55 protein-coding genes (2 of these 55 only partly in view) are annotated in these 55,908 nt (G+C 74.0%); 35 read left to right on the plus strand and 20 right to left on the minus strand.

The genetic code is table 11. From position 1 onward, the window contains the following. From ACTEI_RS07650 to ACTEI_RS07665, 4 genes are all read left to right on the plus strand, one after another. On the plus strand, window positions 1–933 hold the 3' portion of the coding sequence (locus ACTEI_RS07650) for an NYN domain-containing protein (protein ID WP_239082231.1). Its footprint begins 372 nt before the window's first position; 933 of the gene's 1,305 nt are visible here — the last part of the coding sequence; the start codon falls outside the window, past its left edge; its stop codon occupies window positions 931–933. Window positions 934–996: 63 nt separating this feature from the next. Further along, a complete protein-coding gene (locus ACTEI_RS07655; RefSeq protein WP_122977006.1) occupies window positions 997–2,253 on the plus strand; it encodes a M48 family metallopeptidase in 1,257 nt (418 codons plus the stop codon). Continuing rightward, window positions 2,253–3,383: a glycosyltransferase family 4 protein gene (locus ACTEI_RS07660; RefSeq protein ID WP_122977007.1), complete on the plus strand. Its 1,131-nt coding sequence runs from the start codon at window positions 2,253–2,255 to the stop codon at window positions 3,381–3,383. Before ACTEI_RS07655 ends, ACTEI_RS07660 begins: the two co-directional genes overlap by 1 nt. Window positions 3,384–3,635: 252 nt before the next feature. Next, entirely contained in the window at window positions 3,636–3,983 is a 348-nt protein-coding gene (locus tag ACTEI_RS07665) for a TlpA family protein disulfide reductase (RefSeq protein WP_122977008.1), read from the plus strand. Between the two features lie 245 nt (window positions 3,984–4,228). Here ACTEI_RS07665 and ACTEI_RS07670 read toward each other — a convergent pair whose 3' ends face one another. After that, the gene (locus tag ACTEI_RS07670) at window positions 4,229–5,440 is read right to left on the minus strand and encodes an MFS transporter (RefSeq protein WP_122977009.1); all 1,212 of its coding nucleotides are present in this window, start codon (window positions 5,438–5,440) and stop codon (window positions 4,229–4,231) included. 68 nt (window positions 5,441–5,508) lie between these two features. On the opposite strand from ACTEI_RS07670, the gene ACTEI_RS07675 reads away from it, so the two are divergent. Then, window positions 5,509–6,012, plus strand: coding sequence for a MarR family winged helix-turn-helix transcriptional regulator (locus ACTEI_RS07675; RefSeq protein WP_122977010.1), 504 nt, complete (start codon window positions 5,509–5,511; stop codon window positions 6,010–6,012). 407 nt (window positions 6,013–6,419) lie between these two features. On the opposite strand, the gene ACTEI_RS07680 is transcribed toward ACTEI_RS07675, so the two are convergent. After that, window positions 6,420–7,088: a response regulator transcription factor gene (locus ACTEI_RS07680; RefSeq protein WP_014688640.1), complete on the minus strand. Its 669-nt coding sequence runs from the start codon at window positions 7,086–7,088 to the stop codon at window positions 6,420–6,422. Between the two features lie 7 nt (window positions 7,089–7,095). Then, window positions 7,096–8,775 (minus strand): sensor histidine kinase, encoded by a 1,680-nt coding sequence (locus tag ACTEI_RS07685; protein ID WP_122981975.1) that lies wholly within the window; start codon window positions 8,773–8,775, stop codon window positions 7,096–7,098. A 91-nt stretch (window positions 8,776–8,866) separates the two neighbouring features. Between ACTEI_RS07685 and ACTEI_RS07690 the strand changes: the two genes are divergently transcribed. The 6 genes from ACTEI_RS07690 (at window position 8,867) to ACTEI_RS07715 (ending at window position 15,062) form a co-directional block, all read left to right on the plus strand. Then, window positions 8,867–9,319, plus strand: a complete 453-nt coding sequence (locus ACTEI_RS07690) for an SRPBCC family protein (RefSeq protein WP_122977011.1) — start codon at window positions 8,867–8,869, stop codon at window positions 9,317–9,319. A 1,384-nt stretch (window positions 9,320–10,703) separates the two neighbouring features. Then, window positions 10,704–11,243 (plus strand): hypothetical protein, encoded by a 540-nt coding sequence (locus tag ACTEI_RS36820; protein ID WP_164465877.1) that lies wholly within the window; start codon window positions 10,704–10,706, stop codon window positions 11,241–11,243. A gap of 26 nt (window positions 11,244–11,269) precedes the next feature. Continuing rightward, window positions 11,270–12,220 (plus strand): ROK family glucokinase, encoded by a 951-nt coding sequence (locus ACTEI_RS07700; RefSeq protein ID WP_122977012.1) that lies wholly within the window; start codon window positions 11,270–11,272, stop codon window positions 12,218–12,220. A 28-nt stretch (window positions 12,221–12,248) separates the two neighbouring features. Further along, a complete protein-coding gene (locus tag ACTEI_RS07705) occupies window positions 12,249–12,926 on the plus strand; it encodes an endonuclease/exonuclease/phosphatase family protein (RefSeq protein WP_122977013.1) in 678 nt (225 codons plus the stop codon). Window positions 12,927–12,951: 25 nt separating this feature from the next. Further along, window positions 12,952–14,295, plus strand: a complete 1,344-nt coding sequence (locus ACTEI_RS07710; protein WP_122977014.1) for a flavin-containing monooxygenase — start codon at window positions 12,952–12,954, stop codon at window positions 14,293–14,295. Further along, complete coding sequence (locus tag ACTEI_RS07715; protein WP_122977015.1) at window positions 14,292–15,062, plus strand: alpha/beta hydrolase; 771 nt, start codon at window positions 14,292–14,294, stop codon at window positions 15,060–15,062. Before ACTEI_RS07710 ends, ACTEI_RS07715 begins: the two co-directional genes overlap by 4 nt. Before the next feature lie 273 nt (window positions 15,063–15,335). On the opposite strand, the gene ACTEI_RS07720 is transcribed toward ACTEI_RS07715, so the two are convergent. Together ACTEI_RS07720 and ACTEI_RS07725 are read right to left on the minus strand one after the other, a co-directional pair. Then, window positions 15,336–16,748: an alpha,alpha-trehalose-phosphate synthase (UDP-forming) gene (locus tag ACTEI_RS07720; RefSeq protein ID WP_122977016.1), complete on the minus strand. Its 1,413-nt coding sequence runs from the start codon at window positions 16,746–16,748 to the stop codon at window positions 15,336–15,338. Between the two features lie 48 nt (window positions 16,749–16,796). Further along, window positions 16,797–17,588 carry a DUF308 domain-containing protein gene (locus ACTEI_RS07725; RefSeq protein WP_122977017.1) on the minus strand — a complete coding sequence of 264 codons (792 nt, stop codon included), beginning with the start codon at window positions 17,586–17,588 and terminating at the stop codon, window positions 16,797–16,799. A 142-nt stretch (window positions 17,589–17,730) separates the two neighbouring features. On the opposite strand from ACTEI_RS07725, the gene ACTEI_RS07730 reads away from it, so the two are divergent. Continuing rightward, window positions 17,731–18,411, plus strand: coding sequence for a lysophospholipid acyltransferase family protein (locus tag ACTEI_RS07730; RefSeq protein ID WP_122977018.1), 681 nt, complete (start codon window positions 17,731–17,733; stop codon window positions 18,409–18,411). Here the strand turns inward: ACTEI_RS07730 and ACTEI_RS07735 are convergent. After that, window positions 18,408–19,094: a Crp/Fnr family transcriptional regulator gene (locus ACTEI_RS07735; RefSeq protein ID WP_122977019.1), complete on the minus strand. Its 687-nt coding sequence runs from the start codon at window positions 19,092–19,094 to the stop codon at window positions 18,408–18,410. The genes ACTEI_RS07730 and ACTEI_RS07735 overlap by 4 nt on opposite strands. 253 nt (window positions 19,095–19,347) lie before the next feature. Between ACTEI_RS07735 and ACTEI_RS07740 the strand changes: the two genes are divergently transcribed. After that, complete coding sequence (locus ACTEI_RS07740) at window positions 19,348–20,184, plus strand: phosphotransferase enzyme family protein (RefSeq protein WP_244940670.1); 837 nt, start codon at window positions 19,348–19,350, stop codon at window positions 20,182–20,184. Between the two features lie 21 nt (window positions 20,185–20,205). Continuing rightward, on the plus strand, window positions 20,206–20,697 hold the full coding sequence (locus ACTEI_RS07745; RefSeq protein WP_122981976.1) for a polyadenylate-specific 3'-exoribonuclease AS: 492 nt from the start codon (window positions 20,206–20,208) through the stop codon (window positions 20,695–20,697). Here ACTEI_RS07745 and ACTEI_RS07750 read toward each other — a convergent pair whose 3' ends face one another. After that, on the minus strand, window positions 20,698–21,360 hold the full coding sequence (locus ACTEI_RS07750; RefSeq protein WP_122977021.1) for a TetR/AcrR family transcriptional regulator: 663 nt from the start codon (window positions 21,358–21,360) through the stop codon (window positions 20,698–20,700). It lies immediately after the preceding gene. A gap of 94 nt (window positions 21,361–21,454) precedes the next feature. Here ACTEI_RS07750 and ACTEI_RS07755 point away from each other — a divergent pair, with 94 nt between their 5' ends. After that, window positions 21,455–22,954 carry a DHA2 family efflux MFS transporter permease subunit gene (locus tag ACTEI_RS07755; protein WP_122977022.1) on the plus strand — a complete coding sequence of 500 codons (1,500 nt, stop codon included), beginning with the start codon at window positions 21,455–21,457 and terminating at the stop codon, window positions 22,952–22,954. Between the two features lie 180 nt (window positions 22,955–23,134). On the opposite strand, the gene ACTEI_RS07760 is transcribed toward ACTEI_RS07755, so the two are convergent. Then, the gene (locus ACTEI_RS07760; RefSeq protein ID WP_145830823.1) at window positions 23,135–23,668 is read right to left on the minus strand and encodes a hypothetical protein; all 534 of its coding nucleotides are present in this window, start codon (window positions 23,666–23,668) and stop codon (window positions 23,135–23,137) included. A gap of 573 nt (window positions 23,669–24,241) precedes the next feature. Between ACTEI_RS07760 and ACTEI_RS07765 the strand changes: the two genes are divergently transcribed. The 3 genes from ACTEI_RS07765 to proC all read left to right on the plus strand — a co-directional run bounded on the left by ACTEI_RS07765 (window position 24,242) and on the right by proC (window position 26,831). Next, entirely contained in the window at window positions 24,242–24,571 is a 330-nt protein-coding gene (locus tag ACTEI_RS07765; protein ID WP_145830824.1) for a hypothetical protein, read from the plus strand. Window positions 24,572–24,915: 344 nt separating this feature from the next. After that, window positions 24,916–25,944 (plus strand): 6-phosphofructokinase, encoded by a 1,029-nt coding sequence (locus ACTEI_RS07770; RefSeq protein WP_122977025.1) that lies wholly within the window; start codon window positions 24,916–24,918, stop codon window positions 25,942–25,944. 74 nt (window positions 25,945–26,018) lie between these two features. Next, window positions 26,019–26,831, plus strand: coding sequence for a pyrroline-5-carboxylate reductase (gene proC, locus ACTEI_RS07775; RefSeq protein WP_122981977.1), 813 nt, complete (start codon window positions 26,019–26,021; stop codon window positions 26,829–26,831). Between the two features lie 143 nt (window positions 26,832–26,974). On the opposite strand, the gene ACTEI_RS07780 is transcribed toward proC, so the two are convergent. Together ACTEI_RS07780 and ACTEI_RS07785 are read right to left on the minus strand one after the other, a co-directional pair. Further along, window positions 26,975–27,652: a DUF429 domain-containing protein gene (locus tag ACTEI_RS07780; RefSeq protein WP_122977026.1), complete on the minus strand. Its 678-nt coding sequence runs from the start codon at window positions 27,650–27,652 to the stop codon at window positions 26,975–26,977. 7 nt (window positions 27,653–27,659) lie between these two features. After that, window positions 27,660–28,130 (minus strand): glutathione peroxidase, encoded by a 471-nt coding sequence (locus tag ACTEI_RS07785; protein WP_122977027.1) that lies wholly within the window; start codon window positions 28,128–28,130, stop codon window positions 27,660–27,662. A gap of 169 nt (window positions 28,131–28,299) precedes the next feature. On the opposite strand from ACTEI_RS07785, the gene ACTEI_RS07790 reads away from it, so the two are divergent. The 5 genes from ACTEI_RS07790 (at window position 28,300) to ACTEI_RS07810 (ending at window position 35,056) form a co-directional block, all read left to right on the plus strand. Then, on the plus strand, window positions 28,300–29,784 hold the full coding sequence (locus tag ACTEI_RS07790) for a glycosyl hydrolase family 18 protein (RefSeq protein WP_122977028.1): 1,485 nt from the start codon (window positions 28,300–28,302) through the stop codon (window positions 29,782–29,784). 71 nt (window positions 29,785–29,855) lie between these two features. Further along, window positions 29,856–31,247, plus strand: a complete 1,392-nt coding sequence (locus tag ACTEI_RS07795) for a class II 3-deoxy-7-phosphoheptulonate synthase (RefSeq protein WP_122977029.1) — start codon at window positions 29,856–29,858, stop codon at window positions 31,245–31,247. Continuing rightward, window positions 31,240–32,259: a threonine aldolase family protein gene (locus ACTEI_RS07800; RefSeq protein WP_122977030.1), complete on the plus strand. Its 1,020-nt coding sequence runs from the start codon at window positions 31,240–31,242 to the stop codon at window positions 32,257–32,259. The genes ACTEI_RS07795 and ACTEI_RS07800 overlap by 8 nt, the downstream gene beginning before the upstream one ends. Window positions 32,260–32,303: 44 nt before the next feature. Beyond that, window positions 32,304–33,806: an IPT/TIG domain-containing protein gene (locus ACTEI_RS07805; protein WP_164465878.1), complete on the plus strand. Its 1,503-nt coding sequence runs from the start codon at window positions 32,304–32,306 to the stop codon at window positions 33,804–33,806. Between the two features lie 11 nt (window positions 33,807–33,817). After that, complete coding sequence (locus ACTEI_RS07810) at window positions 33,818–35,056, plus strand: IPT/TIG domain-containing protein (RefSeq protein WP_122977032.1); 1,239 nt, start codon at window positions 33,818–33,820, stop codon at window positions 35,054–35,056. Between the two features lie 49 nt (window positions 35,057–35,105). On the opposite strand, the gene ACTEI_RS07815 is transcribed toward ACTEI_RS07810, so the two are convergent. After that, the gene (locus ACTEI_RS07815; protein WP_122977033.1) at window positions 35,106–35,864 is read right to left on the minus strand and encodes a CTP synthase C-terminal region-related (seleno)protein; all 759 of its coding nucleotides are present in this window, start codon (window positions 35,862–35,864) and stop codon (window positions 35,106–35,108) included. 72 nt (window positions 35,865–35,936) lie between these two features. On the opposite strand from ACTEI_RS07815, the gene ACTEI_RS07820 reads away from it, so the two are divergent. Further along, window positions 35,937–36,809, plus strand: a complete 873-nt coding sequence (locus ACTEI_RS07820; protein WP_122977034.1) for a LysR family transcriptional regulator — start codon at window positions 35,937–35,939, stop codon at window positions 36,807–36,809. Window positions 36,810–36,818: 9 nt separating this feature from the next. On the opposite strand, the gene ACTEI_RS07825 is transcribed toward ACTEI_RS07820, so the two are convergent. From ACTEI_RS07825 to ACTEI_RS07835, 3 genes are all read right to left on the minus strand, one after another. Next, window positions 36,819–37,682 carry a deoxyribonuclease IV gene (locus tag ACTEI_RS07825; protein WP_187645896.1) on the minus strand — a complete coding sequence of 288 codons (864 nt, stop codon included), beginning with the start codon at window positions 37,680–37,682 and terminating at the stop codon, window positions 36,819–36,821. Further along, window positions 37,673–39,658, minus strand: a complete 1,986-nt coding sequence (pknB, locus tag ACTEI_RS07830; RefSeq protein ID WP_122977035.1) for a Stk1 family PASTA domain-containing Ser/Thr kinase — start codon at window positions 39,656–39,658, stop codon at window positions 37,673–37,675. The genes ACTEI_RS07825 and pknB overlap by 10 nt, the downstream gene beginning before the upstream one ends. Before the next feature lie 123 nt (window positions 39,659–39,781). Then, window positions 39,782–40,642 carry a hypothetical protein gene (locus tag ACTEI_RS07835; protein ID WP_145830825.1) on the minus strand — a complete coding sequence of 287 codons (861 nt, stop codon included), beginning with the start codon at window positions 40,640–40,642 and terminating at the stop codon, window positions 39,782–39,784. 9 nt (window positions 40,643–40,651) lie between these two features. Between ACTEI_RS07835 and ACTEI_RS07840 the strand changes: the two genes are divergently transcribed. The 3 genes from ACTEI_RS07840 to ACTEI_RS07850 are packed head-to-tail and all read left to right on the plus strand — an operon-like array spanning window position 40,652 to window position 41,689. Beyond that, complete coding sequence (locus ACTEI_RS07840) at window positions 40,652–41,002, plus strand: Rv2175c family DNA-binding protein (RefSeq protein ID WP_122977037.1); 351 nt, start codon at window positions 40,652–40,654, stop codon at window positions 41,000–41,002. Between the two features lie 4 nt (window positions 41,003–41,006). After that, entirely contained in the window at window positions 41,007–41,333 is a 327-nt protein-coding gene (locus tag ACTEI_RS07845; RefSeq protein WP_122977038.1) for a lycopene cyclase domain-containing protein, read from the plus strand. Then, entirely contained in the window at window positions 41,330–41,689 is a 360-nt protein-coding gene (locus tag ACTEI_RS07850) for a lycopene cyclase domain-containing protein (protein WP_122977039.1), read from the plus strand. The genes ACTEI_RS07845 and ACTEI_RS07850 overlap by 4 nt, the downstream gene beginning before the upstream one ends. Here ACTEI_RS07850 and ACTEI_RS07855 read toward each other — a convergent pair. After that, entirely contained in the window at window positions 41,670–42,740 is a 1,071-nt protein-coding gene (locus ACTEI_RS07855) for a polyprenyl synthetase family protein (RefSeq protein WP_122977040.1), read from the minus strand. The genes ACTEI_RS07850 and ACTEI_RS07855 overlap by 20 nt on opposite strands. 60 nt (window positions 42,741–42,800) lie before the next feature. On the opposite strand from ACTEI_RS07855, the gene metF reads away from it, so the two are divergent. The 5 genes from metF to ACTEI_RS07880 all read left to right on the plus strand — a co-directional run bounded on the left by metF (window position 42,801) and on the right by ACTEI_RS07880 (window position 47,331). Then, window positions 42,801–43,724: a methylenetetrahydrofolate reductase [NAD(P)H] gene (metF, locus tag ACTEI_RS07860; protein WP_122977041.1), complete on the plus strand. Its 924-nt coding sequence runs from the start codon at window positions 42,801–42,803 to the stop codon at window positions 43,722–43,724. Between the two features lie 9 nt (window positions 43,725–43,733). Beyond that, window positions 43,734–44,372, plus strand: coding sequence for a CDP-alcohol phosphatidyltransferase family protein (locus ACTEI_RS07865; RefSeq protein ID WP_122977042.1), 639 nt, complete (start codon window positions 43,734–43,736; stop codon window positions 44,370–44,372). Between the two features lie 414 nt (window positions 44,373–44,786). Beyond that, window positions 44,787–45,224: an HNH endonuclease gene (locus tag ACTEI_RS07870; protein WP_122977043.1), complete on the plus strand. Its 438-nt coding sequence runs from the start codon at window positions 44,787–44,789 to the stop codon at window positions 45,222–45,224. A 97-nt stretch (window positions 45,225–45,321) separates the two neighbouring features. After that, a complete protein-coding gene (locus ACTEI_RS07875; protein ID WP_122977044.1) occupies window positions 45,322–45,786 on the plus strand; it encodes a MarR family winged helix-turn-helix transcriptional regulator in 465 nt (154 codons plus the stop codon). Window positions 45,787–45,864: 78 nt separating this feature from the next. Further along, on the plus strand, window positions 45,865–47,331 hold the full coding sequence (locus ACTEI_RS07880; protein ID WP_122977045.1) for an MFS transporter: 1,467 nt from the start codon (window positions 45,865–45,867) through the stop codon (window positions 47,329–47,331). A gap of 286 nt (window positions 47,332–47,617) precedes the next feature. Here the strand turns inward: ACTEI_RS07880 and ACTEI_RS07885 are convergent, their stop codons facing one another. After that, window positions 47,618–48,340 (minus strand): DUF2306 domain-containing protein, encoded by a 723-nt coding sequence (locus ACTEI_RS07885; RefSeq protein ID WP_122981979.1) that lies wholly within the window; start codon window positions 48,338–48,340, stop codon window positions 47,618–47,620. An 82-nt stretch (window positions 48,341–48,422) separates the two neighbouring features. On the opposite strand from ACTEI_RS07885, the gene ACTEI_RS07890 reads away from it, so the two are divergent. From ACTEI_RS07890 to ACTEI_RS07905, 3 genes are read left to right on the plus strand one after another with little or no spacing between them, the layout of a single operon-like run. Further along, the gene (locus ACTEI_RS07890; protein WP_122977046.1) at window positions 48,423–49,127 is read left to right on the plus strand and encodes a TetR/AcrR family transcriptional regulator; all 705 of its coding nucleotides are present in this window, start codon (window positions 48,423–48,425) and stop codon (window positions 49,125–49,127) included. 19 nt (window positions 49,128–49,146) lie between these two features. Further along, a complete protein-coding gene (locus tag ACTEI_RS38135; protein WP_244940671.1) occupies window positions 49,147–50,055 on the plus strand; it encodes a hypothetical protein in 909 nt (302 codons plus the stop codon). Between the two features lie 58 nt (window positions 50,056–50,113). Beyond that, window positions 50,114–51,514, plus strand: a complete 1,401-nt coding sequence (locus ACTEI_RS07905) for an MFS transporter (protein WP_122977049.1) — start codon at window positions 50,114–50,116, stop codon at window positions 51,512–51,514. Between the two features lie 42 nt (window positions 51,515–51,556). Here the strand turns inward: ACTEI_RS07905 and ACTEI_RS07910 are convergent, their stop codons facing one another. The 4 genes in view from ACTEI_RS07910 to ACTEI_RS07925 are tightly spaced (at most 41 nt apart) and all read right to left on the minus strand, a layout consistent with a single transcriptional unit that may run on beyond the window. Further along, window positions 51,557–53,176: an FAD-dependent monooxygenase gene (locus ACTEI_RS07910; protein ID WP_122977050.1), complete on the minus strand. Its 1,620-nt coding sequence runs from the start codon at window positions 53,174–53,176 to the stop codon at window positions 51,557–51,559. A 23-nt stretch (window positions 53,177–53,199) separates the two neighbouring features. Beyond that, on the minus strand, window positions 53,200–54,222 hold the full coding sequence (locus tag ACTEI_RS07915; RefSeq protein ID WP_203723571.1) for a methyltransferase: 1,023 nt from the start codon (window positions 54,220–54,222) through the stop codon (window positions 53,200–53,202). 41 nt (window positions 54,223–54,263) lie between these two features. Next, window positions 54,264–55,478 (minus strand): cytochrome P450, encoded by a 1,215-nt coding sequence (locus tag ACTEI_RS07920; protein WP_239082234.1) that lies wholly within the window; start codon window positions 55,476–55,478, stop codon window positions 54,264–54,266. Beyond that, on the minus strand, window positions 55,475–55,908 hold the 3' end of the coding sequence (locus ACTEI_RS07925) for a ferritin-like domain-containing protein (RefSeq protein WP_122977051.1). Its footprint extends 2,836 nt past the window's final position; only the last 434 of its 3,270 coding nucleotides appear in the window; the start codon falls outside the window, past its right edge; the stop codon is at window positions 55,475–55,477. Before ACTEI_RS07925 ends, ACTEI_RS07920 begins: the two co-directional genes overlap by 4 nt.

Below are 55,908 nucleotides of genomic sequence, written 5' to 3' on the forward strand. Positions count from 1 at the left end.
AGCGCGGCCCAGGCGGACCGGCTGCGCGCCGCCGAGCAGCGCGCCACCCGTGCCGAGCACGACCGGGCGGTGGCCCGGGTGGAGGCCGACAAGCTGCGCGACGAGCTGGCCCGGGTCCGCGAGGAGCTCGGCCAGCTGCGCGAGGAGGCCCGCACCACGGCCCGGGCGCTGCGCGAGGCACAGGCCGCGCAGAAGCGCGCGGCCGAGCTGCTGGCCACGGAGAAGGGGCGCGCGGCACGCGCCGCCCTGGACCACGAGGCGGAGGTACGCCGGATGCGCTCCCGGCTCGCCGACGCCGAGGCCGCCGCGGCCACCGGCAGGCAGGCGGTCAAGGACGCCCGGGCGGTCGACGACGCCCGGCTCTGGCTGCTGCTCGAGACGATCGGGCAGGCCGCCTCCGGGCTGCGCCGGGAGCTGGCCCTGGACCCGAGCGACCGGCTGCCCGCCGACTTCGTGGCGGATGCCGCGGCCGACCGTCCCGGCGCGCCGGAGCGTTCCCGGGCGCGCGCCCAGGACACCGACGACCCCGGCCGGCTCGACCAGCTGCTCGCGCTGCCGCGCGCCCACCTGATCGTGGACGGGTACAACGTGACCAAGCGCGGCTTCGCCGACATCTCCCTGGAGCAGCAGCGCAAACGCCTGATCACCGGGCTGGGCGGGATCGCCGCGCAGACCGGCGACGAGGTGACCGTGGTCTTCGACGGGGCCGAGCGGGTGCACGGCCTGCCGCCCGCGCCGCGCGGCGTGCGGGTGCTCTTCTCCCGTAAGGGCACCACCGCGGACGAGCTGATCCGGCAGCTGGTCCGGGCCGAGCCGCCGGGCCGCCCGGTGGTGGTGGTCTCGTCCGACCGGGAGGTGGCCGACGGGGTGCGCCGGCACGGGGCGTACCCGATGGGCGCGGACTCGTTGCTGCGCCGTCTGGCCCGGTCCTGACCTCTTGTCGTCGCGTCCGCCGCCACGTGGCGTGATCATGGGCAGGACCTAGGATCATCGGTCATGACCGTCCGGTTGTGGGCTCTCGTCACGCTCGGGGTGCTGCTGGCGGCGCTCGCGGTCGTCGCGGCGCTGACGGTGCCCTGGCACCGCGCGCCCGCGCCGCGCGCCGACCAGATCGCCGCGCTCGGCCAGCTGCCCGCCGAACAGGTGGCCCGGGCCCGGCAGTTCCGCTCCGAGCTGCGGCCCGGCGGTTACCTGAGCATGGCGGTGGGGTTGCTGGTGACGCTGGCGCTCGGCCTCACCCCGGCCGGCGCGCGGCTGGTCGAGCTGGCCGGGCGGCCGTTCGGCGGCCACTGGCTGGCCCGCGCGGTGCTCGGCGGCCTGCTCGTGGTGCTCGCCGGGGAGCTGCTCACGCTGCCGTTCGCGGCCTGGCGGCACACCATCGCGGTGCGGTACGGCATCTCCACCCAGTCCTGGGGCGGCTGGAGCGTCGACCTGCTGAAATCCCTCGCGGTCGGGGCGGTGCTGGGCGGGTTGGCGCTGGCCGGCTTCTTCACCGTCACGCACTTCGCGCCGCGCTGGTGGTGGGCGTTCGGCGCGGCCGGCGCGGCCGGGCTGGTGGTGCTGCTCTCATTCGTGCTGCCGGTGCTGGTCGAGCCGGTCTTCAACAGGTTCACCCCGATGCCGGACGGCCCGCTGCGCACCGAACTGATCGCCCTGGCCGACGCCGACGGCGTACCGGTGCGCGACGTGCTCGTCGCCGACGCGTCCCGGCGCACCCGGGCGGTCAACGCGTACGTCTCCGGCCTCGGCCCGACCCGGCGGATCGTCGTCTACGACACCATGCTGACCGAGGCCACCCCGGACGAGGTGCTCTCGGTGGCCGCGCACGAGCTCGGGCACGCCAAGGACGGCGACGTGCTCACCGGGACGATCCTGGGCGCGCTCGGCGCCGCGGTCGCGGTGATCGCGGTCTACCTGCTCGGCTCCTGGTCCGGGCTGCTGCGCCTGGCCGGGGTCGACTCGATCGGCGAGCCGCGCGCGATCGGCCTGCTACTGGCCCTGGCCGCGATCGCCGGGCTGGCCGCCGGACCGGTCCAGGCGTTCGTCTCCCGCCGCATCGAGGCCCGCGCCGACCGGCACGCCCTGGCGCTGACCGGCGACCCGCAGACCTTCGAGGCGATGCAGCGCCGCCTCGGCACCGTCAACCTGTCCGATCCCGATCCACCCAGCTGGGAGTTCCTGATGTTCGCCTCGCACCCGTCCACCGTGCAGCGGATGGCCGCGGCCCGCGCGTACGCCCGGGGCGAGCGCTGATGGGACGTACCCTGCTGGTCACCAACGACTTTCCGCCCCGGCCCGGCGGCATCCAGCAGTTCGTGCACAACCTCGCGGTACGCCAGCCGGCCGGCTCGGTCGTGGTCTACTCGTCGACCTGGAAGGGCGCGGCGGCGTTCGATGCCGAGCAGCCGTTCGAGGTGGTGCGCGAGGACACCGGGATCCTGCTGCCCACCCCGCGGGTCGCCCGCCGGGCCGCCGAGCTGGCCCGCTCGCACGGCTGCGACACCGTCCTGTTCGGCGCGGCCGCCCCGCTCGGCCTGCTCGCCCACGGCCTGCGCCGCGACGCCGGGGTGACCCGCGCGGTGGGCATCACCCACGGGCACGAGATCGGCTGGGCGGCGCTGCCCGGCGCCCGTGGCCTGCTGCGCCGGATCGCCCGGGGCAACGACGTGATCACCTATCTCGGGGAGTACCAGCGGGTCCGCCTCGATCGGGCCCTGCACGGCCTGACCCGGCTGCGGCGGCTGGCGCCCGGCGTCGACGTGGACACGTTCCACCCCGGGGTGGACGGGAGCGCGGTGCGCGGGCGGCACGGGCTCGCCGACCGGCCGGTGGTGGTCTGCGTGTCCCGGCTGGTCCCGCGCAAGGGGCAGGACATGCTCATCCGCGCCCTGCCGGAGATCCGTCGCCGGGTGCCCGGGGCCGCGTTGCTGCTGGTCAGCGGAGGGCCGTACCGGAAGACCCTGGCCCGCCTGGCCCGGGAGCACGACGTCGAGGCGGACGTGGTGTTCACCGGCTCGGTGCCGTGGGCGCAGCTTCCCGAGCACTACGCCGCCGGCGACGTGTACGCCATGCCGTGCCGCACCCGTGCCGCCGGCCTGGACGTCGAGGGTCTCGGCATCGTCTACCTGGAGGCGTCCGCGACCGGCCTGCCGGTGGTCGGCGGCGATTCCGGCGGCGCGCCGGACGCGGTCCGCGAGGGCGAGACCGGGTACGTCGTCGGCGGTTCGGACGTGGCCGCCATCGCCGACCGGGTCGCCGGTCTGCTGTCCGATCCGGATCGCGCGCGGGCGATGGGTAGGGCGGGGCGCGCGTGGGTGGAGCGGGAGTGGCGCTGGGAGACCCAGGCGGCCCGGTTGACCGAGTTGCTCAGCCCACCGGGCTGAGTCGCGTCGCGGACTCGGCGGCGGATCTGGCGGGAGGTGGTCACGGCGCCAGCGCGACGACCCCCCACGGTCGCCAGCAGGCAGACACCGGCCGTGGTATGGCCGGTGCGGGGCGCCGGCGAGTGGCCGTGCCATCCGGGATGCGAACGACGGGGATCCGGGCCGCTGGAGTCGGCCGGTGGGGTTCGAATCGGCCGGCCTGCCTCGGGTGCCGGGGAGCGCGTCGTGGCGGTCGCGAGGGAGACTGGGCCGGTGAGTTCCCCCGACGATGACCGGCCCGATCCGGCCCTGCTGGAACGGCTCGGGGTGGCGGCCGGCAAGGTCACGCTGGTGCAGTTCTCCACCGCGTTCTGCGCGCCGTGCCGGGCGATGCGCCGGGTCTGCGCGGACGTGGCCGCCCTGCTGCCGGCGGTGCGCCACGTCGAGGTGGACGCCGAGAGCCACCTCGGCGAGGTCCGTGCGCTCAACATCCGGCGTACCCCGACGCTCCTGATCCTCGGCGGCGACGGCCGGATCGCCAAGCGTGCCACCGGCGTGCCCACGAAAGCGCAGCTGGTCGCCGCCCTGGCCGGGCTGCTCCCGGTGTCGTCCACCTCCTGATCGCCTGATCTCACGACCCCCGCGCGCGGCCGGGCGGCACGGGCCGGCGTTGACGGTGGTCTTGCTGCCCGGTTAGCGAGCGTGAGCGCCAGCCGGCGGTGTCCGGCTGGTGGCGGTGGTGGATCGGTGCTGGTCGGCTGGTGCGGATCGGGCTTCGTGGGGCCGGTTGCCACGCCGAGCCGGCCGGCGATCCCGGGCCGGTGCTCGACGTGGTCCCGGCGGTGGTTGTTCGGCGCCGGGGCGGGTCAGGCGGGCGCCGGGATCGCGGTCGGAGCGGGGGCGGTGGCGCGGGTGAGGTTGCGGGAGCCGGGGATCAGCAGCTGGGAGAGGCCCGCGGCGAACAGGACGAACGCGCACCCGACGAGCACCCGGTCCACCCCGAGACGGGCCGACAGCGGGCCCGCCAGGGCGCTGCCCACCGGCATCGCCAGGAACGAGGTCAGGTAGTCCCAGGAGGTGACCCGGCCCAGCATCGCCTGCGGGACCCGGTCCTGGATCGCGGTCTCCCAGGCCACGTCGAAGAACATCAGGCCGCCGTACCCGATGATCGCGCCCACCAGCACGGCGGTCAGCGTGCCGGGCCAGACGTACGCCAGCGCCCAGACCGGCATCAGCAGCAGCGCCAGCCAGCCGGCCCGCAGCAGGCGCCGGGGCCGTAGGCGCAGCGCCAGCGCCGAGCCGAGCAGACCGCCCAGCCCTTCGGCTCCGGAGATGTAGCCGATGGCGTGCGCGCCGCCGAGCCGTTTCACCGCGACGAACTGCACCAGCACCAGGATCACGCCGTTGGCGACGTGGTAGACGGTGGCCCCGAGCAGGCCGCCGAGCAGCCAGTCCCGGCTGCGGATCTCGCGCCACCCGGCGGCGAGTTCCCGGTACATCGACTCGCGGGAGCCGCGCTCCGCCCGTACCCGCAGGAAAGCGGCGGCGACCCCGGACGCCAGGAAGCTGACCGCATTGACGGCGAAGCCGGCCGGTGCGCCGAAGGCGGCGACGGTGAGGCCGCCGAGCGCCGGACCGGCGATGCCGCACCCGGTCTGCAGCATGCTGAGCGTGGCATTGGCCCGTTGTCGCCGGGCGTCCGGGACGAGCAGCGGCTTGAGCGCGCTCATCGCCGGGGTGAAGAACGCGCCCGCGCCGGCCGAGACGACGGTGAGGGCGCAGAGCAGGGACAGGTGGTAGCCGCCGCGGGCGAACATCACCGCGATGCCGGCCGTGGCGACCAGCCGCACCAGATCGGAGACGACCATGACCGCGCGCGGCTGGAGCCGGTCGGCCCAGACGCCGCCGAAGAGCGTGCCGGCCAGCATGGTGGCCACCGAGGAGGCCATCACCAGGCCGAGGTCGCGGGTGCCGCCGCCATGAGTGACCACGGCGACCGCGAGCGCCACGGTCTGGAAGCCGTTGCCGAGCCAGGACAGGGTCTGGCCGGTGGCGAGGAGACGGAAGTCGCGAGTCATGGCGGACAAGCTAGTTCAGCGTCTAACTATTAGGCAACTAATAATCAGAGGCGTGTCAGAATCAGGGCATGGAAGATGGTGTGGATCAGCACGTCGCGCGCTGGTCGGCGTTCTGGAAGGACGAGCCGGCCTTCGACCCCGAGGTCGAGGGCGCCCTGGTGCGGATGAAGCACATCCTGCGCTGGATCGAGCGCTCGGACGCGGCGGCGTTCGCCCGCGGCGACGAGGACTTCACGCTGCAGGACTACAAGACCCTGCACGTGCTGATGGTCCAGCCCTGGCCGACCGAGGCCACCCCGGCCCAGCTGGCCGAGGCGGCGAACGTCACCCGCGCGGCCATGACCAGCCGGTTGGACCGACTGGAGGCGGCCGGCCTGGTGACCCGCACCATCGACGCCAGCGACCGGCGGCGGGTGCTGATCCGGCCCACGCCGCAGGGCCGGGAGATGTGGAACCGGTACATCTTCGAGGGCATCGCGCGGGATCAGCAGGCGTTGCACGCGCTCGGGCGGGAGGAGCTGGCGCACCTGAACGCGCTGCTGCGGAAGGTTCTGGCGAGCCTGGGGGAATGACCGGCTCGCGTTCCCGGGGTCTCCGCGGGGGCACGTGGCGGGGCGCGGAGACCCCCGGCCTCGTCATCGCGGCCCTCGGCCGGCTTACGGCGCTTCCGTACCGCGCGGTTGCGTTTCCGTACCGCGCGGCTTGCGGCGTTTCCGCGCCGCGCGGTTCGTGGCGTTTCCGCGCCGCGCGGTTCGTGGCGTTTCCGTACCGCGCGGTTCGTGGCGTTTCCGCGCCGCGCGGTTTGCGGCGTCTCTGCACTGCCTGACACGCGGCGCCGTTTCGCGCCGCGCGGCTCGCGGCGTTCCTCCGGCCCGCTCGTGGCGCTTCTCGGCATGGCATCCGGGCGGCGTCCGGAGCGCGAGGCGTATCTGGCGATTCGTCGGCCGATGCCGAGAAACGCCGAAAATGCCGGGAAAGCCTAGAACTTCGGTGCGTCCGGGGCTTCCAGCAGGCCAAGCCGCAGCGCCGTCATGAGCGCCTGCGCCCGGTTCGCCGCGCCCAGCTTCTCGTACAGCTTGGAGATGTGGGTCTTCGCGGTCGACTCCGAGACGAACAGCTGCTTGGCGATCCCGGCCACGCTCATGCCGTCGGCGAGCAGCCGCAGCACCTGCCCCTCGCGCGGGGACAGCTGCGGACCGGACGGGGCCAGCCGGCGCTTCATCGCCTCGGCCAGGTCCGCCGCGGTGAACGCGCTGGGCGCCGACGCGGCGTGCCGGGCGGCCGCCACGACCTCGTCCGCCGGGGCGGTCTTCGGCACGAATGCGCTGGCCCCGGCCTCGAGGGCGCCGAAGAGCTGGTCATCGCCGGCATACATGGTCAGCACCACGATGCCCATGTTGGCGTTGTTCTTGCGGAGGGCACGGGTGGCCTCCAGGCCGCTGCCGTCGGGCAGCCGCAAATCCATGATCACGACATCCGGCTGCAGCGCGCCCGCCTGGCGCACCGCCTCCGCGGCCGTCGCCGCCTCGCCGACCACCTCGAACTGCCGGTCGCGCTCGAATGCGTGTCGCAGCCCTTTACGGATCAGGTCGTGATCGTCGACAAGGAGGACCTTGGTGCGCGTCGTCGGCGCAGGACTGGTCGACATGCTCGGGTTACTCCCCTTCTGGAGCGGAAACGCTATCCCGCACGCTATCGCGCCGAGGCGGGGTTCCGAGCACTACGGCGACGGTTGTCCCGCTGGGGTGTCTTGGAGTGATCTTGAGACGACCCCGAATGCGTTCGGCCCGCTCGGCCATGATGGTCAGACCGTACCGGCCGTCGGGGCGGTTGTCGGCGAAACCCTTGCCATCGTCGGATACTTCGATCTCCGCGTACGGCGGATCGACCGTACAGGTCACCCAGAGATTCGAGGCCCCGGCGTGCTTGCGGGCGTTGGTGATCGCCTCCTGGGCGATGCGCAGCAACTCCGCCTCGGTGGCCGCGGGCAGCCGGGCGGTCGACTCGTCGAAGGTGAAGTGCACCCGGAGGCCGGCGCTGGTGCCCAGGGTCCGGGCGTACTCCGCGATGGCGGCGGCCAGACCGCCGTTGCGGTCCACCTCCGAGCGCAGCTCGAACAGGCTCAGCCGCAACTCGGTGATCACCCGGGTCACCTCACCGCGCAGCGTGCGCAGCTCCTCGGCCGTCTCGTCGGCGCCCTCCGGCAGGGTGGCCTGGGCGTTGTCGATGCCGTACCCGACCATCACCAGCTCCTGGGCGACCCCGTCGTGGATCTCCCGGGCCAGCCGCTGGCGCTCCTCGTTGGTGGCCAGCGAGCGGACGTCGTCGAACAGCAGGGCCGCCTCCAGTCGCAGCGCGGCGGGACCGGTCACCTCGGTGACGCTCTGCACGACCGCCGGCGGGTACGCCCCCGCGGCGTCCGTCTCCAGGATCACCAGCCCGATCGTGCGGACCCCGGCCACCAGCGGGATCACCAGCGAGGACACCTCGCCGCCGGGATGGGTGCGGGCCTGCGACCGGCTCGCCACGTGCGGCTGCTGGGTGGCCCAGGCGTCGGCGATCGCCGAGTCCGCGTCGAGCGTGGTCTCCCAGTCGACCCGCTCCGCGCCGGTCTGCGCCAGCACGACCAGCCGGCCACCGCCGCTGGCCGACAGCACCGCGGCACGGTCGCCGGGGCTGACCGCGCGCAACTCCTCCAGCAGGTGCTCGGAGATGCCGCCCGGGTCCAGGGTCGCCCCCGGCAGCGAGCGGGCCACGCTGCGCAGCTGGGTGAGCAGGCGGGTGGCCTCCGCGTACGGCTGCGGGGTGGGCTCGGCCGGCTGCAGGAACTGCCGCATCGCCTCGGCCGCGAACGTGACGATCGCGCCCAGCACCAGCCACTGCCCACCGGCCGCCAGATAGCCCGCCGAGGCGAGCACGGTCCGTGGCCCGGCCAGCGCCCCGCCGACCACCAGCGCCACCGCCGCCACGCCGAGCAGCGCCGCGCCCTCGGTCGCCCGGCGGCGCAGGGCCGCGGTCAGCAGCGGGACGGCGAGGTAGGGCAGCACCGCCTCGGCGCCGAAGCCGGCCGCCACCGAGTCGGCCGCGGCGGCGACCGAGCCGGCCGCCAGCCCGGTCACGATCACCTCGGCGAACCGGCCCGCCGGGGCCCAGACCGGATGGTCACGGGCCACGAAGGCGGGCAGCGCGGCGACCGTCAGCAGGGCGATCCAGCCGAGCTGGCGCGGGTCGCCGGTGAAGATGACGGTGAGCGCCGCGACCAGCGCGAGCATGATCACGCGCGACGCGGCTTCGAGCGGGCGGATGCGCGTGGATCCGCTGGCTTGGGCTGGCACGTCACGGATGGTAGCGGCACCGGCGGACATCGGCTCGTCGGCGACGGGGCGGTGGCGTGCTTTGTCGTATGCAGCGGGTAGCCTCCGGTGCATGGCGGACACCTCGACGCAGTCGATCCAGGTTGATGCTCCCCTGGCCCGGGTGGCCGCGGTCATCTGCGACTTCCCGCGCTATCCGGAGTGGGCCGAGGCGATCAAACAGGTCACGGTCGTCGAGGAGTACGAGGACGGCTACGCCGCCCAGGTGACCTTCCGGATCGACGCCGGTGTGATGGCCGACGAGTACACCCTGGAGTACGCGTACGCCGACGACCTGTCCCGCATCGAGTGGCACCTGGTCGCGCCGTCCAAGACGCAGAAATCCCAGGAGGGGTCCTACGACCTGGTGGAGAACGCGGACGGCGGAACTACCGTGACTTACACCCTCGCGGTCGAGCTGGCCATCGGGATGCTCGGGATGTTCCGCCGCAAGGCGGAGAAGATGATCATGGATACGGCGCTCAGGGAGCTCAAGCGCCGGGTGGAGAGCCTGCCCGCGGCCTGACCGCGGCGGGTGTGAGGGGGAGCGGATGCCCGGGTCAGCGCGCGAGGAGGCCGAGCGGCTGGTCGCCACGATCCTCGCCAGAGCGGCGGCGGGCGGCCTGGGCGCCGCGGCGCGCGGTCGCCGCGACTCCGGCCCCCCTTCGCGTACGGAGAACGGCGCCGGCTCGCCCGTGGCCGAGGTGGCCGCACTGGTCGGGGACGCGGTGAACGGCTTCTTCGGCCTGCTCGGCGAGGTGACCCGTGATCCGGGTTCCGCCGGTTCGCCCGCTTCCTCCGGTTCTCCTGCTTCCCCCGCTGCTCGCGGCTCGTCCGGTCCTTCCGCCTCGCCCGGTTCTCCCGCCGCTGCTTCCGATCCGCCCGGTTCCACCGGTTCGCCGGTTCCCGATTCGTCCGACCCGGATTCATCCGGTTCCACTGCCTCATCCGGGGCGGATTCGTCCGCGTCTGCCGCCTCCCCCGGGTCCGCTTCGTCGCCTGCGGCCCCTTCCTCCCCGGTGACCGCGGCTGGCGTCCGCGGCGCCCCGGGCTCGTCGGCGCACGCGGGTGCCGGGACCGGCGCCGGTCGGTCCGCCGGGGCCGGCGCCGGTCGGTCCGCTTCGGCCGCGCACGTGGGTGCGGGAGGAGCCTGGGCGGCCGGCAGCGCCGAGTGCTGTGTGTGCCCGGTGTGCCGGGCCATCGCCGCCGTTCGTGACCCCAGCCCGGAGACCGCCTACCGGCTCGCCACCGGGGCCGGGGACATCGCCACCGGGGCGGCCGGTGTGCTGCGCGGCCTGGCCACGCTCGCCGGATCGCTGCGGGGTGAACGGCCACGCCGTTCCACGACGGCGCCATCCGGCGGGGGAGCGGCCCGCCGCGCGCCCAGCCCCGACGCGGCCTGGTCGGCGGCGACCCGTGCGGGCAGGCCCGCGCCGCGCGTGCCGCAACCGGCCGGCGAGGGCGCGGACGCGTGGGCGGCGGCGACGGCGGCGAGCGCCCGGGAGGCCGATCTGGCCCGCGAGGCCGACCTTGCCCGCCGCGCCGCGGTCCGAGACGCCGCGGCCCGGGACATCGCGGCGCGGGATGCTGCGGCCGGAGACGCCGGGACGCGAAACGCTGCGGCCGGAGACGCCGGGACGCGAAACGCTGCGGCCGGAGACGCCGGGACCCGAAACGCTGCGGCCCGAGACGCCGCGACTCAGGACACCGCAGCTCCGGGCGTCGCGGCCGGAAGTGATGTCCCTGAGTCTGGAACCGGTCAGCGGCCGGCAGCCGGCTCCGGTCAGCGGCCGGGAGCGGCTGCCATCCGGCGGCCGGGTCCGGCCGGGGACCCGTGGGCGGTTGCGACCGCGGAGAGCGCCCGAGCCGCGGAAGCGGCCCGAGCCCGGGCCCGGGCCGCGGAGAAGGCGGTGGCCGCGGCGGTGGCGGACGCCCGCCGGGCAGCCGCGCGGAAAACCGCTGAGGAACGCCCCGAGACCACGGCGGACGGCACGAGCGCTGACGCCACGGACACCGGCGGAGCGGGGGCGTCCGGCGAGGCGCAGGCGTCCGTCCGGACGCAGCGGTCCGGTGCGGGGGCGTCCGGCGAGGCGCAGGCGTCCGTCCGGACGCAGCCGTCCGGTGCGGCGGCGCCCGATGAGGCGCAGCCGTCCGGCGAGCTGGAGGCGCCCGTCCGGGCGCAGGGCTCCGGCGCGGCGGCCGTCACCGGGGTGGCGGGAGTCGCCCGCGACGCGGACCCGGCGCCGGCCGGTGAGCGCGGCGGGTCGGGGCGACAGGCTGCGGGTATGCGTACCGGATCGGGCTCTGCCGGCCGGTCGGCGGCGACCACGGAGGCCGCCGCAGGCGGCCCGGCGGCAACCCGTAGCGTGGATCATGAGCTGGGCGCCTCGGCGCCCGAGGATCGCGACGCGCGGCCGGGCGACGGCGCCCGCGACGGCGACGCGGTGTGAAACTTGCATCAGAGGGGACGGGCAGCGTGACGCTGACCATCGGAATCGACGTCGGCGGCACCAAGGTGGCCGGTGGCGTGGTCGACGAGCAGGGCAACGTGCTCGCGTCGAACCGTCGGCCGACGCCGGCGGAGGACCCGGCCGGGACCCGGGACACGATCGTCGAGGTGGCCGCCGAGCTGGCGGCGCAGTACCCGCAGGCGACCGCGGTCGGGATCGGCGCCGCGGCATGGATCGACGCGGCCGGCTCGACCGTGCTGTTCGCGCCGAACCTGGCCTGGCGCGACGAGCCGCTGCGCGACTACGTCTCCAAGGCGGTCGGCCTGCCGACCGTGCTGGAGAACGACGCGAACGTGGCCGCCTGGGCGGAGTTCCGGTTCGGGGTGGCCAGGCACGCCGACGACTCGATGGTGATGATCACCGTGGGCACCGGCATCGGCGGCGGCATCGTGCTGAACGGCAAGCTGTGGCACGGCGCCAACGGCATCGCCGGTGAGCTCGGCCACCTCCAGTCGGTGCCGGACGGGCATCCGTGCGGCTGCGGCCGGCTGGGCTGCCTGGAGCAGTACGCCAGCGGCAACGCCCTGGTCCGGTTCGCCCGCGCGGGCGCGCGGCAGGAGCCGGAGCGCGCCGCCAAACTGCTGGAGCTGGCCGGCGGCGACGCGCTGGCGATCAGCGGACGGCAGATCACCGAGGCGGCCCGGGCCGGCGACGGCGTGGCGATGGACGCGTTCGCGCAGATCGGCTACTGGCTCGGGGTCGCGCTGGCCGACCTGGCGCAGAGCCTGGACCCGCAGATCCTGGTGATCGGCGGCGGCGTGGTCGACGCCGGTCCGCTGCTGATGGGGCCGGCCGAGCGGACGTACCGGGATCAGCTGGCCCAGCGCAACCGGTTCCCGGTCGCCGAGGTGCACGCCGCCCAGATGGGCAACGTGGCGGGCGTGGTCGGGGCGGCCGACCTGGCCCGGCGTGGCTGAGCGACCGCGCCGGGGATAGGGGACGAGGATGTCCGGGGTGCCGCTGCGCGTGCTCAGCTGGAACGTGCACGGGTTGAGGGACGACCGGGCCGCGCTGGTCGGCCTGGTCCGTGAGCTGGCCCCGGACGTGCTCGTGGTGCAGGAGGCCCCGCGCCGCTTCGGCTGGCGGCACCGCAGCGCCGTGCTGGCCGACGAGTGCGGCCTGGTGATGGCCGCCGGCGGCCTGCCCGCCCTGGGCAACCTGCTGCTGGTCAGCCTGCGGGTGGCGGTCGGCGCGACGTGGTGCCTGCGCTACCCGCTGACCCCGGGCCGGCACCTGCGCGGGGCGTTCTTCGCGCAGGGCCGGGTGCGCGGCGCGTCGTTCACCGTCTCCGGATCGCACCTGGCCACCGATCCGGCCGAGCGACCGGCGCAGGCCGCGTACTGGAAGGCCGAGCTGGTCAAGCTGGAGGGCCCGGTGATCGCGGCCGCCGACCTGAACGAGGGGCCGGGCGGCGGCGCCTGGCGAACCGTCGAGGACGGGTTGCTGACCACCACCGAGGACGTCCCGACCTTCCCGGCCGCCGCGCCCAGCCGGCGCATCGACGGGCTTTTCGTCACCCCGGACGTGGGCATCGCCCGATACGAGATCATCGCGACGGATCGGGCACGTGCCGCGAGTGATCATTTACCGGTCCTCGCGGACCTCCTGCTCCCTTCCGGCTGAGCGCCCGGTCTGGCAGGATCGCCGGGTGCACGACTCCCCGGACCCGGGCGACCGCCGCGACGCCGTCTGCGTCGTGGGCGCCGGCGCCAGCGGCCTGACCGCCGTCAAGAATCTGCGTGAGCTGGGTTTCCAGGTGGACTGCTACGAGCGGGAGACCGCGGTCGGCGGGGCCTGGAACTGGCGGCACGACCGCAGCCCGGTCTACGCCGGCGCCCACCTGATCTCGTCCCGGCCGCTCACCGAGTTCCCCGACTTCCCGATGCCGGACACCTGGCCGGACTACCCGCACCACAGTCAGGTCCTGACCTACCTGGAGCGGTACGCCGCACACTTCGCGCTCGGCGAGCACATCTGGTTCGGCATGGAGGTGGTGTCGGCCACCCCGACCGGGGACGGCGGCTGGGAGGTGACCATCCGGTCGACCGGGGGCGGCTCGTCGCGCACCCAGCGGTACGCCGCGGTGATCGTCGCCAACGGCCACAACTGGGACCCCCGCCACCCGGACATTCCCGGCGAGTTCCGGGGGCGGGTGATGCACGCGAGCACGTACCAGGATCCGGCTCTGCTGCGCGGCCGGAAGGTGCTGGTGGTCGGCGGCGGCAACACCGGCTGTGACATCGCGGTGGAGGCCGCCCAGCAGGCGGCACAGGTGTGGCACTCCACCCGGCGCGGCTACTGGCACACCCCCAAGTACCTCCTGGGCCGCCCCGCCGACCAGGTCGGCGCCCGCCTGCACCGGTGGCGGCTGCCGTCGCGCCTGCGGCAGTGGCTGCACCGCCGCGCGGTCCGGCTGACCACCGGCGACCTGACCCGTTTCGGCCTGCCCGCGCCCGATCACCAGCCGTTCGAGAGCCACCCGGTGGTCAACAGCCAGCTGCCCTACTACCTGGGTCACGGGCGGATCACCCCGGTGCCGGACGTGACCGCTTTCGATGGCGCGACGGTGGAGCTGGCCGACGGGCGGCGGATCGAGCCGGACCTGGTGATCACCGCGACCGGGTACCGCCCCCGCTTCGAGTTCCTCGCCCCGCAGCTGCTGGACACCGACGAGCACGGCCGCCCCGACCTGCACCTGCACGTGTTCGCCCGCAAGCATCCGACGCTCGCCGTGATCGGCCTGGTGCAGCCGGACTCCGGGGTGTTCCCGCTGGCGCACTGGCAGAGCGTGGCGGTGGCGCACTGGCTGCGGCTGCGTCTGACCGATCCGTCGCGGGCCGCGGCGGTGCAGCAGAAGGAGTCGGAGCGGCCGGTCGGGACCTGGTCACGGCGGCGCGTGGTGCGGACCGAGCGGCACTGGTTCGAGGTCGATCACATCGACTATCTGCGCTCGCTGGAGAGCTTGCTGAACCAGATGGAGTCGGCGCGATGACCGCTTTTGATCTGCTGCGTCTGGACGACTGGGCCGATCCGGTCCGGCCGGCCGAGCGGGAGGTGGCCGCGCTGCTTCCCGACGAGGACCGGGGGCGCCCGCCGGTGCTGTTCGTGCCCGGGCTCGGCCACGGCGCGTGGACGTTCGCCGAGCACTGGCTGCCGCACGCGGCCGGGCGCGGCTTCCCGGCGTACGTGCTCGGCCCGCGCCCCGGCGGCGACCTGCGCGCGCGGGTGCACGACGTGGTGCAGACCGCGGCGTCGCTGCCGCGCCAGGCGGTGCTGGTCGGGCACGGGGTCGGCGCGCTCGTGGTGGCCCGCGCCCTGGGGCGGTACCCGGCCCGGGCCGCGGTGCTGGTGGCCCCGGTGCTGGACGGCTGGTCGGCGCTGGGCGCGGCGCTGCGGGCCAATCCGGGTGGCACCCTGCCGGCGCTGTTCGGCGGCCGGCTGCGGCTCTCCGCCCGGCAGCTGTTCGGCGCCGGGCTGCCGGCCGCGCAGGCCGCCGGACACCTGAGCCGGATCGACCCGCGGCCGCGCGCCGAACTGCTCCGCCGCGCGGTCCCGCCGCGCGCGGTCGGCGCGCCGCCGGTGCTGGTGGCCGGCAGCCCGGACGACCGGGTGGTGACGCGCGGGGCGCTCGACCGGGCCGCCGCGGCGTACGGCGGCGCCCCCCTGATGTTCCCCGGCATGGGGCACGACCTGATGCTGGAGCCGAACTGGGCCGAGCCGATCGACGCGATCCTCGACTGGCTGGTCAAGGAGGTCTGAGCGGTCCGGGTCGGATCTTTTCCCGGTACGCGGCGATGGAGTCCCGCCCGCAGGCCTCCCGGCCGAGCCCCGTGCGGCTCCCGCGCGAGGTCCCGGCGCGCTCCGGGCCGTGCCCGCGTCTCGCGGCCGGGCGGGGGCGCGCTCCGGGCCGTCCCGTGCCTCGTGGACGGGCGGGGCGCGGGCCGGGCGGGGGCCCGAGGGCGTACCCGGAAAGGGTCGCCCGGGCGTGCCGGGACGCCCGGCGCCCGGGCGTCCCGGGACGCCGCGGGTGGGTCAGTGAAGCATGCGCCGGGCCAGCCGGCCGGTGTGGTCCAGCGCGGTCAGGTAGGCGCGCGCCCACGCCATGATGTCGTGCTCGGCCAGGTGCCGGCGCATGGCCCGCATCCGGGCCTGCTTGTCGGCCGGGTCCGCGCTCAACGCCCGCAGCAGGGTCTGTTTCAGCCCGTCCAGATCGTGCGGGTTGACCAGGAACGCCTGCTCCAACTCGGCGGCGGCCCCGGCGAACTCGCTGAGCACCAGGGTGCCCGAGTCGTCCTCGCGGGCGGCCACGAACTCCTTGGCGACCAGGTTCATCCCGTCCCGCAGCGGGGTGACCACCATGACGTCCGCGGTCTGGTACAGCGCGGCCAGCTGGGAACGGTCGAACGGCTGGTTCAGGTAGTGGATGGCGGTCTCCCCGACCCGCCCGAACTCGCCGTTGATCCGGCCCACCTCGCCCTCGATCCGGTCGCGCAGGTCCCGGTAGCTCTCCACCCGTTCCCGGCTGGGCACCGCGACCTGCACCAGCACGGTGTCGCGCACCTTGAGGTGCCCGTCGCGCAGCAGCTCCGAGTACGCCGTCAGCCGGTGCTCGATCCCCTTGGTGTAGTCCAGCCGGTCGACGCTGAGCAGGATCCGCTTCGACTCGCCCAGATCGCGCCGCAGCTGCCGGGCCCGGCTGCGCACGTCCGGCCGGGTGGCCAGGGCTCGCATCTCGGCGACGTCGATGGAGACCGGGAACGCCCCGGTACGCACGGTCCGCCCGCCCACCGTGATCGCCCCCGCGGTGGTCTCCGCGCCGAGCAGCTTCTTCGCCAGCTGGGCCAGGTTGTGCGCGGCCTGCTCGCGCTGGAAGCCGACCAGGTCCGCGCCGAGCATCCCGTGCACCAGCTCGACCCGCCGTGGCAGCTGCATGAACAGCTCGGGCGGCGGGAACGGCACGTGCATGAAGAAGCCGATCAGCAGGTCGGGGCGCATCTCCCGGAGCATCTGCGGGACCAGCTGCAGGTGGTAGTCCTGCACCCAGACGGCGGCGTGCCGGTCGGCCACCTCGGCGGCGGTCTCGGCGAACCGCTGGTTGACCGCGCGGTACGTGTCCCACCACTCCCGCTGGAAGACCGGCTGCTGCACCGCGTCGTGGTACAGCGGCCAGAGGGTGGCGTTGGCGAACCCTTCGTAGTAGCCGCGCTGCTCCTCGGCGGTCAGCGGGACCGGGCGCAACCGCAGGCTGCCGATGTCCGGCAGGCGCGGGGCCGGGCCCATCCCGCCGGCCCACCCGACCCAGGTGGCCGGGGCCTGCCGCAGGATCGAGTGCAGGGCGCTGGCGAGTCCGCCGGGGCTGCGCCGCCACTCGCAGGCGCCGTCCGGGGCGGCGTTGTCATCGAGGGGCAGACGGTTGGCGACGACCACGAGTGAACTCTGGCGCATCACCGTAGGTTACCGGTACCGCACCGATGCTTGTCGATGCAGTCTGGCTCACACCACGGCACCGTCGTCGAAGTCGTCGTCGTCGTCACCCGAGCGCAGCCGCCAGACCAGGGTGGCCGCGCCGCCGACGATCGCCGCGAAACCGAAGAGCATCACGTAGAAGGTGTCGATCGGGATCAGCACCGGGAAGAGGAAGAGCACGAAGCCGAGGACCACGCCGAGGACGCCGGCGACCGCGTACTTCGAAATGTGCGGCAGCGGTGGGGGAGGCGGTGGGACGTACCGCTCCTCCTCGTCGTCGGCGCCGTCCGGGAAGTCGAACGGGTCGACCACGGGGTGCACGGCCGGCGGGTCGGTGCGGCGACGGTGCAGCGGGCGCCCGTCCTCGCCGACCGGCCGGCCGCTCTCCCGGCGCTCGGTGTCCGACGTGGTGCCCTCGGCGGCGGGCCAGGGCGCGGTCGCCCCGTCGACGGTGGTGTGGAAGCCGGCGATGATCTTCTCCCACTCGGCGTCCACCTCGGCCTGCGGCCGGGGCGCCGGCGGGGTCTCGGCGGGCCGGGTCGGTGGGGTGCCGCCGGTCACCTGCTGCAGGTGCTCGCGCGCGGCCGCCAGGTGGGTCCGGTCGACGTAGAGCCGGTCGATCGGGCGGGCCGGCAGGGTGGTGGCCCGCAGGATCGGGTTGAGGTCCGCGGTGGGTTGCAGGTAGGCCGCGATGTTGTCGGCGGCCAGCACGTCGAGCAGGTGCTCCCCGATGCGTGGATCGACGTCGCCCGCGACCGCGTAATCGGCCGCGTCGAGCCCGTTGTCCCGCCGCCCGCGACGGGCGCCACCCGCTGTCACCGATCCACACCCCCTCGCCGACCGTGCCTTGAATGGTGACACGGCAGGCGCCTCTTGCGGGAGTGCGTTGTGGCGTGCCGCCCCCGCTTCGTACGCTTCACCTCGCCCCGGGATGCCGGCGGCATCCGCTGAAAGGACGGCAGTGTTCTACTGGCTGCTCAAGTTGGTGCTCCTCGGACCCGTGCTGAGGCTCCTCTTCCGCCCGAAGGTCGAGGGCTTGGAGAACGTGCCACGCTCCGGTCCGGTCATCCTGGCCTGCAACCATCTCTCCTTCTCCGACTCGATCTTCACCCCGTTGGTGATGAAGCGGAAAGTGACCTTCGTCGCCAAAGCTGAATACTTCACCGGCAAGGGGATCAAGGGGTGGTTCTCGCGGATGTTCTTCGTCGGCGCGGGGACGATCCCGGTGGACCGTTCGGGCGGGGAGGCCGCCCAGGCGGCGCTGGACACCCTGCTGCGGGTGCTGCGGGACGGGAACGTCGCCGGCATCTACCCGGAGGGCACCCGGTCGCCGGACGGCCGGTTGTACCGCGGCAAGACCGGGGTGGCCCGGCTGGCGCTGGAGAGCGGCGCCCCGGTGGTGCCGGTGGCCCTGCTGAACACCGACGAGATCCAGCCGACCGGCACGCTGATCCCGAAGATCCAGCGGGTCCGGATGCGGATCGGCAAGCCGCTCGACTTCTCCCGGTACGCCGAATCGCGTGGCGACCGGTTCGTCGAGCGGGCCATCACCGACGAGATCATGTTCGAGCTGATGGCCCTGAGCGGCCGCGAGTACGTCGACGTCTACGCCTCCAAGCTCAAGGAGGCCACGCCCGCCTAGCTCATCCCGGCGCGCCGCTTCAGGGCCTGCACGTCGGTCACCACGATGCGCCGCCCCTCGGTGCGCAGCCAGCCGCGGTTGGCGAACGAGCCGATCGCCTGGTTCACGCTCTGCCGCGAGCCGCCGGCCATCTCGGCGAGCTGGCTCTGGTTCAGCTCGATGGTGATCATCGGGGCCTGGCTCTCCCCGGAGAGCCGGACCAGCGTCTTGGCCACCCGGCCGGGCAGATCGAGGAAGACGTGGTCGGCGTTCTGCTCGGTGAGGCGGCGGATCAGGCCGCCCACCGAGCGCATCACCGCGTCCAGGATGCGCGGGTTGGAATGCACCAGGTCCATGAAGGCGGCACGGGACAGCGACAGCGCCTGCGAGTCCTCGATGGCCTCGGCCGAGGCGCTGCGGGTCGACGCGTCCAGCAGGGACACCTCGCCCAGCACGTCCGGCGGGCGGACCACGGTCAGCACGGCGCGCTCACCGGTCGGCGCGGTGCGGAAGACCGCGACGGCGCCCCGTTTCATGATGATCAGGGAGTCCCCGGGGTCGTGCTCGACGAAGAGGATCTGTCCCTTGCGGTAGTGACGCGGAACCGCCGTGGCGATCACCCGCTGTCGTACGTCCGGCTCCAGCCCGGCGAACATCTCCACGCCGGTTAGCGCGTCGCCGGAATCCGGCAGGCGATGGTCCACGGCGTATCCCTCCCCCGAATGGGGACCGCGTCGACCCGGCCGGCGTCGGCCCCACGACGCGAACGATCACTAATAGCACGAAGCAAGCTGTGAACGCCATTTCTACTACGGACATCGAAGCTCACCTCGTACGATCATGTCCTTTCGGTCGCTTTCTGTAAACACCCCATCGCCTTCGGTGATTGTCGCCCAGGCTGTCCGTCGTATTTGAGTGGTCTGCCGTGATAATCCCGCCGTGCCGGAAGACGACATTGTGCGAACTGTGCTGCGTGACCAGTGGCACCTCGTCCCCACCGCGATCACCGAGCTGCCGATGGCGATGATGTCGCGCGGCTGGGAGGTCACCGCCGGGAGTGAGCGGTACGTGGCCCGTCTGGTGGACACCGCCGCGCGGCTGCCGGTCGAGGCCGGCCTGGCCGCCGCCGAGCACCTGCGCGGGGTGCGGATCGAGGCCGGTGAGCCGGTCCGCACCCTGGCCGGCGCGCTGACCGTGGAGACCGCGCGCGGCGCGCTGGCCGTGCTGCGCCGGCCACCCGGGCGTCACCTGGACGGCGCGGACCCGGTCGACCAGCAGTGGTGGGGGGAGCGGCTGGGCGCCGTGCACCGGGCTCTGCAGGACTTCCGCCACCCCGGCCTGCGGCCCTGGCAGCTGCTCGACCCGGAGGCCGCCCACCTGGACGCGGAGTCCTGGCTGCGTCCGGCGGTCACCGCCGCGGTCACCGCGGCGACGCGGCTCACCGTCACCGATCGGCTGACCTACGGCGTCCTGCACGGCGACCCGGCCCCGGAGGTGTTCGTGCTGGACGTCTCGACCGGGCGGTCCGGCCTGCTGCACTGCGGCGCGGGCGGCACCGGCCCGCTGGTGTACGACGTGGCCGCCGCCGTGCTCTACGCCGGTGGCCCGGACCGGGCCGGCGAGCTGCTGGACGGGTACCGCGCGGCCGGCCCGGTGGCGGGTGACGAGCTGGAGGCGGCGCTGCCGGTGCTCCTGCGGCTGCGCTGGGCGGTGCTGGCCGAGCGGTCCGCGCTGCGGGGGTGCCGGCGCGGGCTGGCGGCGGCACGGGCGGCCCTGGGGTCCATGCCCGGATGACGATGGGCGAGGATGTACCCGATGGTGTACCGCTATTTCTACGACTGTGAATTCATCGAGGACGGCCGGATCGTCGACCTGGTCTCGATCGGTGTCGTCGACGAGTTCGGCCGCGAGTTCTACGCGGTCAGCACGGAGTTCGACGACAGCCGGGCCGTGCCCTGGGTGCGCCGCAACGTGCTGGACAAGCTCCCGTCCCCGGCCGACCGGGCCTGGCGCAGCCGGGAGCGGATCCGCGACGACCTGTACGAGTTCCTGATGGAGCCGCTGCGCGGGCGCGGCGAGCAGATGGAGCTCTGGGCCTGGTACGCCGCCTACGACCACGTGGCGCTGGCCCAGCTGTGGGGCGCCATGCCGGCCCTGCCGCGGGAGATCCCGCGGTTCACCAAGGACCTGCGCCAGCGCTGGGACGATCTGGGCCGCCCGGCCCTGCCGGAGATGTCCGGCCGGCACGACGCGCTGGTCGACGCCCGGCACAACCTCGCCCGCTGGCAGGCGATGCTCGCCCGCTGACTAGCGCCGGCGGGCCTCGAACGGGGGCACGCAGTCGTGCACGATCGTCTCGACGTCGGCCTGGCTGATCGCCGGGCCCAGGTCGCCGTTGTCCGGTCCGGCCCGTAGCCCGTCGATGACCAGTTCCAGGAACCGGCGGTAGACGTCCGGCCGGCCGCCGCCGGTGTGCCGGGCCAGGTCGGTGACCGTCGCCATAATGATCGGGAAGTCGTTGAGCCCGACGTCGGCCCGGAGCGTCCCCTCGGCGTGGGCCCGCTCGATCAGGTCCTGCAGCAGCGGCACCAGCTGCTCGCCCGCCTTGGCGAACTGGTGCCGGTCGATGCCGATGCAGAGCGCGGCGTCGCGCAGCCCGCGGTCGACGGCGTGCATCTCGACCGAGCGCCGCAGCAGCAGGGTCAGCCCGTCCCAGGCCGCGGGCAGCGCCGCCGCGTCCTCGGCGAGCGACACCAGATCCTCCAGGCGGTCCGCGAACAGCGCCTCGATCAACGCTTCCTTGGTGGGGAAGCGCCGGTAGACCGTGCCCACCCCGACGCCGGCGTGATGCGCCACGTCGTCGAGCGTGGCGGCGAATCCGCGGGCGGCGAAGACGTCCCGCGCGGCGGTCAGGATGCGTTCCCGGTTGCGCTGCGCGTCGCGCCGCAACGGTCGGGCGGTCTCGGCCATGTGTCCGAGCCTACAACTAAGCGGAGGTGATTCCTCAAGTTACCCTGCTAACCTGCCGAAGCGGAGGAAGTATCTCAACTTTCGAAAGGCCACGATGAGCACCCTTACTGATCGACCCCGGGACCTCCGACGTGAGGCTCCGGCCGCACCGCCGGCCGGAGCCGGGCGCTGGTGGGCGCTGGTCGTGCTCGCCCTCGCGCAGCTGATGGTGGTGCTGGACGCCACGATCGTGAACATTGCGCTGCCCACCGCGCAGGCCGGGCTCGGCTTCTCCGACGCCGACCGCCAGTGGGTGGTCACCGGGTACGCGCTCGCCTTCGGCAGCCTGCTGCTGCTCGGCGGCCGGCTCTCCGACTTCTTCGGCCGTAAGCGGATGTTCCTGATCGGCCTGATCGGGTTCGCCCTCGCGTCCGCGCTCGGCGGCGCCGCCAACGGCCTGGAGATGCTGATCCTGGCCCGCGCGCTGCAGGGCGCGTTCGGCGCGGCGCTGGCCCCGGCCGCGCTGTCGCTGCTGTCCACCACGTTCACCGAGCCGGCCGAGCGGGGCAAGGCGTTCGGCATCTTCGGCGCCATCTCCGGGGCCGGTGGCGGCATCGGCCTGCTGCTCGGCGGCGTGCTGACCGAGTACGTCTCCTGGCGCTGGTGCCTCTACGTCAACCTGGTGATCGCCGCGCTCGCGGTGGCCGGCGCGGTGTTCAAGCTCAGGGACGAGCCGATCCCCGCGCACGGACGGATCGACGTGCCGGGCACCATCGCGGCCGTGGTCGGCCTGGTGGGCCTGGTCTACGGGCTCGGCAAGGCGGAGACCGACGGCTGGACCGACGCGTGGACCCTCGGCCCGATCGTCGTCGGCGTGCTGGCGCTGATCGCCTTCGTGCTGATCGAGCGCCGGGTGGAGCACCCGCTGCTGCCGCTGCGGGTGGTGCTGGACCGCAACCGGGGCGGGTCGTACGCCTCGATCGCGATCGCCGGCGCCGGCATGTTCGGCATCTTCCTGTTCCTCACCTACTACCTGGCCCAGGTCCTGCACTTCACCCCGGTCAAGACCGGACTGGCGTTCCTGCCGATGCTCGGCGCGGTGATGCTGACCGCGACCACGGCGGGCTCGCTGCTGGCGCCACGGATCGGCCCGCGGCCGCTGGTCCCGCTCGGCGCGCTGATCGCGGCCGGCGGCATGGTCTTCCTGACCCGGCTGCAGCTGGACTCGACGTACGCCGGCGGCGTCCTGCCCGGCCTGATCATCATCGGCCTGGGCCTCGGTCTGGTCTTCGCGCCCACGCAGAACGCCGCGACCTCGGGCGTCGAGCACCGGGACGCGGGGGTCGCCTCCGCGATGATCAATACGGTGCAGCAGATCGGCGGCTCGATCGGCACCGCGCTGCTCAGCTCGTTCGCGGCCACCGCGGCCACCGACCACCTCGCCGGCAAGCAGCCGACCCCGCAGCTGGTCGCCGAGGCCGCGCTGGAGAGCTACCACACGGTGTTCTGGTGGTCGGCCGGTTTCTTCCTGCTCTCCGCCGTCGTCGCCGCGTTCCTGTTCCGCACCGGGCCGCTCGACGTCGATCCGGACGCGCCGCCCGCCATGGCGCACTGACCCCGTCTCGCGCCGGAAGCCGGCCGGCATCGCCGGCCGCGCTTCCGGTGCCTGCGTTTCCGGTGCCTGCGTTTCCCGTGCCTGTGCTTCCCGTGCCTGCGTTTCCCGTGCCTGCGTTTCCCGTGCCTGCGCTTCCCGTGACTGCGCTCCGGGCGCGCCGCCGGGCGGTGGGTGAGCCGGTCATGGGACGTGGTAGCGCAGGATCCGGTAGGTGTTGAGCGCGACCCCGAGCACCACGATGCCGGCGCCCGGCGCGCCGCCGAGGAGCAGCAGGTCGATGCCGCGCGGGTTGGCCAGCAGCTGGCTGGCGCCGGCGGTGACCACGCCGGTGGCCAGGCCGCCGTAGGTGAAGCGGAGCATGCTCGTGCCGGCGGCCTGGAAGGACGTGTCCCCGACGCGTTCCGCCGAGTAGACGACGATCTCCATCGGGCCCAGCCGGAACGTGTGCTGGTCCAGCGTCTCCTGCAGGGCGCTCACGTTGGCCTGCCAGGGGCGTACCGGTTCGTTGGTCAGGTCCAGCGCCGGCTGCTGCGGGGACGCCGTGCCGGCCGGTGTGACCTCGGCCGCCGGCGCCACCTCAGCGCCCGGGGTGCCGGCCTCCGCCGTGCTCTCGACCTCGTGGTCCCGCTCGGCGGGCGAAGCCGGTGGATGCACACCGTCGGATGCCCGGCGTATCGAGCGTGGCAGATGCAGATGCTCCAGGATACCGCTCACGATCCATACCCCCTTACGAGGGAGAGCGGGCAAAGGATGACCGTTCCCTGAGAGGAAGGGTACAGCCTAAAACCGCAGGTGATGCCGTTAAGTCCGTACAAATGTCCATACCCTGATCGGGTGCCGCGGCGGGGTCTGCACCGTGATCATTTTGTGACGTAGTTCACACGTATGCCACGGTGTGTCGCGCGGTTCGCTGCCCATGAATGTCGAACACGGCTGCGACCTGCGGTTTTAGGGTCACGGGGCATCCGTCGACGGTCGCCTATCGGGATCTGGTCTTGCCAACCGGTATGCATCCCGAGCCCAACGGGCGTATGCATACCTAGAGGGCTGAGGTCCGGACCGGTCGCCGGACGACCAGGGTGCCGCGCTCGCTGTGGCAGCTCACCGGGCCCGCGCACCGGCAGCCCGGTCCGACCTACGAGGTAAGGAGGTCACCGTGTCCGAATGGCAAACCCGACCCGTCCGAGTCGCGGGCGGCCCGGTGCCCGGCAGTGCCGCGCACGCGCCGGCGCCACCCCGGGCCAAGCGCCGACGCCGTGGCAGTCCAGGGGGAGAGGAGGGGTGGACGTGACCGACCTCGCGAGCGACATCGATGCGGATATCCGGAGCAGCACCGCGACTACCCCGCCCACTCCGCCCACCGCACGTCCGCAGCCGCCCGGCGGCCGTGGCGGCGGCAACCAGCTGACCCGCACCACCGTCAACCTCACGCCCCAGGCGGTGGCCGCTCTCGATCGCATGATCGGCGATGGGCAGGGACCCAACAAGTCCGAGCTGATCAACCGGGGCATCCAGGTACTCGAGATCATTCAGCACGTCCTCGGGCCCAGCAACAACCGGCTCACGATCAAGCGCGACGACGGGACCGAGGAGAGGATCTGGATCGTCCGCGGGTGATCCGCGCGATCCACCGACGGGACCCAACGCGAACAGCAGACCACGACGGCGCCCGGCCGCGACCGGGCGCCGTTCCGCGTTCTCCGGCGCCGTTGCGCGTGCCCGGGGGCGCCGCCCGGCCGGGCTGCCGGATCGCTCGATCGGGGCGCCCCGGCGGCCGCCCCGGCTCGTTGCTCCGGGCGGAAGCCGTTCCACGAGAAGGGCCGCGTTCAGCAGGCCCGGAAGCGGAGACTAGAGTTCGGCTTGCGGCTCACCCCGGGCCGGCAACGCTGCCGAAGGCGCTCCCGGGGCTTTCACGGGCTATCTGCATCTCGCTACCCGTCAGGGGAAGGACGAGGAGAAACATGCGTATCGGCGTGCTCACCGGTGGCGGCGACTGCCCCGGTCTCAACGCGGTCATCCGTGCCGTGGTGCGCAAGGGCGTCACCGCTTACGGTCACGAGTTCGTCGGGTTCCGGGACGGCTGGAAGGGCCCGCTGGAGGGTCTGACGAAGCCGTTGGGCATCGCGGAGGTCCGCGGCATCCTGCCGCGCGGTGGCACGATCCTGGGCTCCTCCCGCACCAACCCGTTCAAGATCGAGAACGGTGTCGAGCGGATCAAGGCCAACCTGCAGGAGCAGGGCGTCGACGCGCTGGTCGCGATCGGCGGCGAGGACACCCTCGGCGTCGCGACCAAGCTCCACGACCTGGGCGTGAACGTGGTCGGCGTGCCGAAGACGATCGACAACGACCTCAACGCCACCGACTTCACCTTCGGCTTCGACACCGCGGTCAACATCGCGATGGAGGCCATCGACCGGCTGCACACCACCGCCGAGTCGCACCACCGCACCCTGGTCGTCGAGGTCATGGGCCGGCACGCCGGCTGGATCGCGCTGCACGCCGGTCTCGCCGGTGGCGCGAACGTGATCCTGCTGCCGGAGCGCAAGTTCGACGTCGAGCAGGTCGCGACGTACGTGACCAAGCGCTTCCAGGTCGAGTACGCGCCGATCGTGGTGGTCGCCGAGGGCGCCCAGCCGCTGGACGGCCAGATGGTCCTGCACAACCAGGAGCTCGACTCGTTCGGCCACGTCCGCCTCGGCGGCATCGGCCAGTGGCTGGCCGAGCAGCTGGAGGAGAAGACCGGCAAGGAGGCCCGCACGGTCGTCCTCGGTCACATCCAGCGCGGTGGCACCCCGACCGCGTTCGACCGGGTGCTGTCCACCCGGTTCGGCCTGCAGGCGATCGACGCCGTGCACGAGGGCGACTTCGGCAAGATGATGGCGCTGCGCGGCACCGACATCGTCCGCGTCCCGCTGATCGAGGGCACCGGCGAGCTGAAGACCGTCCCGCTGGAGCGTTACGAAGAGGCCGAGGTCTTCTTCGGCAACTGATCCATCCGGAGAATGCCGGGGGCCGCTCGGCCCCCGGCATTCCCGCTTGTTCCGTCCCCTTGAGGAGTCCTGTGTTGCCCGAGCACACCGTCGCGGTGATCGGCGCCGGCAAGATCGGCGAACTCGTCGTCTCCGGCCTGCTGCGCTCCGGATGGCCGACCGATCGGCTGCTGGTCACCGCCCGCCGCGCGGCGCGCGGCGCGGAGCTCGCCGAGAGGTACGGCGTGACGGTGGTGGGCAACGCCGAGGCGGTCGAGCGGGCCGACGTGCTGGCCATCGCGGTCAAGCCGCAGGACGCCGCGACGCTGCTGGACGAGATCGGTCCCCGGGTGCCGGCCGAGAAGCTCGTGATCTCGCTCTGCGCCGGCCTGCCGACCAGCTTCTTCGCCGCCCGCCTGCCCGAGGGCACCCCGGTGATCCGGGTGATGACCAACACCCCGGCCCTGGTCGACCAGGCGATGACCGCGATCTCCGCGGGTCCGCACGCCAACGGCGAGCAGCTGGCCATCGCCGAGGAGATGTTCAAGCCGCTCGGGGTGACCCTGCGCGTCCCCGAATCGCAGCAGGACGCGGTCACCGCGCTCTCCGGCTCCGGCCCGGCGTACTTCTACCTGCTGGTGGAGGCCATGGTCGACGCCGGCATCCTGCTCGGCCTGCCGCGCCAGGTCGCCCACGAGCTGATCGTGCAGACCGCCATCGGCTCCGCGGTCATGCTGCGTGACTCCGGTGAGCACCCGGTCAAGCTGCGCGAGGCGGTCACGTCCCCGGCCGGCACCACCATCTCCGCGATCCGCGAACTGGAGAACCACGGGGTGCGCGCCGCGCTGCTGGCCGCCCTGGAGGCCGCCCGCGACCGGGCCCGCGAGATCGCCGCCCAGGCGCGCTGACCGCGCTGCGGCCCGGGCCCCGGCTCGGCCCGGGGATCCCCGGACGGCGCGTGGCGGTCCGCCGGTGGCGCGGCGCCGCGCGGGTGGACCCGGGGCGTGGCCGGTGGCCCGCGGACGGGACTCGCCGGGTCGTACCCGGAATGTCAATACCAGATGGCGATCCGCGAGCCGTTGTCCTCCTCCGGCGGTGACGGGTAGGACAGCGCCGTGTTGGTGGCCACCCGGTGGGCGGTCCAGGCGACCGCGGCGGCGTCCAGGATGTCGTCGGGCGGGGCCTGACCGGCCGGGCCGAGCTGGTCGGGCAGCACGATGCCGTGGCGGGCCAGCAGCTGCCGGCGGCGGGCCTGGCCGCTCCAGGTCTTCTTGGCGAACGGCAGCGGCTCGCCGGCCATGGTCCGGAAGGACACCTCCGGGTGGGCCTCGAAGAGCAGGCCCGGGTGGCGTTCCCAGAGGGCGTTCGCCTCGAGCAGCTTGGGCCGCAGCGCCCAGGACTGCCGGCTGAGCCCGGCGCCGGTGAGCTCGCGGCAGAGCCGGTTGGCCGCGGCGAAGTCCGGCTCCATCCAGACCGCGCGCGGCGGCACCCGGAACACGCTGCTGCGGCGCGGGCCGAGCTGGTCGGCGGCCAGGGTGTCGGCGGTGCGCCAGCGGTCCGGCAGCATGCCGAGGGGGATGTCGACGCCGATCACCGCGGCGCCGGAGCTGCCCGCGACGATCTCGTACAGGGTGGAGGCGAGCACCGCGCGCCCGAAGGCGCCGTCGCGGAGCTCGACCCCGACCCAGCCGAGCGCGTACGCGTCGACCCCGATCACGTGAATGCTCATCGGCCGCTCAGCGGGGCAGTAGCTTCTCGACGGTCGCGACCAGGTCGGCGTCGTCCGGGGCGACCTGTGGGTCGAACCGGGCGGCCACCGTGCCGTCGGGGGCGACCACGAACTTCTCGAAGTTCCACCGGATGTCCGGCCCGTCGCCGATCAGCTCGCGGTAGAGCGGGTGCCGGCCGGGGCCGTTCACCTCGCTCTTGGCCGCCAGCGGGAAGGTCACGCCGTAGTTCACCCGGCAGAACTCGTCGATCTCGGTGGCGGTGCCGGGCTCCTGGTGACCGAACTGGTCGCACGGCACCCCGAGCAGCACGAGGCCACGGTCGCGGTAGGTGTCGTAGAGATTCTGCAGCTTGTCGTACTGCGGGGTCAGGCCGCAGCGCGAGGCCACATTGACCACCAGCAGCACCGAACCGCGGTAGCGGTCCAAATCGGTCGTGCCACCGGTGAGGGCGTCAATGCTGACGTCGAAGATGGTCATGACGGAAGACTACGCGGTGTGGCCACTCGAATGCACGCCGTGTTTATCCCGTGCCCTCTGTTAAAGAGACCTTAAAGGTCGTCACCTGGCTTGACTGGTGTTAATCAATGTGACTACCGTCTCCTCATCCTCTCTCTCTGGAAAGTTTCCTATTAATGAGGAGACCGTAGTGGGCAAAACCCTCCGCCGGGCGCTGCTCGCCGGCGCGGTCGTGATCGGCGCCTCGGCGTCGGTCCCGCTCGTGCCGGCGAACGCCGCGACCGCGTGTGCCGCCGCCTGGTCTGCCAGTTCCGTGTACGTGAAGGACAACGTCGCCTCACAGAACGGGCACAACTACACCGCCAAGTGGTGGACCCAGAACGAGTCCCCGGCCACCCACAGCGGTGCCTGGGACGTCTGGGTCGACAACGGCGTGTGTGGTGGCACGACCACCCCGACCACCGCCCCGACCACGACCCCGCCGACCACCCCACCCACCACCACGCCGACCACCCCGCCCACGACCGCGCCGACCACGACGCCGCCGACCAGCGGGACCAGCGGCAAGAACGTCGTCGGCTACTTCGCCGAGTGGGGCGTGTACGGCCGCAACTACCACGTCAAGAACCTGGTGACCTCGGGCTCCGCCGCCAAGCTGACGCACATCCTGTACGCGTTCGGCAACACCACCGGCGGCCAGTGCTCGATCGGTGACTCCTACGCCGACTACGACCGCGCCTACTCCGCGGCGGAGAGCGTCGACGGCGTCGCCGACACCTGGGACACCGGCGCGCTGCGCGGCTCGTTCAACCAGCTGCGCAAGCTCAAGAAGCTCTACCCGAACATCAAGGTGATCTGGTCGTTCGGCGGCTGGACCTGGTCCGGCGGCTTCACCCAGGCCGCCGCGAACCCGACCGCGTTCGCCAACTCCTGCTACAACCTGGTCAAGGACTCCCGCTGGGCCGACGTCTTCGACGGCATCGACGTGGACTGGGAGTACCCGAACGCCTGTGGTCTGACCTGCGACACCAGCGGCCCGGACGCGTACAGCAAGGTGATCTCGGCGCTGCGCACCAAGTTCGGCACGAACTTCCTGATCACCTCGGCGATCTCCGCGGACGGCTCGAACGGCGGCAAGCTCGACGTCGCCGACTACGCCTCCGGCATCGCGAAGCTGAACCTGGTCTTCCCGATGACGTACGACTACTTCGGCGCGTTCAACGCCAAGGGCCCGACCGCCCCGCACTCGCCGCTGACCTCGTACGCCGGCATCCCGCAGGCCGGCTTCTACTCCGACGCGGCGATCCAGAAGCTGAAGAGCAAGGGTGTTCCGGCCAGCAAGATCCTGCTCGGCATCGGCTTCTACGGCCGCGGCTGGACCGGGGTCACCCAGGCCGCCCCGGGCGGCACCGCGACCGGCGCGGCCCCGGGCGCCTACGAGGCGGGCATCGAGGACTACAAGGTCCTCAAGAGCAGCTGCCCGGCCAACGGCACGGTGGCCGGCACCGCGTACGCCTTCTGCGGCTCCAACTGGTGGAGCTACGACACCCCGTCGACCATCGCCGGGAAGATGTCGTACGTCAAGCAGCAGGGCCTCGGCGGCGCCTTCTTCTGGGAGTTCTCCGGCGACACCGCCAACGGTGAGCTGATCGGCGCCATCAAGAGCAACCTGTAGACCTGTCCCTTCGACGGAGAATGCGGGGCACCGGGTCCAGGCCCGGCGCCCCGTTTTCGTAGGCTCTTACCATGCGCCGTGAGTGGCATCAGCTAAGCCATCCGGGACTGGCGACCTCCCGCCCGTCCACCGACTCCGCCGAGGACGAGGCCCTGGGCCTCGACCGATGGCGCGACCTGCCCCGGGTGCAGATGCCGCCCTGGCCGGACATGGGCGAGGTCGCCTCGGTCTGCAAGGTCCTGGAGAACGTCCCGTCGATCGTCGCGCCGTACGAGGTCGACCAGCTGCGCGGCAAGCTCGCCGAGGTGTGCGAGGGCCGCGCCTTCCTGCTGCAGGGCGGTGACTGCGCGGAGACCTTCGCCGACAACACCGAGAGCCACCTGCTGGCCAACGCGCGCACGCTGCTGCAGATGGCGGTGGTGCTGACCTACGGCGCGTCGATGCCGGTGGTCAAGGTGGCCCGGGTCGCCGGGCAGTACACCAAGCCGCGGTCGTCGCTGACCGACTCGCTGGGGCTGCCGGCGTACCGCGGCGACATGATCAACTCGCTGGACGCCGACGAGACGGCGCGGATCGCCGACCCGCAGCGGATGATCCGGGCGTACGCGAACTCCGCCGCCGCGATGAACATGCTCCGCGCCTACCTGGCCGGTGGCCTCGCCGACCTGCACGGGCTGCACGACTGGAACAAGGACTTCGTCCGCGCCTCACCGGCCGGCGAGCGCTACGAGGCGATCGCCCGGGAGATCGACCGCGCCCTCGACTTCATCCGCGCCTGCGGGATGACCGACAACGAGGCCCTGCGTACGGTCAGCCTGTACTGCTCGCACGAGGCGCTCGCGCTGGAGTACGACCGGGCCCTGACCCGGGTCTCCGGCGGCCGGGCGTACGGGCTGTCCGGCCACTTCCTGTGGATCGGTGAGCGCACCCGCCAGCTCGACCACGCGCACATCGACTTCATCAGCCGGATCGCCAACCCGATCGGCGTCAAGCTGGGCCCGACCACCAGCCCGGAGACCGCCCTGGAGCTGTGCGAGAAGCTCAACCCGGACAACGTCCCGGGCCGGCTCACCCTGATCAGCCGGATGGGCAACGGCAAGGTGCGCGACGCGCTCCCGCCGATCGTGGAGAAGGTGCACGCCGCCGGCGCCAAGGTGGTGTGGCAGTGCGACCCGATGCACGGCAACACCCACGAGTCGTCGAACGGCTACAAGACCCGGCACTTCGACCGGATCGTCGACGAGGTGCTCGGGTACTTCGAGGTGCACCGCGGCCTGGGCACCCACCCGGGCGGCATCCACATCGAGCTGACCGGCGAGGACGTCACCGAGTGCCTGGGCGGCGCCCAGGGCATCGAGGACCTCGACCTGCCGGGCCGGTACGAGACCGCCTGCGACCCGCGCCTGAACACCCAGCAGAGCCTGGAACTGGCCTTCCTCGTGGCGGAGATGCTCCGTGGTTGATCTGCGCTCGGACACCGTGACCCGGCCCACCCCGGGGATGCGCGAGGCGATGGCGGCGGCCGAGGTGGGCGACGACGTGTTCGGCGACGACCCGAGCGTCAACGCGCTGGAGGAGCACGTCGCGGCCCTGTTCGGGCACGAGGCGGCGCTGTTCGCCCCGACCGGCACGATGGCCAACCAGATCGCCCTGCAACTGCTCGTCCCGCCCGGCGGCGAGCTGCTCGCCGGGGCGGACGCCCACGTGGTGACGTACGAGCTGGGCGGGGCCGCGGTGCTGGGCGGGATCTCCAGCCGTACCTGGCCGTCGGACGGCGCCGCGCTCGACGTCGACCGGATCGCCGACATGATCCGGCCGGCCGGCTTCCCCTCGGTGCCGACCGCCGCGATCGCCGTCGAGCAGACCCACAACCTCGGCGGCGGCGGGGTGATCCCGCTGGCCACGCTGCGCGACCTGCGCGCGGTGGCGGACGAGCGCGGGGTCGCCCTGCACTGCGACGGCGCCCGGATCTGGCACGCGCATGTCGCCGACGGGGTGCCGCTGGCCGGCTACGGCGCGCTCTTCGACACCCTCGCGGTGTGCCTGTCCAAGGGCCTCGGCGCCCCGGTCGGCTCGCTGGTGGTGGGCAGCCGGGAGCGGATCGCCCGGGCCCGGGTGATCCGCAAGCGGATGGGCGGCGGGATGCGGCAGGCCGGGCTCCTCGCCGCCGCCGGCCGGTACGCCCTCGACCACCACCTGCAGCGGCTCGCCGAGGATCACACCCGGGCCCGCCGGCTCGCCGAGGGGCTGGCCCCGCTGGGCGTGGTCGATCCGGCCCGGGTGCGTACCAATCTGGTGCCGCTGGACCTCACCAAGGCGCCGCTGGACGCCACCGAGCTGGCGGCCGAGGCGGCCCGGCGCGGCGTGCTGATCGCGGCGATGCTGCCCCGGCTGGCCCGCCTGGTGGTGCACCTCGACGTGGACGACGACGGCATCGACGAGGCCATCTCGGTGCTGAGCGTGTTGCTCTCGTAACTTTCCGCAAGTCCGGCGTTCCGGGCCCGATGGGTTGCTTCGCTATGGCGAAGACACCTCGGGCCCGCAGGGCCACCGCAGCCGCAGCCACCGCTGTCGCCGTCATCGGCAGCGTGGCGATCACCCTCGTCCCGCCGTCCGCGGCGTACTCCGCGACCGGCGCCGTCCGTGCCGTGGTCGCGGCGGCGCCGGTGGTCACCGGCATATCCCCGTCCACCGGTCCACTCGGCGGCGGCACCCCGGTCGTCGTCCTGGGCTCGGGCTTCTCCACCCTCGACCCCGGCGACCCGCGCGCGGTCACCTTCGGCGACGTCCCGGCGGAACGCTTCGTGGTGGTCACCGACACCAAGCTCGTCGCCACCACCCCGGCCGGCGCCGGCACCGTGCCGGTCAAGGTCACCGGCAGCGGCGGCGCCGCCCGGACCGCTCCGGCCTTCGGCTTCCGGATGGAGCTGACCGCGGCCTTCGACGGCCTTGCGGCCCGGGCCACCGGCGGCACCGAGATCCCGGTCGAGGTCGGCGGGGGGACCGCCGGCGCCACGGCGGCGGCGTTCGCCGCCCTCAAGATCACCGCCCGGGTCGGCGGCCTGCCCGCGAAGGCGACCTGGGTGGACCCGACCCACCTGCGGGTCACCGCGCCCGCGACGTCCCGGACCACCCCGGCCGCCGTGCAGCTGGTGCACGACGGCTACGCCGGGCCGGAGTCCACCTCGAAGGTCGGCTACTTCCCCGTGGTCACCGCGGTCACCCCCGGCTCGATCCGGGTGGAGGGCGGCGAAGCCATCCGGATCACCGGGGCGGGCTTCCTCAGCGTGGACGAGTCGGACCCGGAGGCGGTGACCGTCGGCGGCGTCGCCGTGACCGCCTTCTCGGTGAACTCGGCGACCCAGATCGAGGCGGTCCTGCCGCCCGCCGCGGCCGGCGCCGCCACGGTGCGCGTCACGACCCCGGACGCGGCCAGCCCGGCGGAGGGGCCCGCGGTCACCTACCGCGGAGTGCTCGCCGTCGACGGCTCCGGCGACCAGTTCCTGCGCGCCGCCGGCGGCGCGCACGTGCTGACCGTCACCGGCGGCACGCTGGGCGCGACCGCCAGGGAGTACGCGGCGATGCCGGTCACCGTGCAGCTGGGCGCCGCCCGGCTCATGGCCGCCTATGTGGACCCGACCCACCTGCGGGTCCCGGTGCCCGCCCTGCGCACCGAGACGGCCGAGCTGCGGCTGGTCCAGGACCGCATCGCCGGACCGGCCACCACGCTGCCGGTCGGCGCGGTCGTCACCAGCCTGTCCGCGAGCAGCTCCCCGCTGGCCGGCGGCCGGACGGTGCAGGTCCGGGTGGCCGGCCTCGGCGCCGACGAGGCGTCCGGCTTCACGTTCGGCGCCACCCCGGCGACCTGCGAGAAGGGCGCCGCCGCGACGTCGCCGATGTTCGTCTGCACCGTCCCGGCGGCGGCCCAGGCCGGTCCGGTGCCGGTGCGGTTCACCACGGGCGGCGGCACGGCGAGCCGGTTCACCGCGGCCGCCACGTTCACCTACACCGACATCGACTGACGGGAAGCCTCATGACGCACTCGAAGAAGCCCCGCCGCGCCGCCGGGCTCGCGGCCGCGGCCGTGCTCGTGGCGGCCGGCGTCCCGGCCGTCGCGACCGCCGCCCCGTACCGGGCGGGCGCCACCGCGACGGCGGCGGCCGCGAGCGCCGGGCTGACCGCCGCGTTCGAGGACCGGATCGCGGCCAGGCCGACCGGCGGCACGGTGATCCCGGTGACCGTGGGCGGCGGCACGGTCGGGGCGACCGCGGCCGCCTTCGGCACCCTGCGGATCACCGCCACGGTGGGCGGGGTCAGCGCCCCGGTGACCTGGGTGGACGAGAGCCACCTCAAGGTCACCGCGCCGGCCACGACCAAAGCCACCACGGCGACGATGCGTCTGCTCAGCAAGGGCGTCCCCGGGCCGGAGTCGGCGTCGGTGGTGGCGTACCGCCCGGCGGTCACGGCGGTCGCCCCGGCCCGGATCAGCGCGGCCGGCGGCGCCACCGTGACCATCTCCGGGGCCGGCTTCCTCGGCGTGGACGCCACCGACCCGGCGGCGGTCACCTTCGGCGGCCGGGCCGCGACCTCGTTCACCGTGGTCTCCGCCACCCGGATCACCGCGGTCGCGCCGGCCGGGGCGGGCGGCTCGGCCGCCGTGACGGTCAAGACAACCGGTGGCGTCAGCGAGGCGTCGGCCCGGGCCGCCGTCGGGTACGTGACCCCGCTCGGCATCGACGTCACCGGCGAACCGGCCGTCAAGGCCAGCGGTGGCCCGCTGGTCCTCACCGTCACCGGCGGCACGCTCGGCGAGGACGCCAAGGCGTTCGCCGCCGAGAAGGTCACCGTGCTGATGGGAACCAAGGTGCTCGCCGCGGCCTATGTGGACGAGACCCGCCTGCGCGTCACGGCGCCGGCCGCCGCCGTCGACTCGGCGCCCTTCACCGTCGTGCACAACGGCATCCCGGGCGAGCCCGCCGTGGTGACGGTGGCGCCGGTGGTGACCAGCCTGTCGCTCCGCAGCGACGTGCTCAGCGGCGGCGCCAAGGTCACCGTGCGGGCGGCCGGCGCGGGCATCGCGTCGGCGAGCGGCTTCACGTTCGGCGCGAACCCGGCGACGTGCGCCAAGCAGGGCACCGGGGCGGCGGTGGCGTTCCTGTGCACGGTCCCGCCGGCGGCCTCGGCCGGGCCGGTCGCGGTCGGCTTCACCTCCGGCACCGGCACCGCGAGCCGCTTCACCGGCGCGGCCACCTTCAGCTACACCGACAACTGACGGCCGACAACTGACGGCCGGCGGCTGCGGCCGCGGGTGGGCGCGACGCTCAGGACGGGGCCGGCGCGGTGGGCGCGACACCCAGGACGGGGGCCGGGGCGGCGGGCGCGACGCCGGCGGCCTGACGGTCCGCGGCGGCTCGGGCGAAGCCGCGGATCAGCGGGTGCGGGGCGGTGCCGGACAGCTCCGGCTGGAACAGCGTGGCGAGGAAGAACGGGTGGCCGGGGAGCTCGGCCACCCGTACCTCGCCGCTGTCGTCGTGGCCGGTGAACCGCATCCCGTGGGCGCGCAGCAGTGCCAGGTGGGCCGGGGCGAGCCCGTACGAGCAGTGGTAGCGCTCGACCGTGCGGGCCGTGCCGAGCAGACGCTCCACCAGCGAGCCGGGGGCCAGTTCGACCGCCGCCTCGTGCCCGGCCAGCGAGCAGGACAGCGGGACGATGAGCTCGTCGCCGGGGGCGGTCCGGCCGTACTCCGCGTGCCCGGCACCGGCGAAGCCGCAGACGTCGCGGGCGAACTCCAGCAGCGCGTGCTGGAAGCCGCCGCAGGTGCCGAGGAACGGGATCCCCTCCACCCGGGCGGTCCGGGCCGCGGCGACGCCGCCGGCCTCGCTCGCGTACGGGCTCCCGGGCACCAGCCACACGCCGGCGAACCCGCGCAGCGCCTCCGGGTCCTCGGCCACCGGCGTCGGCACCCAGTACACGTCCAGGTCGAGACCCTCCTCCTCGCGCAGCGCGTCGATGATCGTGGGAATGCGCGTGTGCGCGCGAACCGTCGGTGACCGGTCACCGACCAGGGCGATGGAAATCATGTCGCCATCCTCGGCCGCCCGGGCAGATCACGTCCAACGATCGTCGCTGTACCCGGCATTAGCCTTGCTGATGTGGATCCGCACCTGCTGCGCACCTTCGTCGAGGTCGCCGAGACCGGCTCGTTCTCCGCCGCCGCCGAGCGGTTGCGCTACACCCAGTCCGCGGTGTCCCAGCAGATCGCCGCCCTGGAGGCCGACCTGGGGACGGCGCTGCTGACCAGGCGGCCGGTGGCGCTGACCGCGGCCGGCGAGCGGCTGCTGCGGCACGCCCGGCTCCTTCTGGTACGGCTGGCAGCCGCCCGCGCCGACGTCACCCGTACCGCCGCCCCGCCCGGGCGGCTGGGCCTGGCGCTCACCCCGCTCGCCTGGACGCCTCCGGTCGCCGCCGCCCTCGCCCGGATCCGTGCCACCTCCGCCCGCCTGCGCCCCCGCCTGCTGATCGCCGACCTGCCCGCGGTGGTCACCGCCACCGCCACCGGCGCGACGGACCTCGGCCTGGTGGACGGATTCACCGCGCCCAGCGACCCGCTGCGCCTGCCCGAGCCGGGTGATCCACGGCCGGTCCGGGTGACCGAGAGCCCGGCCGTGGTCGCCGTCCCGGCCGGGCACCCGCTGGCCCGGCACGCCTCGGTCGATCTGGCCGACCTGGCCGACGCGTACTGGATCGAGGCGTCCCGGGTCGCGCCGCTGGACCGCCTGCCGGTCGACGGGCTGCGGGCCGGGCTGCACTACGACGGCGCCGAGGTGACGGTCCTGACCGGGCTGGTCGCCGCCGGGCACGGGCTGGCGCTGCTGCCCGCCCCGCTGCTGGCCGGGCGCGCCGATCTGGTGGCGGTGCCGATCGGCGCGCCGCGCCTGGTGCACCGGGTCGAGCTGCTGCGCGCCCCGGCTGCCGCGGACCCGACCGAGCCGGCCGCCCGGCTGGCCGCCCTGCTCACCGGCTGAGACCCCGGGTCAGGCGTCGCGCAGCCCCTTGAGCAGCGCGATGTCCGCCGCGTGCCCCTCGTGCTCGACCGTCGGGGTCTCCACGATGACCGGCACGCCCGCGGTGGCCGGATGCCGGAACAGCTCCGCGAACGGGGCCGTGCCGATCCGGCCCTTGCCGATCGTCTCGTGCCGGTCCCGGGTCGACCCGCAGTCGTCCTTCGAGTCGTTCGCGTGGATCAGCTGCAGGCGCCCCGGACCGGCCGCGGCCACCAGGGCGTCCAGCGTCGCGGTCATCCCGCCCGGGGTGACCAGGTCGTGACCGGCCGCCCAGGCGTGGCAGGTGTCGAAGCAGACGCCCAGCCACGGGTGCCCCTCGACAGCCGCCAGATAGGCCTCCAGGTCCTGCACCTTCGACGCCAGGCTGCGGCCGCCGCCGGCGCTCGGCTCGACCAGCAGCCGGGGCAGCCCCTCGGCGGCGGCCGTGTCCAGCAGCGGCAGCAGCCGCTCGTGCAGCTGGTGCATGGCCTTGTCGGCGTGGGCCTCGTCGACCGAGCTGCCGGCGTGGTAGACCACGGCCGTCGCGCCGATCGCCCGGCCGCGCCGCAGCGCGTGCTCCAGCGCGGCGACCGAGCGCTCCACCGTCAACTCGGTCGGTGACCCCAGGTTGACCAGCAACGACGCGTGAATGTACGCGGGCAGCTCCCGCTCGCCGATCCCGTCCCGGAACAGCGCGTCCTGCTTCGGGTCCCCGGGCGGCAGCGCCCAGCCTCGGGAGTTGGCGACGTACACCTGCAGAGTTTCCGAGCCCGCCGCGTCGACGTACGGGAGGGCGGCCTTGGCCAGCCCGCCCGACGTCTTCGTGTGCGACCCGATCCGGCGGTCTAGAAGCACTGCAGCTGCACCGGGCTCTGCGGGGCGACCTGCTGGTTCGGGCCGGGGTTCTGCGCGAACACGGTGCCGTTCGGGTTGAGCCCGCCGATCTGCGCGACCAGGCCCGCGCCCTCCAGCGTCGCCTTCGCCTGCTGGCACGGCTGACGGCCCACGTCCGGCACGGTGACCAGCGGCGGCCCCTTGCTGACGTCGAGGGTGATCTCGGCGTTCTTCTCCACCCCGGTGCCGGGTTTCGGTGTCTGGGCGAGCACCTGGTCGGCCGGCTGGTCACTGTCCTTGGAGCGTTCCAGCGCGGTCAGCCCGAGCTCCTGCAGCTTGCCGCGGGCCTCGTTGATGTTCATCCCGACCAGGTTCGGCACGGTGATCGGCGCGCGGCCCTTGCTCAGCACGACGGTGACCGTCTCGCCCGGCTTGAGCTCGGTCCCGGCCCGGGGGCTCAGCGAGATCACCACACCCTCCGGCACGGTGTCGCTGTACTGCCCCTTGCCCTCCCTGTACTTCAGGCCGAGCTCCTCCAGCGAGCCCTTGGCGCTGGCCGCCTCCTGCCCGCTCAGGTCGGGCACCGCGTGCACCTCGGGGCCGAGCGACAGGATCAGGGTCAGCGTCTCGCCCTTGACCACCCGCTCGCCGGGGCCGGGGTTCTGGCTGACCACCGAATCCTTGGCGACGGTGTCGCTGTACCGCCCGTCGCCGTAGAACACGCCGAAGCCGGCTTTCGCGGCGGCCTCCTCGGCCGCCGCCTTGGGCAGGGTCAGCAGGCTGGGGGCGTCGGTGTAGCGGCCCACGGCGAGCCACCAGGTGCTGCCGAGCACGACCAGGACGGTCACCGCGATCAGCGAGATCAGCGAGGCCCGGCGGCGGTCGGCGAAGAGCCCCTCGCGGTGCGGCTCGGCCGCGCCCCGGCGATGCGGCGCGCTCCGGGCGCCGCCGTGCTCGGGCAGCCGTGCCCAGGACGGGCGGTGGCCGCCCGGGTGGTGGGCGGCGGGGACCGGCGGGACCAGGGCGGTGGCGTCCGCGGCGGGCACCGTCGGCACGATCGTGGTGGCGTCGGCGGGCCGCCCGGGGACCGGGCTCAGCAGCGCGGTCGCCGCGTCCGCCGTGCCCAGCGTGTCGCGGACCGCCTGGACCTCGGTGAGCAGCCGGCCGGCGTCGGTCGGGCGCTCGCCCGGGTTGCGGCGGGTGGCCCGGGCGACCAGGCCGTCGAGCGCCCGCGGCAGGCCGGGGACCAGCGCCGACGGGGCCGGCACGTCGTTGTCCACGTGTTTCCAGGCGACCTCGACCGGATCGGCGGCGTCGTACGGCACCCGGCCGGTGAGCATCTCGAACAGGACGATGCCGGCCGAGTACACGTCGGTACGGGCGTCCGCCTGGCCGGCCTGCACCAGCTCCGGAGCGACGTACGCCACGGTGGCCATCAGCTGGCCGGACTCGTCGACCGTGCTCGCCTCGATGGCCCGCGCCAGACCGAAGTCGGCGACCTTGACCACGGCGTCCACCAGGTCGTTCGTGCCGCCGCTGGGCGCCTCGGCGACCAGCACGTTCTCCGGCTTGACGTCGCGGTGCACCAGGCCGGCGCGGTGCGCGGCGGCGATCGCGGCGAGCATCTGCTCCAGGATGGCCAGCGCCTCGACCGGGGTCAGCCGGGTGCGCTGGGCCAGCAGGTCACGCAGCGTGCGGCCCTGGACGAACTCCATCACCAGGTACGGCAGGCCCTCGTGCCGGCCCTGGTCGTAGACGGCCACGACGTTCGGGTGGGTGAGCCGGGCGATGGTCTTCGCCTCGTCGGTGAACCGGTCGACGAAGTGGACGTTCGTGGCCTGCGACGGGTGGATGATCTTGAGCGCGACGGGGCGCCCGAGCCGTTCGTCGGTGGCCCGGTACACGGTCGCCATGCCACCACGGGCGACGCGACCGGTGATCCGGTAGCGCCCGTCAATCGTTGTGCCGATCAACGTATCGGCGACTGTGGTGTCCATCGGCGTGAAGTGTATGTGTCTTTCCGGCGGGGGTGACCCAGGATGTCACAGCTGAGTCCAAACGGGTACCTGCGCGACGGTGACCTGCGCCGATCGACCGGCGACCGGTCCGTTTCCCCGGCTTCATCCGGTCTTCGGCCATCGGTGGCGGTGTCGCCACCGATGGCCGGTGTCCCCTTCCGGCCGGTCCGTGGCGGGCTCCGCCGATGCGCCCGGCGCGGTGGGCGAGCCGGCGCCGGACGGCTCGGCCGGCGCCGGGCTGCCGGTGACCGGAGCGCTGGAGGCGGGCGAGGTCGGGGTGGGCGCCGGCGGGGTGACGCAGTGGCACTCCGGGGTGCCGGTCCGCGGGCGCGTGGCGGTGGGCCGGCCGGCGGTGTCCGGGGCCCGGCCGCCGCGGGTGGCCGCGCGCGTGCCGGCCGGGACCGGGGCCCGGCCGGTGGCGTGGTCGGTCGTCGCCGCGGCACGCGACGCGGCGGTCCCCGGGCGGGCCACCGGCCCGGTCCGGGAGGCGGGCTCGCCGGTGGGCGGCTCGGTCGCCGGCGGTTCGCCGGTGGGCGGCCGGTTCCCGGGCGGCCGCTTCGCCGGCGGCCGGTGCCCGGGCGGTCGGTCGGCGGGTGGCCTCGCCCGGTGGGTCGTCGCGGCCGGTGGCGCCGCGGCGGCCCGGGCCCGGTCCGCGCGGGTGTCCGCCAGGCTCCGGGTCACCAGCAGGTACGACCCGATCGCGCCGACCAGCGCGACGAGACAGAGCGCGGTGATGCCGAGGAGTCGCCGGGGTGGCCGGGCGTCCGGCTCCGCGGGCACGGTGCGCCACTCCATCAGCGCTCCGGGGAACGTGCTCAGCCCGGTGGACGTCACGTCCGGCCCCGCGGCGCGCCCGGCCGGGCGGCGGCCCAGGTCGTATTTCACCGAGCGCCACGCTCCGCGCAGCTCGTCGCGGATCCGTAGCCACAGGCTCATCAACAGCTCTCCGATCTGGTCTGGCACGCTGTACGCGTGAGCGAACCCGTCACCACCGAACCGGCCGGATGGATCAACCTGCCGGACCTGTCCGAGAAGCTCGGCGTGTCGATCAGCAAGGTCAACCAGATGATCAAGGACGGCCACCTGATCGCCGTCCGCCGGGACGGCGTCCGGGTGGTCCCTGAGGAACTGGTGGCCAACGACACCGTCCGCAAGCACCTGCCGGGCGTGCTGACCCTGCTCCGCGACGCCGGGTACAACGACGAAGAGGCCCTCCGGTGGCTGTATGCGGCGGACCCGCAGGTCGGCGGCAGCCCGGCGATCGCGCTCGGCGGACCGCAGGCGCGCGAGATCAAGCGGCGCGCGCAGGCGCTGGGTTTCTGAGCGGATGCGGCACCTGGCGTACCTCGCCGTGCTCGCCGGATGCCTGGCCGGCGCCCTGTGGCTGGAGCCGATCCTGCGGGTCAACGTGCTGCGCCGGTGGCGGCGGCTGGCGCTGACCGTGCTGCCGGTGGCGGCCGTCTTCGTGCTCTGGGACCTGGCCGCGATCGCCGCCGGTCACTGGACCTTCGACCCGGCGCAGATCACCGGCATCCACCTCGGCGGCGGGCTGCCGCTGGACGAGGTGCTGTTCTTCGTGGTCGTACCGATCTGTGCGGTGCTCGGATTCGAGGCGGTCCGCGCGGTGCTGCGACGGCCGGCGGGGGACGAGTGACCTACACCACCGCGGCCGTGCTCGGTGTGCTGGCCGCCGTCCTCGTCGACCTGTTCGCGCTGCGCACCCGGCTGGTCACCCGCCTGGTCTTCTGGGCCACCTATCCGATCATCTTCGGCTTCCAGCTGATCTCGAACGGCATCCTGACCGGCCGGAACATCGTCATCTACGACCCGGACGCGATCCTCGGCCGGCGGCTGGTCCACGCGCCCGTCGAGGACCTGCTCTTCGGCTTCGCGCTGGTGCTGAGCACCCTGTCGGTCTGGGTGGCGCTGGGCCGGCACGGCATCCAGCGCACCCCCGCCGCCGGCGACGGCAGCCGCCTGCTCCGGTGGCTCAGACGGAACGGCGAGTAGCCGCGTCGGCCAGCCGGCGCAGCACGTCCCGCGCCTGCGCCTCGATCGGCGCCGCGGCCAGCGCCGCCAGGGCCGCGGTCATCAGCTCGTCGATCCGCGCCTCGGTCGCCGCCAGCGCGCCGCTGTCCCGGATCACCGCGCACAGCCGCTGCACCCCGGCGTCGTCCAGCGCCGGGTCGCCCAGCGCCGCGTCCAGCTCCGCCCGACCGGTCTCGCCGAGGTTGCCGAACGCGGCCGCCACCAGGTACGTCCGCTTGCCCTCGCGCAGGTCGTCGCCGGCCGGCTTGCCGGTGTGCGCCGGGTCGCCGAACACCCCGAGCACGTCGTCGCGCAGCTGGAACGCCTCGCCCAGCGGCAGCCCGAACGCGGAGTAGGCGGCGGACACCTCCGGATCCGCCCCGGCCAGTGCCGCGCCGAGCAGCAGCGGCTGCTCCACGGTGTACTTGGCCGACTTGTAACGGGCCACCTTGCCGGCCCGTTCCAGCGAGGTGTCCGCGGTCGCCTGGGTCAGCACGTCCAGGTACTGCCCGACGGTCACCTCGGTACGCATCGCGTCGAACACCGGCCGGGCGCGTTCCAGGTCGTCGCGCGGCATCCCGGACCGGTGCAGCAGCTCGTCCGACCAGACCAGGGACAGGTCGCCGAGCAGCACCGCGGCGCAGTCGCCGAACCCGGCCGCGCTGCCCCGCCAGCCCTCGCCGGCGTGCAGCTTCTCGAACCGGCGGTGCACCGACGGCACCCCGCGCCGGGTGTCCGACCGGTCCATCAGGTCGTCGTGGATCAGCGCGCTCGCCTGCACCAGCTCCAGCGCCGCGACCGCCGCCACCACCTGATCCGAGTCGGCGCCCCCGGCGCCGCGGAAACCCCAGTACGCGAACGCGGGCCGCAGCCGCTTGCCGCCACCGAGCACGAACTCGGACACCGAGGCGGCCACCTCGGCCAGCGCCGGGTCGATCGCGAGCAGCCGGTCACGCTGCCCGGTGAGGAATCCGGTCAGCGCCTGATCGACACGCGGCCGCAGGTCGGCCACGTCGAGCGGGGATCTTGTCACGACCGCGACGCTACTTGCTCGTGCGTATCGGCCGGGTAACCGGCCCGGTAGAGTTCCGGTGTGTCTCTGGGACTTCCCTCCAAGCTGCCCGGCACCCCGTCGATCGGCGAGCTGGTCCGCGGCGCGGCGCCGACGTTCTCGTTCGAGTTCTTCCCGCCCAAGACGCCGGACGGGGAGCGGCTGCTGTGGCAGGCGATCCGCGAGCTGGAGTCGCTGCGGCCCAGCTTCGTGTCGATCACCTACGGCGCGGGCGGCACCACCCGGGAGACCACGGTGGCGGTCACCGAGCGGGTGGCCACCGAGACCACCCTGCTGGCGATGGCCCACCTCACCGCGGTCGATCACTCGGTCGCCGACCTGCGCAACGTGATCGGCCGGCTGGCCGGGGCCGGGATCCGCAACGTGCTGGCGCTGCGCGGCGACCCGCCGGGCGACCCGATGGGCGAGTGGGTGCGGCACCCCGACGGCGTCCTCTACGCCGCGGAGCTGGTCTCGCTGATCCGCGAGTCCGGGGACTTCAGCGTGGGGGTGGCGGCTTTCCCGTACAAACACCCCCGCTCGGCCGACGTGGCCGGCGACACCCGCCACTTCATCCGCAAGTGCCGGGCCGGCGCGGAGTACGCGATCACCCAGATGTTCTTCGACGCCGACGACTACCTGCGGCTGCGCGACCGGGTGGCGGCGGCCGGATGTGACACCCCGATCGTGGCCGGGGTGATGCCGGTCACCCGGATGGCCACCATCGAGCGGTCCACCCAGCTGTCCGGGGCGCCGTTCCCGCCGCAGCTGCTGCGCCGCTTCGAGCGGGTCGCCGGTGACGAGGCGGCGGTCCGCGAGCTGGGCATCGAGACCTGCTCACAGATGTGCGCGCGGCTGCTCGAGGAGGGCGTGCCGGGCATCCACTTCATCACCATGAACCGGTCCACCGCGACCCGCGAGGTCTGGCAGCGGCTGGCCCCCTCGGAAGTCGCCGCGGCCGGCTGAGGCGCGCGGGTGACCTGGGACGAGTACGCGACCGCCTGGTCCGGGCTGCACGGCGGGTTCGACCCGCGGCGCGCGTCGCGGCTGGTCCGGGGGTGGGTGCGTGCGGCGTACGCGATCGGCTCCTGGCTGGGCCGCCACCGGGTGTCACCGGCGGCGGTGACCACCGCCGGCGTCCTGGTCTGCGCCGCGGTGCCGCTGATCGCGCTGGCCGGACGGCCCGGCCTGCCGGCCGGTGCGCTGCTGGTGCTGGTCGCCGCGGCGGCGGACGGCCTGGACGGCGCGGTCGCGGTGATCACCGGGCGGGTGACGAGAACCGGATTCGTGTACGACTCGGTCGCCGACCGCCTCGGCGAAGCGGCCTGGCTGGCCGCCTTCTGGGTGGCCGGCGCGCCGGGCTGGCTGGTCACCGCGGCCGGCGCGGCGAGCTGGCTGCACGAGTACGTCCGGGCCCGCGCCACCGCCGCCGGGATGTCCGAGATCGGTGTGGTGACGGTGGGGGAGCGGCCCACCCGGGCGCTGATCGCCGGCCTCGGCCTGGCCCTGATCGCCGTGCTCGGGATGCCGTGGCTGCCGCCGGCCCTGTGGGTGGTCATGCAGCTGATCGGGCTGGCGCAGCTGTCCGCCGCCGTCCGGCACGCGCTGCGCTGACCGCAGCCCGCCCGCCTCGCCGCGCCGCTGTGCCGCGGCCGTGCCCGGCGTGCCCGGTGCTCCCCAGCCGTGCCGGCGTGTGCGGTGTGCCGCAGCCGTGCCGGCGTGTGCGGTGCGCCGCAGCCGTGCCGGCGTGTGCGGTGTGCCGCAGCCGTGCCGGCGTGTGCGGTGTGCCGCAGCCGCACCGGCGTGCCCGGTGTGCCGCAGCCGGGCCCGGCGCCGCGGGGTGTGCCCGGCACCGGCCATCCTGCCTCGCCACGCTCCGGGCACACCGTCCGAAGAGGTCGTCCGGCGCAATGAACAGACCTTTATTCAGTTGTCGCCGGTCGATGCCCAGCATATTTTCTTCCTCGGCGGGGACGCCCCTGAGCTGCTGGTTTGCCGAGAAAATAGGGTTGACGGAGGTGATACGGAATGAGCGCGGTTCTGGTCCTGAACGCCGACTGCGGACCGCTGCACCGGGTCAGCCTCCGGCACGCGATCCGGATGCTGTTCCGTCAGGTGGCGGTGGTGCACGAGGCGCAGCCGGACGCGACCATCGGGGTGTTCCCGGTGCCGACCGTGGTGCGGCTGGTCAGTTACGTGGTGACCCGCTGGCGCCGTGGCCGGGGCCCGAGCTGGTCCCGCGCCGGCGTGCTGGCCCGGGACAAGCGGACCTGCGGCTACTGCGGCGACCCGGCCACCACCATCGACCACGTGCTGCCCCGCTCCCGTGGTGGCGGCAACGAGTGGCGGAACACCGTGGCCGCCTGTGGCCGCTGCAACAACCGGAAGGGCGCCCGGACGCCCGCGGAAGCCCGGATGCCGTTGCGCGTCACGCCGTACGCGCCGGCCTGGGTGGCTTTCGCCTGAGACCGGCGGCCGGCGGGTGAACACGGGGACTCGCCGGCCGCCCTCGCCCGCTCCCCGGATCGTCCGGTTGCGGATGATCCGGGGATAACCTTGTCCCATGCCCGCCCCGGACCGCACCGTGCTCGACGTCAGCCGCCTCCTGAACGAGGCCGGTCACGCCCTGACGAACCGTCTCGCCGCCGCGCTCGCCGAGGCCGACCTGACCCCGCGTATGCAGTGCGTGCTGGTGCACGCGCTGGAGCAGGAGCGCACCCAGATCCAGCTGGCCGCCCTGGCCGGCCTGGACAAGACCACCATGGTCGGCACCGTCGACGAGCTGGAGCGGCGCGGGCTGGCCGAGCGGCGCGCCTCGGCCGCCGACCGGCGGGCCCGGATCATCGCGGTCACCGAGAAGGGCCGGCTGGCCGCCGAGCAGGGGCAGCGGATCGTCGACCGGGTGCACGGCGAGGTGCTCGCCGGTTTCCCGGCGGAGTCCCGTGCCGGATTCCTCCAGCTCCTCGAAGCGCTGGCGAGCGACTCGGCGGCCGGGCCGCAGCCGGTGCGCCGCCCCCGCGGCAGGTGACCACGGCGACAAACGATCCCGTACGTAATAGGTTTCTTCGAGATAGTCCCGAAGCGGATTATCTGTTACGGTCGGGCCATGAGTCCTACGCGTGGGGCAACACTTGCCGTGCTGTGCACCGTCGCGCTGATGATCGTGCTGGACAGCACCATCGTCGCCGTGGCCGTCCCGGCCATTCAGCGGGATCTCGCCTTCACCCCGGCCGGCGTCGCCTGGGTGGTCAACGGCTACCTGGTCGCCTTCGCCGGTCTGCTGCTGCTCGCCGGCCGGCTCGGCGATCTGCTGGGCGCCCGGCGGGTCTTCCTGACCGGCCTGACCGTCTTCACCGCCGCCAGCCTGCTCTGCGGCCTCGCGCCGACCGGTGCGCTGCTGGTCGCCGGCCGCTTCGTGCAGGGCGCCGGCGGGGCACTCGCCTCCGCGGTGGTGCTCGGCATGATCGTCCGGCTCTACCCGGAGCCCGGCCCGCAGGCCCGCGCCGTGGGCATCTTCAGCTTCACCCAGGCCGGCGGCGCCGCGATCGGGTTCGTCGTCGGCGGCGTGCTGACCGACCTGGCCGGCTGGCCCGCCATCTTCCTGATCAACGTCCCGGTCGGCCTGGCCGCCTGGGTCCTCGGCCGGCGCCTGCTGCCGGTCACCGCGACCGCCGCCACCGGCCGGATCGATCTCCCCGGCGCGGTGCTGATCACCGCCGGACTGTCGCTCGGCGTCTACGCCATCGTCGCGGCCGGCGAGCCGGCCCCGCCGGCTCCCGTCTGGTCGCTCGCCGCGGGCGCGGCACTGCTGGTCCTCGCTTTCCTGGTACGCCAGGGCCGGGCGCCCGAACCCCTCGTCCCGCTCCGCCTGCTGCGCCGCCCGTGGCTGCTCGCCGCGAACGCCGCTGTCCTGCTGATCCTCGCCGCCGGGATGGGCTTCCAGTTCGTCAACACGCTGTTCCTGCAGCGGGTGATGGGCTTCGACGCGCTGCGCACCGGGCTCGGCTTCCTGCCCACCCCGATCGTGATCGGCCTGGTGTCACTGCTCACGGCCGCCCGGCTGACCGCCCGGTTCGGCCCACGCCGGGTGCTGCTGGCCGGCCTGCTGCTGCTCGCCGGCGGGCTGGCCCTGCTGGCCCGGGTGCCGGCCGACCCGTCCTACGCCGCCGACGTGCTGCCCGGACTGCTCGCCGTGGGCCTGGGCGTCGGCGTGGCCATTCCGGCGATCATGATGCTGGCGATGGCCGGCGCGTCCACCGGGGACACCGGGTTGGTGTCCGGTCTGACCAACACCGCCCAGCAGGCCGGCGCCGCACTCGGCCTCGCCGTGCTCGCCGTGGTGTCCGCCGGCCGGACGTCCGCCCGCCTCGACTCCGGCGTCCCCGAGATCGTGGCCCTGCGTGACGGCTACGGCCTGGCGTTCCTGACCGCCGCCGCCTTCGTCCTGGCCGCCGCCCTGATCACCCTGACCGCTCTGCGCCACCCGCCCGCGGCGATCCCGCCATCCAGCGAACCGACTCCCGCCATGACCGCTTCCGATCGCGCCGCCCGCCCGGTGTCGCGTAAGGCCTGAGGCGTCGTGCCGGAGCCGTACCGATGGCCGGTGGCTCGGTTCCCGGCGTCGCGAGGGCGCGCTCGGGCGCGGCGGGCGGGCCCTCGATCGGCCGCCGGGGCGGCTCGGGGACCGGGGTGGCGGCTGGGATGCTGCGGTGCGGCCCTCGATCGTCCGGGGCGTCTCAGGGGCCGGGGTGGCGGCTGGGATGCTGCGGTGCGGCCCTCGATCGTCCGGGGCGTCTCAGGGGCCGGGGTGGCGGCCGGGCCGCTGCGGGGCGGCCCGCGCTCGGCGGGGCCGGGGTGGTTCAGGGCGCCGGGACGGCCGGCTGGGGTGCAGCGGCCTGGGGAGTTGCGGGGCGGCCTGCGGCCGGCCGGCCGCGATGGCGCTCGCGCTCCAGCCAGAACTCGGCGATCAGCAGCGGGACGGTCCAGCCCAGCCAGGCCGCGGCCGCCGACGCCACCCAGCTCAGCAGGCCCTCGTCGCCGTGGAAGGTGGTCTCCAGCTGCGGCGACAGGGTGATCACGAAGATCGCGGCCCAGATCCGGTTGGTGATGATCGAGGCGGTGAGCGCGAAGCTGCGGATCATCCACCGCCGGTGTTCGGCGAACCGGCGGCGCCGGGCGGCCCGCCAGCCGGCGGCGGTCACCGCGAGCCACAGCAGTCCGAGCAGCACGTCGCTGGCCCGGGTCGCCGGCCCGTACGGCGTGAACGCCCCGATGGTGAGCGCACACAATCCGGCGGGCAGCACACCGCCGAACACGTAGACCCGGCCGATCCGCCGGTGCGCGACCGGATGCCGCTGCCGCAGCCACGGCCAGATCTGCAGCACCGCCGTGGCCAGGGCCACGCCGCCGAACAGCACGTGCGGCACCAGCAGCCAGAAGTGCGCGACGCCCAGCGACGGCGGCTGCGGCACCCGGGAGCGTGCCGGATCGAAGCTCAGGTACGGCGGGAGCGAGAACACCATGAAGATCACCACGAGCGCCGCGAGCGGGACGATCCACGGGCGTCGCCACCATCGGGTCATGTCCATTCCTCCCTCTGCGTATGCCATACGCAAGTCAGCGTAGGGCATACGCAGTAGTTCGGGAAGCCCCTAGGATGGGGCGGTGCCGACCGAGATACCGCGTACGCTCAAGGTCCTCTGGGGGGTCGCGGAGCGCCCCGCGCGCGGCCCGCAACCCGCGCTGAGCCTGGATCGCATCGTCGCCACCGCGATCGAGATCGCCGATCGCGACGGCCTCGCCGCGCTCTCCATGGCCCGGCTCGCGGACCGGCTCGGCTGCGCGCCGATGTCCCTCTACCGGCACGTCGCCAACAAGGACGAGCTGCTGGTCTTCATGCAGAACACCGCGCCCGGCCCACCCCCGGAGCTGCCGCCCGGCTGGCGTGACGGCCTGGCCGCGTGGGCGCGCGCGTTGCGCGGCGTGCTGTACGCGCATCCGTGGATCCTGCAGGCCTCGGCCGGCCGGCCCCCGCTCGAGCCGGGTCAGCTCGCCTGGCTGGACCGCGGGCTGTCCGCGCTCGCCGGCACCTCGCTCAGCCACCGCGAACGCGTCCAGGTGGTGCTGGCCGCGCTCTACCTGACCCGCGGTGAGGCGCAGATCGGCGCGGTCCTGCTCAGCGGCACGCCGGACGTGGTCACGGACTACGGCGCCGTGCTCGACCGTTTCGTCACGGCTGACCGGTTCCCGGCCCTGGCCGAGGCCGTCGCCGACGGCGTCTTCCGCGGCGACGATGCCGACCGGTCCTTCGAGGTCGCGCTCGCCCGTCTCCTCGACGGCATCGAGCTCCTGGTGTCAACAAAACGTTGACATTTGCTAGCCTGCTCCGGTGCCCACCCCCGACGCCAGTGCCGCCGCCGCCCGCGCCGCTCACGATGCCGCCGCCGCCCGCGCCGCTCACGATGCCGCTGACGCCCGCGCCGCTCACGATGCCGCCGCCGCCCGCGCCGCTCACGATGCCGCTGACGCCCGCGCCGCTCACGATGCCGCCGCCGCCCGCGCCGCTCACGACGCCGCCGCCCGCGCCGCCGTCGCTCCTGATGTTGCCGAGGCCCGCGGTGCTGCTGGCGCCCGCGCCGCCGTCGCTTCTGATGTTGCCGAGGCCCGCGGTGCTGCTGGCGCCCGCGACGCCCTAGCTCCTGGCGTCGCCGAGACGCGCGGTGCCGCTGACGCCCGCGCCGACGCGCCCGGCCTCGCCGGGTTGCGCGCCATTCCCGCCCGCCGGGCCCGGCTCGACGCTGACGAGCTGGCTCTGATCGATCAGGCCCGCCGTGCCGGCGCCACCTGGCCGGCGATCGCCGAGGCGCTGGGCCTGGCCAGCCGTCAGGCGGCCGAACAGCGCCGGCATCGCCTGGCGCAGGCCCTCGCGCGCGACGCCCGGCCGCAGCGGGCGCGGCTGGATCAGGGGTACGGCGAAAGCCTCGCCCGGCTGCGCGAATCCGCGCTCGACCTGCACCGCCGGATCGGCGCGGATCGGCGCTGGGATGGCCGTTTCCGCCGGGCCGCCCTGGTCCGGGAAACCCTCGCGGCGGCCCCGGACGCGCCGCCGGGCGCCCTCTATGACCTGGTCTCCCAGGCGTTGGCCGATCTCACCGCCGCCCCGGAGACCGCCGGCCCGGCTGATCGCACCGGCCCGGCGGACCCCGCCCGGCCGGGCGGGCCGGCCCGCCTTCCGGTGCCGCTGCGGGCGGCCGTGGAGCGGCTGCGGGAGCGGTGGGCGAACGCAAACCCGGATTGACAGTCAGCCGCTCAACTCTCCAGGATGTGAGTCCGGTCGACTCAATTCCGGAGGGCCTATGCGCCGCAACGCCGTGCTGTTCGTGTTGATCTCACTCTGCTCCGGGTTCGGCAGCACCGCGATGAGCGTCGCCGCGAACCTGTGGATCCTCGACCTCACCGGCTCGGCGAGCCTGGCCGTGCTGGCTGCCCTCGGTGTCTACGCGCCGGCCCTGGCCGCGCCCTGGCTCGGCGCGCTGGTCGACCGCTTGCCCCGCCGACCGCTGCTCATCACGATCGACCTGCTGGTCAGCGCCGCGATCCTGGTGCTGCTCGCGGCGCCGTCCGCCGGCGCGATCTACGTGGTGCTGCTGTTCCGTGGCCTCAGCTACGTTCTGCTGGACGCCGGGGAGAGCGCGCTGCTGCCGGCCGCGCTGCCGCCGCGCCTGCTCGGTGACGTCAACGGCTGGCGCGCCAGCGCCCAGGAGGGCATGAAACTGCTGGCCCCGCTGGCCGGTGCGGCCCTCTACACCTGGCGCGGCGCGCCGGCAGTGGTCCTCGTCTGCGCCGCGCTCCCGATCGCCACCGCTGTCCTGTACGCCGTGGTCAAGCTCCGCCCAGCCATCCCGGCTCCGGACGCGGACATCCGTGCGCCCACCCCGGTTCCGGGCGCGGAGGTCCGTGCGCCCGCTCCGGCCCCACCACCGGGCGCGGACGTCCGTGCCCCTGCCCCGGCTCCACCACCGGGCGCGGACGTCCGTGCGCCTGCCCCGGCTCCCGCGACGCGCGCGGGCACCGGGGAACCGGCCGCCGACCGCCCCGCGCCCGGCCCACCGGACGGGCCGGACGGGCCGGACGGGCCGGACGCCGCCGGCCGCGCGGTGACCCTCGGGTGGGGCAGCGTCCGGGCCGGGCTGGCCGCGCTGTGGCGCGAGCCGCTGCGGACGCCGGTGCTGGTGGCCGCGGCGGCGATCGCGGCCTCCGGCCTGACCAACGCCGCCGTGCTGCTGCACCTGGTCGACGGCCTGCACCGCCCGGCCGGCTACCTGGGCATCCTCTCCAGCGCGCAGGGCGCCGGCTCGATCCTCGGCGGCCTGCTGTTCGGCCGCCTGCTGGCCCGCCTCGGGGCCGCCCGGGTGGCCGCGCTCGGTGGCGCGCTCTTCGCCGCGGCCTGTCTGTGCTGGTCGCTGCCCTGGTGGCCGGGGATGGTCGCCGGGAGCGTGCTGGCCGGTCTCGGCCTGCCCTGGACGCTCATCGCCGGTGTCACCGCCATCCAGACCGGCACCCCGGACCACCTGCTGGGCCGGGTCTCCGCCACCGGGAACATGGTCATGTTCGGCCCGATCAATCTGGCCATCCCGCTGGGTTCGGCCCTGGCCCAGGTCGGCGCCCGCCCACCGCTGCTCCTGGCCGCCGTCCTGTCCCTGGTCGCGGCTCTGGTCGCCGGCAGCCGGCCGCGGCGCGGGGAGCCGACCGGCTGAGTGCCGGCTCCCCGCCGCCGGGCCTGGTGGGCGGGCGCCGAGCTATCCGGCGGCGCGCCCGGCGACGGCGGGGGCGTCCGGGACCGGCCGCGGATCACCGACCAGATGCCGCCGCATGTAGTCGCGCAGCCCGGCCGGGCGGTTCACCGGGCAGACCAGACCGATGTGCCCGTCCGGGCGTACCAGCAGGAAATTGGCCGGGTCGCCGAGCGACCGGGCCGCCTCGCGGCCGGCGGCGGCGATCGGCACGAACGTCATCGGCGCCGGGCAGGCGGCCTGCACCAGGCGCAGCGCGTTCTCGGCCGCGGTGTCCGCGTAACGCATGTGGTGCAGCAGGGTCCACCGGTTGTAGCCGAGCAGATCGTGCAACCGGCTCGGATGCCCGTCCGCGGTGACCACCGGGACGTCCGGCAGGCGGTCGCCGGCCCGGGGCCCGCCGGTCGGCCAGCGGCTGCGGTGCCAGGAGAGCGGGCTGTGGCGATGGTGGCGGCCGAAGTCGCTCATCATCCACTCGGTGCGCCGCTGCATCGACGACGACCTCAGCATGGCGCCCACCAGCAGGCCGCGCAGCCCGTTCGCCCCCGGTGGCAGGACCATCTCCATCGGGCTGGTCCGCATGTCCCGGATCACGCCCTCGGCCAGCACGCGCTGCTCCGCGTCGTACGTGTCCAGCAACGGGTCGGCGGCCTGCCCGCGATGCACCGCGGCGAGCTTCCAGCCGAGGTTGTACGCGCCCAGCATGCCGACGTTCATCCCGTGCCCGCCCAGCGGAGCCCAGGTGTGCGCGGCGTCGCCGGCCAGCAGCACCCGGCCGGAGCGCAGCCGGGTGGCGATGCGGTCGGCGAACCGGGCCCGGCTCAGCCAGACCGGTTCGGTGAGCACCAGGTCCAGCTCCGGCATCCGGGCCGCCTCGGCCACCAGGTCCCGCAGCTCGCGCAGCGTGGGCGCGTCGTCCTGCCGCGGCTCCGGATTGTCGCGTACGCAGAAGATCCGGTACCCGCAGCCGGGCGTGGGGAAGGCGATGACAGACCGGTAGGGAGCGAGGAAGAAGTACCCGTTCCCCGGCTTGTCGGTCAGCGACCAGGACGGGACGACGTTGCCCTGCACCACCTGCATGTTGCGGCGTTCCGCGCCGGGGAAGGCGATGCCGAGCCGGCGCCGCACCGTGCTGCGCACGCCGTCGCAGCCGACCACCCAGGCCGCCTCGATGTGTTCCACCCGCTGGTGCGGATGCTCGACGGTGACGTGCACCCCGGCGTCGTCCTGCGCCAGGTCGGTGACGCGGGTCCGCCAGTCGACCGTCACCCCCAGCCGGGCGAGCTCCTCGGTGAGCAGCCGCTCGATCTGGTGCTGCTCGATGGTCATGGCGGTGGGGTAGCGGGAGGAGAGCCGTCCGGTGATGAACGTGCCGACCCGGCGTCCGGACGAGAACACGGTGCCGCTCTCCATCTCGTACGCGTGCCGCCGGATGGTCTCGCCCACCCCGAGCGCCCCCAGCGCCTCGCCGGCCCGCGGGAAGATCACGTCAGCGCGTGGCTCCCGGTTCGTGCCGGGGGCGCGGTCGACCACCCGCACCCGCATGTCCAGCCGGCGTAGGGCGATGGCCATGGTCAGCCCGACCGGGCCGGCGCCGACCACGAGCACCTCGACGTCCTGTTTCATTGTCGTCCTCCGTGTCGTCGTGGTCAGGCCGGGTAGGCCTCGATGACGCTGAGCGGGGCGGCCGCCTCGACCATCCGGCCGAACCGCAGCCCCGCCTCCGTCAGCAGTTCGGTGTGCTCGGACAGGGTTCGCTCGCGGCCGCCGTACACGATCATCATGGCGACGTCGAGGACCTTGCTGGGGTGGAAGTCGTCGCCGGGCGGGACGACGGCCTCGATCAGCAGCAGCCGGCTCTCCGGCGTCATCGCGGTCCGGCAGTTGCGCAGCAGGGTGACCGCGTCCGCGTCCGACCAGTTGTGCAGCACCCCCTTGAGCAGGTAGAGATCGGCGCCGGCGGGAACGGTCTGCAGGAAGTCGCCGCCGACCACGGCGCACCGCTCGGCGAGCCCGGCGGCCGCCACCCGCTCGCGTGCCACGTCGGCGACCTCGGGCAGGTCGAAGACGACGCCCTCGGCGTCCGGGTAACGCTGCAGCAACACCGTCAGCAGACTGCCGTCACCGCCGCCGACATCGACGATCCGGCGTACCCCGCCGAAGTCGTAACCGGTGGCCAGCACGGTGCCCATGACCCGGCTGTGCTCGGCCATCGCGGAATGGAAGATGGTGCCGTGCTCGGGGTGGCGGGCGAGGTGCTCGAAGATCGGCTGGCCGTACACCGCGGAGAAGGCCGGATCCTGCGCGCGCACGCTGCTGCCGGCGTCGTCGTAGACCGGGTTGAGCATCCCCTGGAACCGTACCCACCAGTGCAGGGACTGCGGGTGCTCGGCGTCGAGCCGCTTGCCCATCTCGGTCAGCGCGAAGCGGCCGGGCGGGGTCTCGGTGCAGACCCCGACGCCGGCCAGCGCCCGCAGCAGCCGGTGCAGTCCCTGCGGGTGGGTCGCGGTTTTCTCGGCGAGCTCCTCGGCGCTACGCGGGCCGTCGGCGAGCAGGCCGGCCACGTCGAACTCGACCGCGAGTTGCAGGAGCCGGGCGGCCCCGAGCCCTTCGGCCATGCGCAGCAGGCGCAGCGCCTCGTCATGATCGGGCGAGAGTTGTCGGGTCGTCATGGGGTCTCCAAGAGTGGTAGGTGTCGGGGCGGGCGCCGCGGTCAGCGGGACCCCGGGTGTACGAGCAGCCGGGACGGGCCGTGGAAGACCAGGTCGTCGGCGTACGGAACGGGGTGTTCGGCCAGGCTCAGCCGCGGTAGCCGGCGCAGCAGCCCGGCCAGGCCGATCTCCGCTTCGAGGCGGGCCAGATGAGCGCCGACGCAGTAGTGGATGCCGATACCGAAACCGGTGTGACGGGTGGTGTCGCGGTGGATGTCGAGCCGGTCCGGGTCGGGGAAGCGGGCCGGATCGCGGTTCGCCGAGCCCAGCACCAGCACGACGGTGCTGCCCGCGTCGATGTGCCGGCCCCCGAGCGCCACGTCCTGCCGCGCCCGGCGCCGGACCATCTGCACCGGGCTGTCGTAGCGGATCAGCTCCTCGACGGCCGGTGGCATCGCCTCCGGGACCGCGCTCAGCTCGGCGTGCACGTCCGGGTGGCGCAGCAGCGCCAGCACCGACTTGGCCAGCAGGTTGGTGGTGGTCTCGTGTCCGGCGGTGAGCAGGTGGATGCAGGTCGACGCCAACTCCACGCCGGTGAGCCCGGCGGCGAGCAGGTGAGCGACCAGGTCGTCGGCGTCCGTGCGGCCCCGGCGCTCGGCCTGCGCCGCGAAGAAGTCCGACAGCTCCCGGGCGGCCCGGTCGGCGGCCGGGAAGCCGTCACCGCGGTGTGACGTGTTGGCCTGCTGCAGGGCCACGGCGTGCCGCCGCAGCCACCGGTGCTGTGCGGCGGGCACGCCCAGCAGATCGGCGATGACCAGGATCGGCAGCGGCGCCGCGAAGTCCGCGACCAGATCGACGACCGGGCGGCCGGCCAGGCCGGTGAGCAGGCCGTCGACCAGGGCCTCGATCCGTGGCCGCAGCGGGGTGACCCGGGCCTGGGCGAAGTGCCCGGCCACCTTCGAGCGCAGCGCGGTGTGCCGCGGCGGGTCCAGGAACACCAGCCAGTTCGTGACCACGTCGTGCAGCGCCGCGTAGCGCGCCGGGATCGGGACCGCGGAACCCCCGCCCGGCCCCCGGCGCCCGTACCGCCGGTCGCTCAGCACCGCGGACACGTCGTCGTAGCCGAAGACGTACCACGTGTCGGCGCCGTCGTGACGCTGCTGCCGGTGCACCGGGTCGGTGGCCAGGTAGCGCCGGTAGACCGGGTACGGATCGGCGATCTGTGCCGCGCCCAGGGCGAACGGCGGCATCCGGCCGGTGTCGACGACCGTGGTCATACCCGCTCCCGGGCGCTGAAGAAGGCGGCGTAGAAGGCGAGCATCTCGGTGACCCGGTCCGGCGCGGCCGCCACCTTGCCGGACGCCGCGGCGAGATGCTCGAAGCGCAGCGCCATCGAGCGGTTCGCGACGTCGGGGCGCGGGATGAACCGGGGTTCGGACTCCCACTCGAAGGAGGGGCCGGCGCTCGTGCCGGGACGTCCGGCCGGCATCGTGACCAGGACCTCGGCCAGCGGACCCATGATCCCGGTCATCACGTCGATGGCCGCGTTCATCAGCTTGGACCGGCGCAGGCTGGCGTCCGGGTCCTGGCCGAAGTGCTGCACCATCAGCTGGACCATCATGAAGTACGCGCGGTTGAACAGCTCCAGCACGGCGACCGCCTCCGGATCGGTGACCGGCTCGGTGTTCGGGTTGCCGGGATACAACG

The organism is Actinoplanes teichomyceticus ATCC 31121 (assembly GCF_003711105.1).
GTDB classification, from domain to species: domain Bacteria; phylum Actinomycetota; class Actinomycetes; order Mycobacteriales; family Micromonosporaceae; genus Actinoplanes; species Actinoplanes teichomyceticus.

Bases quoted from the DNA above. Each gene is read 5' to 3' on its own strand.
- ACTEI_RS07780 (WP_122977026.1), bottom strand. From the start codon at position 27,652: ATGAGCATTCACGTGATCGGGGTCGACGCGTACGCGCTCGGCTGGGTC.
- ACTEI_RS07880 (WP_122977045.1), top strand. From the start codon at position 45,865: ATGAGTCCTACGCGTGGGGCAACACTTGCCGTGCTGTGCACCGTCGCG.
- ACTEI_RS07845 (WP_122977038.1), top strand. From the start codon at position 41,007: ATGCGGCACCTGGCGTACCTCGCCGTGCTCGCCGGATGCCTGGCCGGC.
- ACTEI_RS07715 (WP_122977015.1), top strand. From the start codon at position 14,292: ATGACCGCTTTTGATCTGCTGCGTCTGGACGACTGGGCCGATCCGGTC.
- ACTEI_RS07875 (WP_122977044.1), top strand. From the start codon at position 45,322: ATGCCCGCCCCGGACCGCACCGTGCTCGACGTCAGCCGCCTCCTGAAC.
- ACTEI_RS07705 (WP_122977013.1), top strand. From the start codon at position 12,249: ATGTCCGGGGTGCCGCTGCGCGTGCTCAGCTGGAACGTGCACGGGTTG.
- ACTEI_RS07785 (WP_122977027.1), bottom strand. From the start codon at position 28,130: ATGACCATCTTCGACGTCAGCATTGACGCCCTCACCGGTGGCACGACC.
- ACTEI_RS07720 (WP_122977016.1), bottom strand. From the start codon at position 16,748: ATGCGCCAGAGTTCACTCGTGGTCGTCGCCAACCGTCTGCCCCTCGAT.
- ACTEI_RS07885 (WP_122981979.1), bottom strand. From the start codon at position 48,340: ATGACCCGATGGTGGCGACGCCCGTGGATCGTCCCGCTCGCGGCGCTC.
- ACTEI_RS07870 (WP_122977043.1), top strand. From the start codon at position 44,787: ATGAGCGCGGTTCTGGTCCTGAACGCCGACTGCGGACCGCTGCACCGG.
- ACTEI_RS07755 (WP_122977022.1), top strand. From the start codon at position 21,455: ATGAGCACCCTTACTGATCGACCCCGGGACCTCCGACGTGAGGCTCCG.
- ACTEI_RS07910 (WP_122977050.1), bottom strand. From the start codon at position 53,176: ATGAAACAGGACGTCGAGGTGCTCGTGGTCGGCGCCGGCCCGGTCGGG.
- pknB (WP_122977035.1), bottom strand. From the start codon at position 39,658: ATGGACACCACAGTCGCCGATACGTTGATCGGCACAACGATTGACGGG.
- ACTEI_RS07660 (WP_122977007.1), top strand. From the start codon at position 2,253: ATGGGACGTACCCTGCTGGTCACCAACGACTTTCCGCCCCGGCCCGGC.
- ACTEI_RS07690 (WP_122977011.1), top strand. From the start codon at position 8,867: ATGGCGGACACCTCGACGCAGTCGATCCAGGTTGATGCTCCCCTGGCC.
- ACTEI_RS07745 (WP_122981976.1), top strand. From the start codon at position 20,206: ATGGTGTACCGCTATTTCTACGACTGTGAATTCATCGAGGACGGCCGG.
- ACTEI_RS07680 (WP_014688640.1), bottom strand. From the start codon at position 7,088: ATGTCGACCAGTCCTGCGCCGACGACGCGCACCAAGGTCCTCCTTGTC.
- ACTEI_RS07920 (WP_239082234.1), bottom strand. From the start codon at position 55,478: ATGACCACGGTCGTCGACACCGGCCGGATGCCGCCGTTCGCCCTGGGC.
- ACTEI_RS07815 (WP_122977033.1), bottom strand. From the start codon at position 35,864: ATGATTTCCATCGCCCTGGTCGGTGACCGGTCACCGACGGTTCGCGCG.
- ACTEI_RS07795 (WP_122977029.1), top strand. From the start codon at position 29,856: ATGCGCCGTGAGTGGCATCAGCTAAGCCATCCGGGACTGGCGACCTCC.
- ACTEI_RS07655 (WP_122977006.1), top strand. From the start codon at position 997: ATGACCGTCCGGTTGTGGGCTCTCGTCACGCTCGGGGTGCTGCTGGCG.
- ACTEI_RS07905 (WP_122977049.1), top strand. From the start codon at position 50,114: ATGCGCCGCAACGCCGTGCTGTTCGTGTTGATCTCACTCTGCTCCGGG.
- ACTEI_RS07670 (WP_122977009.1), bottom strand. From the start codon at position 5,440: ATGACTCGCGACTTCCGTCTCCTCGCCACCGGCCAGACCCTGTCCTGG.
- ACTEI_RS07805 (WP_164465878.1), top strand. From the start codon at position 32,304: ATGGCGAAGACACCTCGGGCCCGCAGGGCCACCGCAGCCGCAGCCACC.
- ACTEI_RS07770 (WP_122977025.1), top strand. From the start codon at position 24,916: ATGCGTATCGGCGTGCTCACCGGTGGCGGCGACTGCCCCGGTCTCAAC.
- ACTEI_RS07915 (WP_203723571.1), bottom strand. From the start codon at position 54,222: ATGACGACCCGACAACTCTCGCCCGATCATGACGAGGCGCTGCGCCTG.
- ACTEI_RS07810 (WP_122977032.1), top strand. From the start codon at position 33,818: ATGACGCACTCGAAGAAGCCCCGCCGCGCCGCCGGGCTCGCGGCCGCG.
- ACTEI_RS07750 (WP_122977021.1), bottom strand. From the start codon at position 21,360: ATGGCCGAGACCGCCCGACCGTTGCGGCGCGACGCGCAGCGCAACCGG.
- ACTEI_RS07675 (WP_122977010.1), top strand. From the start codon at position 5,509: ATGGAAGATGGTGTGGATCAGCACGTCGCGCGCTGGTCGGCGTTCTGG.